The 57,671-nt window shown below is 64.7% G+C and carries 49 protein-coding genes and 1 tRNA gene (2 of these 50 running past the window's edge); 38 read left to right on the top strand and 12 right to left on the bottom strand.

The features are described 5' to 3' along the window. On the bottom strand, positions 1-1,914 hold the 5' portion of the coding sequence (locus IGS55_RS20830) for a sensor histidine kinase (RefSeq protein ID WP_230518404.1). It extends 105 nt beyond the left edge of the window; the window shows 1,914 of its 2,019 coding nt (coding positions 1-1,914); it begins with the start codon at positions 1,912-1,914; its stop codon lies beyond the left edge, outside the window. A 136-nt stretch (positions 1,915-2,050) separates the two neighbouring features. On the opposite strand from IGS55_RS20830, the gene IGS55_RS20825 reads away from it, so the two are divergent. The 6 genes from IGS55_RS20825 to IGS55_RS20800 all read left to right on the top strand — a co-directional run bounded on the left by IGS55_RS20825 (position 2,051) and on the right by IGS55_RS20800 (position 7,127). Continuing rightward, complete coding sequence (locus tag IGS55_RS20825) at positions 2,051-3,043, top strand: TRAP transporter substrate-binding protein (RefSeq protein WP_442908193.1); 993 nt, start codon at positions 2,051-2,053, stop codon at positions 3,041-3,043. Positions 3,044-3,159: 116 nt separating this feature from the next. Beyond that, a complete protein-coding gene (locus IGS55_RS20820; RefSeq protein WP_099409695.1) occupies positions 3,160-3,732 on the top strand; it encodes a TRAP transporter small permease in 573 nt (190 codons plus the stop codon). After that, entirely contained in the window at positions 3,729-5,009 is a 1,281-nt protein-coding gene (locus tag IGS55_RS20815) for a TRAP transporter large permease (protein ID WP_230518406.1), read from the top strand. Before IGS55_RS20820 ends, IGS55_RS20815 begins: the two co-directional genes overlap by 4 nt. Before the next feature lie 425 nt (positions 5,010-5,434). Continuing rightward, a complete protein-coding gene (locus tag IGS55_RS20810) occupies positions 5,435-5,935 on the top strand; it encodes a methylated-DNA--[protein]-cysteine S-methyltransferase (RefSeq protein ID WP_230518407.1) in 501 nt (166 codons plus the stop codon). Further along, entirely contained in the window at positions 5,932-6,849 is a 918-nt protein-coding gene (xerD, locus tag IGS55_RS20805; protein ID WP_230518408.1) for a site-specific tyrosine recombinase XerD, read from the top strand. Before IGS55_RS20810 ends, xerD begins: the two co-directional genes overlap by 4 nt. A gap of 80 nt (positions 6,850-6,929) precedes the next feature. Continuing rightward, positions 6,930-7,127, top strand: coding sequence for a hypothetical protein (locus IGS55_RS20800; RefSeq protein WP_034746874.1), 198 nt, complete (start codon positions 6,930-6,932; stop codon positions 7,125-7,127). A gap of 69 nt (positions 7,128-7,196) precedes the next feature. Here IGS55_RS20800 and IGS55_RS20795 read toward each other — a convergent pair whose 3' ends face one another. The 3 genes from IGS55_RS20795 to IGS55_RS20785 are packed head-to-tail and all read right to left on the bottom strand — an operon-like array spanning position 7,197 to position 12,685. Next, the gene (locus IGS55_RS20795; RefSeq protein WP_230518409.1) at positions 7,197-8,474 is read right to left on the bottom strand and encodes a TolC family protein; all 1,278 of its coding nucleotides are present in this window, start codon (positions 8,472-8,474) and stop codon (positions 7,197-7,199) included. Continuing rightward, positions 8,461-11,568: an efflux RND transporter permease subunit gene (locus IGS55_RS20790; protein ID WP_230518410.1), complete on the bottom strand. Its 3,108-nt coding sequence runs from the start codon at positions 11,566-11,568 to the stop codon at positions 8,461-8,463. The genes IGS55_RS20795 and IGS55_RS20790 overlap by 14 nt, the downstream gene beginning before the upstream one ends. Beyond that, positions 11,561-12,685, bottom strand: coding sequence for an efflux RND transporter periplasmic adaptor subunit (locus tag IGS55_RS20785; RefSeq protein WP_230518411.1), 1,125 nt, complete (start codon positions 12,683-12,685; stop codon positions 11,561-11,563). Before IGS55_RS20785 ends, IGS55_RS20790 begins: the two co-directional genes overlap by 8 nt. Positions 12,686-12,913: 228 nt before the next feature. Here IGS55_RS20785 and IGS55_RS20780 point away from each other — a divergent pair, with 228 nt between their 5' ends. Continuing rightward, entirely contained in the window at positions 12,914-13,594 is a 681-nt protein-coding gene (locus tag IGS55_RS20780) for a response regulator transcription factor (protein ID WP_230518412.1), read from the top strand. After that, positions 13,587-14,984, top strand: a complete 1,398-nt coding sequence (locus tag IGS55_RS20775) for a HAMP domain-containing sensor histidine kinase (protein WP_230518413.1) — start codon at positions 13,587-13,589, stop codon at positions 14,982-14,984. Before IGS55_RS20780 ends, IGS55_RS20775 begins: the two co-directional genes overlap by 8 nt. Here IGS55_RS20775 and IGS55_RS20770 read toward each other — a convergent pair. The 4 genes from IGS55_RS20770 to IGS55_RS20755 form a co-directional block, all read right to left on the bottom strand. Next, positions 14,976-15,284 (bottom strand): hypothetical protein, encoded by a 309-nt coding sequence (locus tag IGS55_RS20770; protein ID WP_230518414.1) that lies wholly within the window; start codon positions 15,282-15,284, stop codon positions 14,976-14,978. The genes IGS55_RS20775 and IGS55_RS20770 overlap by 9 nt on opposite strands. Further along, a complete protein-coding gene (locus IGS55_RS20765) occupies positions 15,284-16,003 on the bottom strand; it encodes an MgtC/SapB family protein (RefSeq protein WP_230518512.1) in 720 nt (239 codons plus the stop codon). Before IGS55_RS20765 ends, IGS55_RS20770 begins: the two co-directional genes overlap by 1 nt. Before the next feature lie 360 nt (positions 16,004-16,363). Then, positions 16,364-19,480: an efflux RND transporter permease subunit gene (locus IGS55_RS20760; protein ID WP_329958155.1), complete on the bottom strand. Its 3,117-nt coding sequence runs from the start codon at positions 19,478-19,480 to the stop codon at positions 16,364-16,366. A 3-nt stretch (positions 19,481-19,483) separates the two neighbouring features. Further along, positions 19,484-20,719, bottom strand: coding sequence for an efflux RND transporter periplasmic adaptor subunit (locus IGS55_RS20755; RefSeq protein WP_230518416.1), 1,236 nt, complete (start codon positions 20,717-20,719; stop codon positions 19,484-19,486). A gap of 393 nt (positions 20,720-21,112) precedes the next feature. Between IGS55_RS20755 and IGS55_RS20750 the strand changes: the two genes are divergently transcribed. Continuing rightward, positions 21,113-23,647: a sensor domain-containing protein gene (locus IGS55_RS20750; protein WP_230518417.1), complete on the top strand. Its 2,535-nt coding sequence runs from the start codon at positions 21,113-21,115 to the stop codon at positions 23,645-23,647. Positions 23,648-23,655: 8 nt separating this feature from the next. Here the strand turns inward: IGS55_RS20750 and IGS55_RS20745 are convergent, their stop codons facing one another. Continuing rightward, positions 23,656-24,618, bottom strand: a complete 963-nt coding sequence (locus tag IGS55_RS20745) for an endonuclease/exonuclease/phosphatase family protein (RefSeq protein WP_230518418.1) — start codon at positions 24,616-24,618, stop codon at positions 23,656-23,658. A 37-nt stretch (positions 24,619-24,655) separates the two neighbouring features. On the opposite strand from IGS55_RS20745, the gene ybaK reads away from it, so the two are divergent. The 21 genes from ybaK (at position 24,656) to eutC (ending at position 45,843) form a co-directional block, all read left to right on the top strand. Next, positions 24,656-25,147, top strand: coding sequence for a Cys-tRNA(Pro) deacylase (gene ybaK / locus IGS55_RS20740; protein WP_230518419.1), 492 nt, complete (start codon positions 24,656-24,658; stop codon positions 25,145-25,147). 97 nt (positions 25,148-25,244) lie between these two features. Further along, the gene (gene plsY / locus IGS55_RS20735; protein WP_223278936.1) at positions 25,245-25,889 is read left to right on the top strand and encodes a glycerol-3-phosphate 1-O-acyltransferase PlsY; all 645 of its coding nucleotides are present in this window, start codon (positions 25,245-25,247) and stop codon (positions 25,887-25,889) included. A gap of 90 nt (positions 25,890-25,979) precedes the next feature. After that, a complete protein-coding gene (locus IGS55_RS20730; protein ID WP_230518420.1) occupies positions 25,980-26,639 on the top strand; it encodes a DsbA family oxidoreductase in 660 nt (219 codons plus the stop codon). 70 nt (positions 26,640-26,709) lie between these two features. Continuing rightward, complete coding sequence (locus tag IGS55_RS20725) at positions 26,710-27,000, top strand: DUF427 domain-containing protein (RefSeq protein ID WP_230518421.1); 291 nt, start codon at positions 26,710-26,712, stop codon at positions 26,998-27,000. Positions 27,001-27,039: 39 nt separating this feature from the next. Beyond that, positions 27,040-27,999 carry a DUF2157 domain-containing protein gene (locus IGS55_RS20720; RefSeq protein WP_230518422.1) on the top strand — a complete coding sequence of 320 codons (960 nt, stop codon included), beginning with the start codon at positions 27,040-27,042 and terminating at the stop codon, positions 27,997-27,999. Beyond that, the gene (locus IGS55_RS20715; RefSeq protein WP_230518423.1) at positions 27,996-29,657 is read left to right on the top strand and encodes a GDYXXLXY domain-containing protein; all 1,662 of its coding nucleotides are present in this window, start codon (positions 27,996-27,998) and stop codon (positions 29,655-29,657) included. The genes IGS55_RS20720 and IGS55_RS20715 overlap by 4 nt, the downstream gene beginning before the upstream one ends. Positions 29,658-29,710: 53 nt before the next feature. Beyond that, the gene (locus IGS55_RS20710) at positions 29,711-30,955 is read left to right on the top strand and encodes a metal-dependent hydrolase (RefSeq protein ID WP_230518424.1); all 1,245 of its coding nucleotides are present in this window, start codon (positions 29,711-29,713) and stop codon (positions 30,953-30,955) included. 111 nt (positions 30,956-31,066) lie between these two features. Beyond that, positions 31,067-32,818: a cation:proton antiporter domain-containing protein gene (locus IGS55_RS20705; RefSeq protein WP_230518425.1), complete on the top strand. Its 1,752-nt coding sequence runs from the start codon at positions 31,067-31,069 to the stop codon at positions 32,816-32,818. Positions 32,819-32,898: 80 nt separating this feature from the next. Then, complete coding sequence (locus tag IGS55_RS20700; protein WP_230518426.1) at positions 32,899-33,807, top strand: ion transporter; 909 nt, start codon at positions 32,899-32,901, stop codon at positions 33,805-33,807. 49 nt (positions 33,808-33,856) lie between these two features. Continuing rightward, positions 33,857-34,837: a 3-oxoacyl-[acyl-carrier-protein] synthase III C-terminal domain-containing protein gene (locus IGS55_RS20695; protein WP_230518427.1), complete on the top strand. Its 981-nt coding sequence runs from the start codon at positions 33,857-33,859 to the stop codon at positions 34,835-34,837. A 10-nt stretch (positions 34,838-34,847) separates the two neighbouring features. Continuing rightward, on the top strand, positions 34,848-35,885 hold the full coding sequence (locus IGS55_RS20690; protein ID WP_230518428.1) for an NAD-dependent epimerase/dehydratase family protein: 1,038 nt from the start codon (positions 34,848-34,850) through the stop codon (positions 35,883-35,885). Beyond that, the gene (locus tag IGS55_RS20685) at positions 35,878-36,708 is read left to right on the top strand and encodes an MBL fold metallo-hydrolase (RefSeq protein ID WP_230518429.1); all 831 of its coding nucleotides are present in this window, start codon (positions 35,878-35,880) and stop codon (positions 36,706-36,708) included. Before IGS55_RS20690 ends, IGS55_RS20685 begins: the two co-directional genes overlap by 8 nt. Next, positions 36,705-38,000: a F390 synthetase-related protein gene (locus tag IGS55_RS20680; protein ID WP_230518430.1), complete on the top strand. Its 1,296-nt coding sequence runs from the start codon at positions 36,705-36,707 to the stop codon at positions 37,998-38,000. Before IGS55_RS20685 ends, IGS55_RS20680 begins: the two co-directional genes overlap by 4 nt. Positions 38,001-38,014: 14 nt before the next feature. Beyond that, positions 38,015-38,638: a phosphatase PAP2 family protein gene (locus IGS55_RS20675; protein ID WP_230518431.1), complete on the top strand. Its 624-nt coding sequence runs from the start codon at positions 38,015-38,017 to the stop codon at positions 38,636-38,638. After that, positions 38,635-39,750 carry a sterol desaturase family protein gene (locus IGS55_RS20670; protein WP_230518432.1) on the top strand — a complete coding sequence of 372 codons (1,116 nt, stop codon included), beginning with the start codon at positions 38,635-38,637 and terminating at the stop codon, positions 39,748-39,750. Before IGS55_RS20675 ends, IGS55_RS20670 begins: the two co-directional genes overlap by 4 nt. Continuing rightward, positions 39,747-40,865 carry a fatty acid desaturase family protein gene (locus IGS55_RS20665; RefSeq protein ID WP_230518433.1) on the top strand — a complete coding sequence of 373 codons (1,119 nt, stop codon included), beginning with the start codon at positions 39,747-39,749 and terminating at the stop codon, positions 40,863-40,865. The genes IGS55_RS20670 and IGS55_RS20665 overlap by 4 nt, the downstream gene beginning before the upstream one ends. 67 nt (positions 40,866-40,932) lie before the next feature. Further along, on the top strand, positions 40,933-41,487 hold the full coding sequence (locus tag IGS55_RS20660) for a GbsR/MarR family transcriptional regulator (RefSeq protein ID WP_230518434.1): 555 nt from the start codon (positions 40,933-40,935) through the stop codon (positions 41,485-41,487). Beyond that, positions 41,484-42,125 carry a DUF4166 domain-containing protein gene (locus IGS55_RS20655; RefSeq protein WP_230518435.1) on the top strand — a complete coding sequence of 214 codons (642 nt, stop codon included), beginning with the start codon at positions 41,484-41,486 and terminating at the stop codon, positions 42,123-42,125. Before IGS55_RS20660 ends, IGS55_RS20655 begins: the two co-directional genes overlap by 4 nt. Continuing rightward, entirely contained in the window at positions 42,122-43,585 is a 1,464-nt protein-coding gene (locus IGS55_RS20650) for a TIGR01777 family oxidoreductase (RefSeq protein ID WP_230518436.1), read from the top strand. The genes IGS55_RS20655 and IGS55_RS20650 overlap by 4 nt, the downstream gene beginning before the upstream one ends. A gap of 86 nt (positions 43,586-43,671) precedes the next feature. Beyond that, positions 43,672-45,060: an ethanolamine ammonia-lyase subunit EutB gene (locus tag IGS55_RS20645; protein ID WP_230518437.1), complete on the top strand. Its 1,389-nt coding sequence runs from the start codon at positions 43,672-43,674 to the stop codon at positions 45,058-45,060. A 9-nt stretch (positions 45,061-45,069) separates the two neighbouring features. Continuing rightward, a complete protein-coding gene (gene eutC, locus IGS55_RS20640; protein WP_230518438.1) occupies positions 45,070-45,843 on the top strand; it encodes an ethanolamine ammonia-lyase subunit EutC in 774 nt (257 codons plus the stop codon). On the opposite strand, the gene tsaD is transcribed toward eutC, so the two are convergent. Further along, positions 45,844-46,884 carry a tRNA (adenosine(37)-N6)-threonylcarbamoyltransferase complex transferase subunit TsaD gene (gene tsaD / locus IGS55_RS20635; RefSeq protein ID WP_099409665.1) on the bottom strand — a complete coding sequence of 347 codons (1,041 nt, stop codon included), beginning with the start codon at positions 46,882-46,884 and terminating at the stop codon, positions 45,844-45,846. Positions 46,885-47,094: 210 nt separating this feature from the next. Between tsaD and IGS55_RS20630 the strand changes: the two genes are divergently transcribed. Continuing rightward, positions 47,095-47,502, top strand: coding sequence for a nitrite reductase (NAD(P)H) small subunit (locus IGS55_RS20630; protein ID WP_230518439.1), 408 nt, complete (start codon positions 47,095-47,097; stop codon positions 47,500-47,502). Between the two features lie 76 nt (positions 47,503-47,578). Here IGS55_RS20630 and IGS55_RS20625 read toward each other — a convergent pair whose 3' ends face one another. Together IGS55_RS20625 and IGS55_RS20620 are read right to left on the bottom strand one after the other, a co-directional pair. Beyond that, a complete protein-coding gene (locus IGS55_RS20625; RefSeq protein ID WP_230518440.1) occupies positions 47,579-48,640 on the bottom strand; it encodes a 3-deoxy-7-phosphoheptulonate synthase in 1,062 nt (353 codons plus the stop codon). A 142-nt stretch (positions 48,641-48,782) separates the two neighbouring features. Continuing rightward, positions 48,783-49,460 carry a hypothetical protein gene (locus tag IGS55_RS20620; RefSeq protein ID WP_230518441.1) on the bottom strand — a complete coding sequence of 226 codons (678 nt, stop codon included), beginning with the start codon at positions 49,458-49,460 and terminating at the stop codon, positions 48,783-48,785. A 158-nt stretch (positions 49,461-49,618) separates the two neighbouring features. Here IGS55_RS20620 and ybiB point away from each other — a divergent pair, with 158 nt between their 5' ends. The 7 genes from ybiB to IGS55_RS20585 all read left to right on the top strand — a co-directional run. Next, positions 49,619-50,611: a DNA-binding protein YbiB gene (gene ybiB, locus IGS55_RS20615; protein WP_230518442.1), complete on the top strand. Its 993-nt coding sequence runs from the start codon at positions 49,619-49,621 to the stop codon at positions 50,609-50,611. A gap of 56 nt (positions 50,612-50,667) precedes the next feature. Continuing rightward, the gene (locus IGS55_RS20610) at positions 50,668-51,882 is read left to right on the top strand and encodes an NAD(P)/FAD-dependent oxidoreductase (RefSeq protein WP_230518443.1); all 1,215 of its coding nucleotides are present in this window, start codon (positions 50,668-50,670) and stop codon (positions 51,880-51,882) included. Positions 51,883-52,065: 183 nt separating this feature from the next. After that, complete coding sequence (gene rpsU, locus IGS55_RS20605; RefSeq protein ID WP_008451879.1) at positions 52,066-52,278, top strand: 30S ribosomal protein S21; 213 nt, start codon at positions 52,066-52,068, stop codon at positions 52,276-52,278. Between the two features lie 195 nt (positions 52,279-52,473). Next, positions 52,474-52,926: a GatB/YqeY domain-containing protein gene (locus IGS55_RS20600; RefSeq protein WP_070223119.1), complete on the top strand. Its 453-nt coding sequence runs from the start codon at positions 52,474-52,476 to the stop codon at positions 52,924-52,926. A 129-nt stretch (positions 52,927-53,055) separates the two neighbouring features. Beyond that, the gene (dnaG, locus tag IGS55_RS20595; RefSeq protein WP_230518444.1) at positions 53,056-54,852 is read left to right on the top strand and encodes a DNA primase; all 1,797 of its coding nucleotides are present in this window, start codon (positions 53,056-53,058) and stop codon (positions 54,850-54,852) included. A gap of 464 nt (positions 54,853-55,316) precedes the next feature. Beyond that, positions 55,317-57,557 (top strand): RNA polymerase sigma factor RpoD, encoded by a 2,241-nt coding sequence (rpoD, locus tag IGS55_RS20590; RefSeq protein WP_034746980.1) that lies wholly within the window; start codon positions 55,317-55,319, stop codon positions 57,555-57,557. 108 nt (positions 57,558-57,665) lie between these two features. Next, positions 57,666-57,671 (top strand) — tRNA-Ile (locus tag IGS55_RS20585) (it continues 73 nt past the right edge of the window).

Here is a 57,671-nt window from a genome sequence, read left to right as displayed (position 1 = left end):
GGCGGTGCGGCAGATGTTCAGGCCCATGCCCATGCCTTCGGACTTGGTCGAGAAAAACGGCGAAAACAGCCGCTCGGCCACGTCCTGCGGGATGCCATGGCCATGGTCGATCACGTCCACCGTCACCATGCCTTGCTGCGCGTCGTGGCTGGCCCGCAGGCGCATGATACGCCGTCCCGGCGCCGCATCCTGCATGGCCTCGATGGCGTTGCGCGTCAGGTTCAGCAACACTTGCTCGATCATCACCGGGTCGGCGCGCAGCAGCGGCAGGTCCGGCGGCAGCTCTTCCTGGATGGTGACATAGTATTTGCGCGCCTGCAGGTCGATCAGCGCGCGGATGCCGTCGATCAGGGTGCGGATGGCGATATCCTGGCGCTGCGGCTCGCTCTTGCGCACGAAATCGTGCACGCTGCGGATGATCTGGCCGGCCCGCTGCGCCTGCGCGCTGGCCTGTTCCAGCGCCGGTTTCAATGTATTCGGCTCGACGGGGGCGCCGCTGTCGATGGCGCGGCGGATCAAATTCAAGGCGCCCGTCGTGTAGCTGGAAATGGCCGCCAGCGGCTGGTTCAATTCGTGCGCCAGCATCGACGCCAGCTCGCCCATGGTGGCCAGGCGCGAGCTCGTTTGCAGCTTTTCCTGCTGCTGGCGATTGAGTTCCTCGACCCGCTTGCGGTCCGAGATGTCGAGCACGGACCCCATCCAGCCCGTCTGCTGGCCATTCTTGTCCACCAAGGGCGCCTCGAAGATCAGCACGGGCACGCGCGTGCCGTCCGGACGTTGGAAATAGGTTTCGAACTGCGGCGTGGGATTGCCGGCCAGGGCCTTGACGAAGCGCTGCTGGTATTCCTCCAGCGCTTCGGGCACCCAGTAAGGCATGGGCGGCAAACGGCCCAGGATTTCCTCGGGCGGATAGCCGACGATCTGGCAAAACGCGGGATTCACGTACGTGACTCTGCCTTCCAGGTCGCGCGCGCGCATGCCCGTCACCAGCGAGTTTTCCATCGCCGTGCGAAACAGCATCTGCTGGCGCAGCGCGCCTTCGGCCACCAGGCGGCGCGAAATATGCCGCCACAGGGCCAGCAAGCTCCACAGCAAACCCAGCGACAGGGCGATGACGGAACCGACCAGCAGATTGGGCAGCAGCTTGGGCTGGCTTTTCACGCTGTCGGTAAACAGGGTGATGCTGGCGCCGGGCACGTCGAGCGCGCGCTTGTGCGTGTACACGCCGTGCCCCGGGCCGGCGGCGGCGCGCCGCGCCAGCACCTTGTCGTCGCGGTCGATCAGTGAAATCTGGTTATCCTGGGCGAACCACCAGGGCACCATTTCATCGAGCAGGCTGCTGATCTGGTAAGTGGCCACCAGGCTGCCCACATAGCGCTGACCATCGAACAGCGGCTGGTGGTAATCCATCAGCATGGCGCCCGGCGGCGCGTCGGGAAAGCCCGTCTGCTGCGAAGGCTGGGCATACTGGCCCCGGTGCAAACGGCGCGCATTGTCGGCCGCCGTCAGCGAGGCCGGTGAAAACGACAGCGCGTGCGGCAGGCTGTTGTCGCTGGTGGCCAGCACCTTGCCGCTGGTGTCGAGCCACAGCACGCGCTGCAATTCGCGGCCATTGCGCAACATCTGCTGCAGCCGCTCGTGCACTTTTTCCGCGCCCAGCGAGCCGCTGGCGATGTCCACGCCCAGATTGAACAGGCTTTCCTCGTTGCGCGCCAGCTGGAAGCGGATGGTCTGCTCCACCCACAGCGTGTCGGCGATCAGCTGCTCCTGGCGCTCGTTGCTCTCCATCTGGCGCGCCTGCCAGGGCAGCCAGAACAGGATGGACAGGAACAGCAGCAGCAGGATGACGGGCAGCAGCCAGCGCATCGGGCTCGATAGCTTGAAGCGGCGCGCAAGGGTGGGGGGAGTCGGCATGGCTGGCAGGGTAGCGGCTTATCGGGAACCGGCTATTGTGGTTAACCACAATAGCCGAAGCAGTTTCTTTGGCACAATATTCAAGTAGACAAATAATAAAGTTTTTTCAAAAACCACTCAGGAGACAAAAATGCAGATGAAAACCATGTTCGTCGCGCTGTGCGCGGCCATCGGCGCCACCGCCGGCGTCCACGCTTACGCGCAAGCCCCCATCGTCATCAAGTTCAGCCACGTCGTGGCGACCGACACGCCGAAAGGCCAGGCCGCCGAGCGCTTCAAGCAGCTGGCCGAGAAAGCCACGAATGGCAAGGTCAAGGTCGAACTGTACCCGAACAGCCAGCTGTACAAGGACAAGGAAGAACTCGAAGCGCTGCAGCTGGGCGCCGTGCAGATGCTGGCGCCGTCGCTGGCCAAGTTCGGCCCGCTGGGCGTGAAGGAATTCGAAGCGTTCGACCTGCCCTACATCTTCCCCACCAAGACGGCGCTGTACAACGTCACCGAAGGCGAAATCGGCAAGAGCCTGCTGAAAAAACTGGAACCCAAGGGTATCACGGGCCTGGCCTACTGGGACAATGGCTTCAAGGTGATGTCGGCCAACAAGCCGCTGCACATGCCGGCCGACTTCAAGGGCCTGAAAATGCGCATCCAGTCGTCGAAGGTACTCGACGCGCAAATGCGCGCGCTGGGCGCCAATCCGCAAGTGCTGGCCTTCTCGGAAGTGTATCAGGCGCTGCAGACGGGCGTCGTCGACGGCACGGAAAATCCGCCATCGAACATGTACACGCAAAAGATGCATGAAGTGCAAAAGCACGTGACCGTGTCGAACCACGGCTACCTGGGCTATGCCGTGATCGTCAACAAGAAATTCTGGGATGGCTTGCCGCCCGATATCCGCGGCCAGCTGGAAAAAGCCATGCGCGAGGCGACGACGTTTGAAAAAGCCATCGCCCAGCGCGACAACGACCAGGCCCTCGAGGCCATCAAGAAAGCGGGCAAGACGCAGATCTATACTCTGACGGTGCAGGAACAGGCCGAGTGGCGCAAGGCGCTGGCGCCCGTGCAGAAGGCCATGGAAGGGCGCATCGGCAAGGATCTGATCTCGGCCATCAACAAGGAAAGCGCGAAGTAATCGCGCTGGCCACGCCACCCGGCGCGGCTGTCAGGGGCATCCCTGTCTTTCTGCAGCAACGGCACCTGCGCGTCCTGCGCGGGTGCCAGCGTACCCGCATTCTTTGAAAGTCCACCATGAAATTTCTGGATCACCTGGAAGAGTGGCTGATCGCGACCCTGATGGGCGCGGCCACCTTCATCATCTTCGTCGCGGTCGTGCACCGCTACCTGGCGGGCCTGCCGATACCGGGCCTGCAAGACTTCCTGATTCAAATCAATACCAGCTGGGCCCAGGAACTGTGTATCTACATGTTCGTCTGGATGGCCAAGTTCGGCGCCGCATATGGCGTGCGCACGGGCATCCACGTGGGCGTCGATGTGCTGATCAACCGCATGAACCCGCGCTGGCGCGACCGCTTCATCGTCTTCGGCCTGGCTGCCGGCGCCCTGTTTACGGGCATCGTCGGGACCCTGGGTGCCAGCTTCGTGTGGTCGATCGGCCACACGGACCAGACTTCGGCCGACATGGAAGTGCCGATGTGGCTGGTCTACCTGGCTGTGCCGCTCGGTTCCTACCTGATGTGCTTCCGCTTCCTGCAAGTGATGGTGCATTTTATCAAGACGGGCGCCTTGCCGAAACACGACCACTCGCATGTCGAGGGGCTGGAAGACGAACTGACGGCTGAAGAAAAAGGAGCCAAGGCATGAACGCGCTGATCATTTTTGTGTTGCTGCTGGCGCTGATGCTGACCGGCATGCCGATTTCCATTTCGCTGGGTCTGACGGTACTGACGTTCCTGTTTACCATGACAAGCGTACCCATCGAATCGGTGGCCCTGAAGATTTTCACGGGCATCGAGAAATTCGAGATCATGGCCATCCCGTTCTTTATTTTGGCCGGTAACTTCCTCACGCATGGCGGGGTGGCGCGGCGCATGATCAACTTCGCCAGCTCCATGGTCGGCCACTGGCATGGCGGCCTGGCGCTGGCCGGCGTGATGGCGTGCGCGCTGTTTGCCGCTGTGTCCGGTTCCAGCCCCGCCACCGTGGTGGCGATCGGCTCCATCATCCTGCCGGCCATGGTCAAGCAGGGTTATCCGCGCGGTTTCGGCGCCGGCGTCATCACCACTTCGGGCGCGCTGGGCATTTTGATACCGCCATCGATCGTGATGGTGATGTATTCCGTCAGCACGAATACCTCGGTGGGCAAGCTGTTCATGGCGGGCGTGATTCCCGGCATGATGCTGGCCATGCTGCTGGGCCTGACCACGTGGTTCTTGGCGCGCAAGCACAACTATCCGCGCATGAAAAAGGCCAGCTGGGGCGAGCGCTTCGTCACGTTCAAGAAGAGCGCCTGGGGCCTGCTCCTGATCGTCATCGTCATGGGCGGCATCTATTCGGGCGCCTTCACGCCCACGGAAGCGGCCGCCATGGCCGCCGTGTACGCCTTCATCATCGCCGTCTTCGTCTACAAGGACTTGAAGATCAAGCAAGTGGGCAAGGTCTTGCTCGATTCGGCCGCCATGTCGGCGATGCTGTTGTACATCATCACCAATGCCGTGCTGTTCTCGTTCCTGATGACCAGTGAAAACATTCCGCAAGCGATGGCCGAATGGATCACGGGCAAGGGTCTGGGCGTGATCAGCTTCTTGTTGGTGGTCAACGTGCTGCTGTTGTTGGCTGGTAACGTCATGGAGCCGTCGTCCATCGTGCTGATCATGGCGCCGATCCTGTTCCCCGTCGCCATGAAGCTGGGCATCGATCCCGTGCACTTCGGCATCCTGATCGTGGTCAATATGGAAGTGGGCATGTGCCATCCGCCTGTGGGCCTGAACCTGTACGTGGCGTCCGGCATCACGAAGATGGGCATTTCGGAGCTGACCGTGGCCGTGATGCCGTGGCTGCTGACGATGCTCGGCTTCCTGATGCTGATTACCTACGTACCACAAATCTCGCTGTGGCTGCCAAATTTAATTTACAACTAAAACAGTTGTCCCCGTCATGGTGCAAAAAAAGTCGATCCGGCCGAATAAATGCGCTATGATGGGCAGCCTTAAGGGGAAACACGTATATGCATATGCGCCCCGGTAGCAAGGCTGAAATACAGAATTGGCAACAAGGTTAGTGGGGGAGTGGTCTATAAAAACGGTATTGATACCGGGGATATATTGAGGAGACACACGTTTCACAGAAGTTGTTGAGTCATAGCTGTCTGCGGCCACAAGCCGGCACCGGCGGACCCAAACGACCGGGAACGTGAAGCAATATTTGAAGCGCACCGACTGGTGCGCTTTTTTTTCGTGCGCAGGAAACGTCCGCCGGCACGCCCAAAGTCGGTGCATAATTCCCGTGGCGCGGCTTCCCGCGCCGGCAGGTTGCATATATGCCACACTTGAATAATGATCAGCAGATGAAAAAACAACAGGGCAGTGAACTGTTCAGCGCCATCGTGGCCGCGCCGTTCGGCGCCATGGGCGTGCGCGCGCACGATGGCCAGGTATGCGAACTGGTCTACCTGCCGCCGCACTTTGCCGAGAAAGACGCGCAGGATGCCGTCTCCGAGCGGGCATGCCAGCAACTGGCGCGCTATTTTCGCGATCCCGATTATGTCTTCGACCTGCCGCTGGCCGCTTCTGGCAGCGCCTATCAGCAACGGGTGTGGACGGCGATCAGCGGCATTGCGCGCGGCCAGGTGCGCACGTATGGCGACGTGGCGCGCCTGATCGGCTCGGCGCCGCGCGCCGTGGGCCAGGCCTGCGGCGCCAACTGGTTTCCCGTGGTGATCCCCTGCCACCGGGTCACGGCCGCCGGCGGCCTGGGCGGCTTTGCCCACCACGACGATGCGACGGGATTCCACCTGGGCGTCAAGCGCTGGCTGCTCGCGCATGAAGGCGTTGAAGGCTACGCATGATGAACAGCCTGCTGGCGCCCGACAACGCTACCCTGATCGATGAATTCTGCGACAGCCTGTGGCTGGAAGACGGCCTGTCGAAAAACTCGCTGGACGCCTACCGGCGCGACATGCGGCTGTTTGCGCGCTGGCTGGAAGTGGCGCGGCCCGGGCGCGAGGGCCTGTACGAGGTCTCCACGGCCGACATCGAGGCGTATTTCGCGGCCCGCCACGACGAGAGCAAGGCCACGTCGTCGAACCGGCGCCTGTCCGTGCTCAAGCGTTTTTACCAGCTGGCCCTGCGGCACAAGCATATTGCCGCCGACCCGTGCCTGAAGATGGTCTCGGCCAAGCAGCCCGCGCGTTTCGTGCATACCTTGAGCGAAGCGCAGGTGGAAGCCTTGCTGGCGGCGCCTGACGTGAGCACGCCGCTGGGCCTGCGCGAGCGCACCATGCTCGAACTCATGTATGCGAGCGGCTTGCGCGTGTCGGAACTGGTGGACTTGCAATCCGTGGAACTGAGCCTCAACGATGGCGTGCTGCGCATCACGGGCAAGGGCAGCAAGACGCGCCTGGTGCCGTTCGGCGAACAGGCGCGGCTGTGGATCGAGCGCTATCTGAAGGAAGCGCGCGGCATCATCCTCGACGGGCAAATGGACGACGCGCTGTTCGTCACGCGGCGCGGGGGGGCCATGACGCGGCAAATGTTCTGGGTCATCATCAAAAAACATGCGCTGAGCGCCGGCATCACGGCGCCGCTGTCGCCGCATACCTTGCGCCATGCCTTCGCCACCCATTTGCTCAACCATGGCGCGGACTTGCGTGTTGTGCAATTGTTACTGGGGCACTCCGATATTTCCACCACGCAGATTTACACGCATGTGGCCCGCGAACGGCTGAAACTGCTGCATGCGCGGCATCATCCGCGCGGCTAAACATTTGGTGTTTGCTCCAACTACGTCATAATGTGCCTTATATGCTTATCTGTAACATCTAAAAACTAAAGAGGTAGTAAATGGCCAAGACAAATTTCCAATACGAAAAACGGCAAAAAGAGCTGGAAAAGAAGAAGAAAGCCGAGGAAAAAGCCAGGCGCAAGCTGGAAGCGAAGAACAATCCGAAGCCGGCCGATGGCGAAGAGGGTGCCGAGGGTGAAGAGCCTGAAGCGGACGATGCGGACGACGCTACCGACGCGCCCGCCCAGCCCCAGTAATTCCCCATGCTTGACGACCGGTGCGGCACCATCGCCGCGCCGGTATCTCCTCGTTCTACTTTCTCCCCGCTACAAACTCGGCCGCTGGCCGATCGCCAGTTGCAGCTGCGTGCTGGCGATGGCCGCATCGGCGCGCGCCTGCACATAGCCCTGGTAGGCCTCATCGGCCGAACGCTGCGCCGCCAGCCATTCCAGCAGCGAGGCATTGCCTTTGACGTAAGACAGGCGCATGCCGTCGACCACCTTTTGCGCATCGACCAGCACGCCGTCGCGGTAGCGCGCCAGCCTGTCCTGCGCCGAACGCAATTGCCGCTGCGCCGTGCGCACCTGCGTTTCCGCCGTCAGTTCCGCCTGGCGCAAGGCCAGCATCGCCTGCGTCACACTTGATTCCGCCTGCACGATGTCGCCCGTGTCGCGCCGCGACAGGGGGATGGGAATGGCCAGCGAGATGGACAGCGCGCGCGAACGGGCCGCGCCTTCGACGGGATTGCCGCCGGCGTCGATGCCGTCATGGTAGCCGCGCGCGGCGGCCAGGCCCACGGTGACGGTCGGGTCGACGGCGCGGTTGGCACGCACGAGCGCCGCGCCGTCGCGCAGATTGTCGACGGTGGCGCGGGCGATGCGCACGTCGCTGCGGGCGCCGAGCGCTTGCGGCAGCAGCGCGCTGGCATCCTTGTCTTCGTATGCAGCGAAGTCGCAGGCCAGCCGCGCGTCCGGAAACAGCGCGTCGAACTGGCGCCCCAAGGGCGGCGACAAATTCAACATGGCGCTGTCCGCCTCGCTGCGCGCCTGCGCCAGCTCGGCCTGGAACTGGTCGCGTTCCACGCGCGACTGCAGCAGCTCGATGCCGCCCACGTCGCCCGCCTTGCGCCGCACGGCGTTCGCTTCGACCACTGTCGACAGGGCCGCCATGGTCTGCTCCTTGCGCGCTGCGACGTCGCGCGTGCGGCACGCTTCCGTGAACGCGGCGGCGGCCGTGCCATACAGCTCGCTCTTGAAGCCGGCCACCGTTTCCTCGGCCAGCGCGACATTGCTGTGCGCGGCCTTCAAGCGCGCGGCGCGCTTGCCGCCCGTCTCGATGGCCATGCTGATGGCCGGGTTCCACGTGACGGGGCGGTGCTCGACGCTGCGCACGGTTTCGCGCGTGGCGCCCAAGGTGAACTCGGGATCGGGACGCAGGCCGGCGATGCCGATGCCGGCCTTGGCCGAGACGATGCCTTCCTGCTGCACCCGCAGTTCCAGGCTGTGGCTTTCCACGGCGGACAGGTAAGTGTCAAAGCTCAAGGGCGTGGCAAAGGCGCCGGGCGCGATCAGCCAGGCCGCCAGCAGTACATTAAAACGTGTCATGGGGTTCTCCTTCGGTATGCGTCTGGCGTTTTTGCAGGTGCGCCTCGATCAGGTAATACAGGGCCGGCAACAGCAGCAGGGTGAGGGCAGTGGCCGTGACCAGGCCGCCCACCACGACGGTCGCCAGCGGGCGCTGCACGTCGCTGCCCAGGCCCGTCGCCAGCATGGCCGGCGCCAGCCCCAGGGCGGCCACGGTGGCCGTCATCAGCACGGGGCGCATGCGGTCGCGCGCGCCTTCGAGCACGGCGTCGCGCAAGCTCTTGCCCTCGTCGGTGCGCAAGCGGTTGATCTGCGCCAGCATCAGGACGGCATTCAATACGGCCACGCCGAACAGGGCGATGAAGCCGACGGCGCTCGACACGTTCAATGTCATGCCGCGCAGGTGCAGCGCGGCCAGGCCGCCCAGCATGGCCAGCGGCACGGCCAGCAAGACCAGCGCGGGCTGGCGCAGGTTGCGGAACTGGCCAAACAGCAGCAGGAACATGGCGCCCAGGGTCATCGGCAGGATCAGGGCCAAACGGCTTTGCGCGCGCTGCAGGTTTTCGAACTGCCCGCCCCATTCGACGCTGATGCGCTGGTGCTCGCCTGCCACGGCTTGCGTCACCAGCGGACGCGCTTCGGCCAGGAAGCCGGCCAGATCGCGCCCGCGGGCGTTGAGGCGCACGATGATGTGGCGCCGTCCCATCTCGCGCACGATCACGCTTTCGCCCGAGGTGGTGCTGATGGTGGCCACCTGCGCCAGCGGTATCCTGGCGCCGCTGGCGGCCGTGAGCTTCAGGCTGGCGATGGCGTCGGGGCTGGAGCGCGTGGCGGGCGGAAAGCGCACGGCGATGTCATAGCTTTTCTCGCCCACGTAGACCTGGCCGATGGGCGCGCCGCCGATGCCGGTGGCAATCAGGTCGGCCACGTCGGCCGCATTGATGCCGTAGCGGGCCGCCTTCGCGCGGTCCAGTTCCACCTTCAGGTTGGGCAAGGGGGGCTCCACGTCCACGGCCACGTCGGAGGCGCCGTGGACGGTTTTCAGAACATTGGCCACCTTGCCGGCGATGGCGCGCACTTCATCGAGATCGTTGCCGAAGATTTTCACCGTCAGGTCGCTGTGCGCGCCCGACAATTTATCCTGCACGCCATCGATCATCGGCTGCATGAAGGCCACGGTAACGCCAGGCATGCGGGCGAAGCGCTCGTGCATTTTCGCGATCAGCTGCTGCTTGCTCATGCCCGACTTCCAGCTTTTGTACGGATGCAGCCCCACGCTCGCTTCGATGTGCGACGGCGTCCAGTAATCGGTGCCGTCGTCGTTGCGCCCCGTCTGCGTGACGATGGTCGACACTTCGGGGAACTCCAGCGCGGCGCGCCGCAGTTCGCTGGCCATTTCGGACGCCTTGTCGAGCGTGATCCCGGGCGGCATCTGCACCTGCAGCCATAAGGAGCCCTCATCGAGATACGGTAAAAAGTCGCGCCCGATGCCGCCGCCCAGGATGGCAAGCGCTGCGAGCGATCCTGCGCACACCATCGCCACCCAGCGCTTCTTGCCCACCATGCGCTCGAGGAAGCGGCCATACGCGCCCGCCAGCGTGTCCAGCGCGCGGTTATGAAAGGTGCGGCGCGGCTTGCGCAAGGCCAGCCAGGCCAGGCCCGGGATCAGCACCAATGCCACCACCAGCGCGCCCACGAGCGCCGCGCCCACCGCATACGCCATCGGCGAAAACAGCTTGTACTCGATGCGCTGGAAGGCGAACAGGGGCAGATAGGCGGCGATGATGACGGCCATGCCGAACATGATGGGGCGCGCCACCTGCAGGGTCGCGTCGATGGCGTCCTGCAGGCTGAGGGGCCGCTCCTGTTCCCGTTCGCGGCGGCGCAGCATGTTTTCCAGCACCACGACGGAGCCGTCGACGAGGATGCCGAAGTCGATCGCCCCCAAGGACAGCAAATTGGCGGGAATCTTAAAATGGTGCATGAAGATGAAGGCGATCAGCAGGGCCAGCGGGATCGTCAGCGCGACGATGGCGGCCGCGCGCGGGCTGCCCAGGTACAGCAGCAGCACGAGGGCGACGAGCAGCATGCCTTCGCCCAGGGTAAATCCCACCGTGTGCAGGGTGGCGTCGATCAGCGAGCTGCGGTCCAGGTAGGGCACGATCTTGACGTCCTTCGGCAGCACGTGGTCGTTCAAGTCGTCCACGGCCGCATGGATGCCGGCCAGCGCTTCGGACGGATTGAAATCCTTGAGCAGCAGGGTGATGCCTTCGATCGTGTCGGGGTTGTCGTCCTTGCCCAGGATGCCGCGCCGCTCCACGTTGCCGTAAGCGAGCTTGCCCAGGTCTTTTACCAGCACGGGCACGCCATCCTTGCTGCTGCTGACGACGACGTTGCCCATGTCGTCGAGCGAATGGAGCAAGCCCACGCCGCGCACCACGTACGATTGCTGGCCGCGGTCGATCACGCTGCCGCCGCCGCTGATGTTGTTGGCGTTGATGGCGTCCTTGACCTGCGCCAGCGAGAAGCCGTAGCTGTCCAGCTTTGCGGGATCGAGTTCCAGCATGAACTGCGTTGTCAGACCGCCGAAATTGCTGACGTCCGCCACGCCGCGCACCTGCTGCAGGCGCGGGATCACGGTCCAGAACTGCAGCTCGGACAGTTCGCGCAGCGAGCGTGTTGTCGATTCCAGCGTGTAGCGGTAGATTTCGCCCGTGGGCGACGTATAGGGATCGAGTCCCGGCTTGGCGTCGTAGGGCAGGTTGACGCTGGCCAGGCGTTCCTGCAGCCGCTCGCGCGTGAAGTAGCCGTCGCTGCCATCTTCGAACACCACGGTGATCAAGGACAGCGCGAACAGGCTGCGCGTGCGCAGCACGTGCATGCCCGGTGTGCCCAGCAGGGCGCGTTCGAGCGGTATGGTGATCTGCTGCTCGATTTCTTCGGCGCCCAGGCCCGGCACCTGCGTGACGATTTGCGAGGTGACGTCGGCGATGTCGGGATAGGCTTCGATGGGCAGCTGCTTCCAGCAATAGACGCCGTAGGCGGCGACGAACAGCAGCACGAGCCAGACGATGCCGCGCCGCTGGCAGCAGGTGGCGATGAAACGGTCAATCATTGAGCAGCACTCCTTCCTTGACGACGATGCGTTCACCCGCGCGCAAGCCCGAGACGATTTCCACTTGCCCGCCATGGCTGGCGCCCACCTGCACCGTGCGCGGCTCGAAACGCAGCGGGTTGCGTTCCACCATCACGCGCGTCGATGGTCCGCTTTGCAGCACGGCGGATGCGGGCACGAGGAGGGCGCGACGGCTGGCGCCGGCAAATCCCGCGTGGGCGAACATGCCGGGCTTGAAGGCGCCGGCGCGGTTGTCGATGGCCACGCGTACCTTCACCGTGCGCGTCTCGGGATCGAGCACGGCGCCCACATACGCGACCTTGCCCTCGAAAGCCTTGCCGGGCCAGGCGTCGACGGAGATGCTGGCCGTTTGTCCCACGGCCACCTGCGCCAGGTCCCGCTCGGCCACGTTGGCCGACAGCCACACGGTGGAGAGATCCGCCACCGTCATGACGGGGGCGTTGATATCGTTCCAGTAGCCGCCCTGGGCGCCTTCCATGGCGATCACGGTGCCGGCGATCGGTGAACGCAAGACATAGTCGCGGCGCGCACCGCCGGCACCGGCGCCGTACTGGGCCAGCTTGTCGGCGCTGGCCCGGGCGTCGCTGCCGGCCTGGTCGTAGGCTGCCTGGGCCGCTTCGTACTCCTTGCGCGCGGCGATATCCGCGTCGAGCAGCGTTTTCTGGCGCTCGAGTTCCTGGCGCGCCTGCAGCAGGATGGACTTCGCCTTGCTGTCGTCCGCGTAGGCGACGCTCAGTTCCGCCGAATCGAGCGTGAACAGCGGGTCGCCCGCCTTCACGCTGTCGCCCAGCGCGCGCTGCAAGCGCGTGATCCGGCCTGCCAGCGGCGGCGTGATTTTCACCAGTTTTTCCGGCATCGCTTCGATGCTGCCCGGCGCCTGCGTCTGCGTGGCGATGTCCTGTTCCTGCACGGCGGCGATCTGCAGGCGCTGGCGCAGCGGCGACATCCTGTCGACGGCGATGCTGCCGTCGTCCAGGTGCATGGCCTGGGCGGGCGGCGTGGCCGCCGGCGTCGGCTTGGCGCAGCCGGCCAGGGCCGAACAGGCGAGAGCGAGGGCGCAGCTGGCGCCCAGGGCGTTGCGGGTGGTCGTGTTCATCCCGTGTTTCCTTGTTATTGATGGTGATGGGGCATGCGTGGATGCCGTGCCCAGGCGGGCGGTCAGAGGGGAGCGCGGGCAGCGGTATGACAGCGCCGGGAAAGCATAGCAATGTGCTCCTGAAGAAGCGCCCAAGAACGCCTGAATCATTCTTCAGGTTCCGTGTGCGCCCGCTGCGGCGCGGTAAAATGCCGGCATGGAAAACAAGGCGCGACGCGAAAGGCAGGCATGAGAATCCTCCTGGTGGAAGACGACCGCAAGGCGGCGCGCCTGCTGGCCCGCGGCTTGCAGGAAGAGGGTTTTATCGTCGACGTGGCGCACAGCGCGGAAGAGGGCGAGGATGAAAGCTACGCCGTCGACTACGATGCGATCGTGCTGGACTGGATGTTGCCGGGCAAGCAGGGCATCGATTTTTGCCGCGACTTGCGCGCGCGCGGCATCCAAACGCCTGTGCTGATGCTCACGGCGCGCGACGCCACGGCCGACCGCGTGGCGGGCCTGAACACGGGCGCCGACGATTACCTCACAAAGCCGTTCGAATTCGAGGAACTGCTGGCGCGCATCCGCGCCTTGCTGCGCCGCTCCGACATCAGCCGCCCGCTGGTGCTGGCGCTGGCCGATTTGACGCTCGATCCCGTCAGCCACCAGGCCACGCGCGCCGGCGCGCCGCTGGTGCTGACTCCCAAGGAGTATGCGATTCTGCTGATCCTGCTGCGCCAGGCGGGCGAGGTGGTCAGCCGCGCGCGCCTGGCCGAGCAGATATGGCAGGCGGACCTGATCGGCATCGACAACCTGATCGACGTCCACGTGCGCAACCTGAGGGGAAAAGTGGATGCGCCGGGCTTGCCGCCCTTGATCCACACGGTGCGCGGACGCGGTTTCCGCCTGGCGGAAAACAACGGTGGCTAGCTTTCGCAAACGCTTGCTGCTGGTGCACCTGGCCGTCATCCTCGCCATCGTCGCCTGCACGGCGCTGGCCGGCTACTGGGGCCTGTCGCGCGCCGTGCACGGCCAGCTCGACGCGGCCCTGCTGGCGCTGGGCGAGACGGAAATGGCCATGCTGCCGGCCGCGCCGCGCCAGCCCGTGCAGGTGCACGAGGTGGCGCCGGGGCTGGCGCCGCCGTCGTTGACACGGCTCGACCGCCTGGTGCAGATCATCGATGGCGAAGGCCGCGTGCTGGCGCGCAGCCGCAACCTGGAGGCGGCGCAGCTGCCGGCGCCGGCCGCCCTGCTGGCGCGCCTGGCGGCCGGCGAGACCGTCTTCGAGACCCTGCCCAAGTTCGGCGAAGAGCCGCTGCGCATGGTGTCGATTCCCGTGCCCTCGTCCGGCGCGCGCCTGGCCGTGCAGGTGGCTGGTTCGCTCGACGACACCAACCACGTGCTGGCCGCGGCCACCGTGCTGTTTGGCGCCATGGCGCTGGCCTTGCTGGCGGCCGTGGGGCTGGCCGGCGAAATGCTCACGCGCCGCGTGCTGGGCGCCATCGACGACGTGGTGGACCAGGCGCATTCGATCGGCGAAGCCAGCCTGCATCAGCGCCTGCCCCATCCCGGCACGCAGGACGAGATCGGCCGGCTGGTCGACACCCTGAACGCCATGCTGGACCGCCTGGAGGACGGCTACGATGCGCAGCGCCGCTTCACGGCCGACGCCTCGCATGAATTGCGTTCGCCCCTGTCGCGCCTGCGCACGGAAATTGAAATTACCCTGCGCCGCCCGCGCGAAGCGCCCGAGTATGTCGATGCGCTGGCGTCCTGCCTCGATGAAGTGCAGCGGCTGACGACGCTGGTGGAAGAACTGTTGATGCTCACGCGCCTGGACGTGGGCCAGGAGCGCAATGCCGTGGAAACCATCGCGCTCAATCCCCTCGTGCGGGCGGCCGCGCAGCGCCTGGAAAAGGCGGCGGCGCAGCGCGGCATCCGCATCGTCTTCGATGACAGTGTGGCCGTGCAGGCGCGGGTGGCGGCCGGTCCCGTGGACCTGGTGCTGGCCAATCTGCTCGATAACGCCGTGAAATTTTCGCCGCCCGACAGCGTCATCGCCGTGCACGTGGCGCGCGACGGCGCGCATGCGATTGTCGGCGTGGCCGATGCGGGCCCGGGCATCGGCGTGGAAGACTTGCCGCATCTGTTCGAGCGCTTTTATCGGGGCGCCCAGGCGCGCGCGGGCGAGGCGCCCGGTTTCGGCCTGGGTCTGGCCCTGTCGCAAGCCATCGTGCACGCGTACGGCGGCAGTATCGAGGCGCAGAACCGCCCGCAAGGCGGCGCCCTGTTCCTCATGCGCCTGCCGGCGTCAGATTGACGGCGCGACGCCTTCCCAGCGCACTTGCCGCACTTGCGGCCAGGCGCCCGCGCGGTTGACGAAGCGCACCAGCACGGCGCGCTGCACGGCCTGGCACAGCACGGTGGCGATCAGCTGCACCTCCTGCCGGGCTTCGTCCCAGCTGCGCAGCATTTGCGACGGCGCCAGGCCCGCGCCTTTCAGTTCGGCCAGCAGCAGGCGCACGACATGGTCGGCTTGCGCCGCGGGGCAGGTGACGGTCAGGCGGTAGGTGGCGACAGCCGGCCCACGTTTCGCAAACCAAAGGAAGAACTTTTTCATCACACACCTCGCTCGGCGACAAATTCCGCGTTGTTCACGAGCGCCCAGCGCACGGCCGAGACGCTGCCTTCCAGGCTCACCTGGCTGACGATCTGCTCCAGCAATCCCAGGCTGGACAGGGGCGTGAGCAGGTCGGCCCGCACTTCGATGCGTCCCGCGTGCGCGGCATCCTCGCTGTGCAAGGATTGCAGCATCAGCGCCGGCATGCCGCTGATCAAGCGCAGCATCAGCTTGCGCACCTGGACTTCCTGCTCCGCCTCGCACACGGCCGTCACGCGGTAGATGCTTTCCGTCTCGATGCCCGCTTCGCTGCCGTGCGTGTTGATGCGCTGCGCCAGGTGGCGCAGCACGAGGTTGGCGATCAGCACGAAGCCCGTGCCGATGGCCGCTTCCAGCGCGAAGCCCAGGCCGCACAGGATGCCGATGGCGGCCGAGCACCACAGGGTGGCGGCCGTGTTCAAGCCACGCACCGTCATGCCTTCGCGCATGATGACGCCGGCGCCCAGAAAGCCGATGCCCGACACCACCTGCGCGGCGATGCGCATGTGGCCGGAGGCGTCGCCTTCGAGCACGGAAACCATCACGAACAGCGAGGCGCCGACGGACACCAGCGCGTTCGTGCGCAGGCCCGCCATGCGCTGGCGCAGCTGGCGTTCGGCGCCGATCATGGCGCCCAGGGTCAATGCCGCGGCAACGCGCAGCGCAAAGTCAAATACCACCATTATTTCTCCCGGCTTGGGAGGAACAGGCGAGTGCAAAGGCGAAGACTATCCGCCCGCAAGGGGGCAGCAGACGACAACGGTGGAACGATGAGGGGGAAGTGGCGGCGAGAGAGTACCGCCGCTGGTAAAACCGCACCTTGCCGAGGGCAAGGCGGGCGGAATGCGCGCGTCTTGCCTAAGGCCGATCGCCGATGGTCAATCGACTACTGTCACTGGAACAAGCACCCACGAGTCACTCCATATCATTGATAACGGGGACAGTCTAGCCAGTGGCGCCGCTTTGGTCAACTGAAGCTCTCTTCAGGAAGCCGCCGCGTCGTCCCCGCCAATGCGGGGACGGTGAAGGCGACCGGTGGATCAGTGGGCGTGTGCCTTGGTGTCGTCGGCATCGGCGTGGGCATGCTCGCCGCCGCCAAAGAAGCGCGCGGCGCGCTTGCCCAGGCTATCGAGATAGGTGTAGGCGACGGGCACCACCACCAGGGTCAGCAAGGTCGAGGTGATCACGCCGCCGATGACGGCGCGGCCCATCGGCGCCTGCGATTCACCGCCGTCGCCCATGCCGATGGCCATCGGCAGCATGCCGAAGACCATCGCCAGGGTCGTCATCAGGATGGGGCGCAGCCGTACTTGCCCCGCTTCCATCAGCGCCTCGAACTGCCCCAGGCCTTCGCGCTGGCGCTGGTTGGTGAAGTCGACCAGCAGAATCGCATTCTTGGTGACCAGGCCCATGAGCATGATGAAGCCGATCACGGAGAAGATGTTCAAGGTGCTGCCCGTAATGAGCAATGCAGCCAGCACGCCGATCAAGGAGAGCGGCAAGGACACCATGATGGCGATCGGCTGCAAGAAGCTGCCGAACTGCGAGGCCAGCACCAGGTAGATGAAGATCACGGCGATCCCCAGCGCCATCATCGCGCCGCCCATGGTTTCGGCCATCTGCTGCGCATTGCCGGCCACGTCGAAGCGCACGCCGGGCGGCAGGTCGATCGATTGCATCGCCTTTTGCACATCGGCGTCGACGTCGCCGGCGGGACGGCCCTGCGTGCCCGCATAGATGGCGACGCGGCGCTGCAAGGCCTGGCGTTTGAGCACTTGCGGGCTCGATGACGGCACGAAGTCGACCACCTGGCGCAGCGGAATCATGACGGGCTTGCCGTTGGCGTCAAGCTTGCTGGACGCCAGCGACAGGTCGGCCAGGTCGGCCACTTTTTGCCGGCCTGACTTGGGCAGCTGCACGTTGACGTCGTAGTTTTGTCCGTCGGACGCCAGCCAGTGGCTGACCGTGTCGCCCGCCACGAAAGGCCGCAGGGCATTGCCGATCTGCTGCACCGACAGTCCCAGGTCGCTGGCCAGTTCATTATTGATCTTCACGGTGGTCGACGGATTGGCACCTTCCTGGCTGTATTCCATGTCGGCCAGGCCCTTGATGTTGCGCATCTTGTCCATCAGCGTGTGCGCCACCGCATCGAGCTTGCCTTCGTCCGTGCCGAGGATGGCGATGAAGATGGGACGCTGGCCGACGGACAGGGTGATGCCGGCAATCGGCGCCAGGCGTTCGCGGATCAGCTTTTCCAGTTCCTGCTGCGAGCGGCGCTTGTGCGTCTTGATGTCCGTCAGCTTCAGGTTCACCTCGGCCGCGTTGCGGCCATCGGGCGTGCCGATATTGGCCACCAGGCTGTCGATCTCGGGGAATTCCTTCAGGGCCGTTTCGATCTGGCGCACTTTGCTATCCGTGTATTCGAGGCTGGAGCCGACGGGCGTCTTGAAGCGCAGGTTGACCCAGCCCTGGTCCGTCTCGGGAAACATCTCGCCGCCGATCATGGGCACGAGCATCAGGCTGCCCGCGAACAGGGCCACGGCCGTGGCCAGGGTCGTCTTGCGCCAGCGCAGGGCCACTGCCAGCACCTTGCCGTACCAAACGTGCAGGCGGTCGATGCCTGTCTCGATCCAGGCCATGAAGCGGCCCAGCCACGGCACGTACTTGAAGCGGTCCTTGACGGGGTCGCGCCAGACGGACGACAGCATGGGGTCGAGCGTGAAGCTGACGAACAGCGACACGAGCACGGCGACGGCCACGGTGATGCCGAACTGCAGGAAGAAGCGGCCGATGATGCCGTCCATGAAGGCGACGGGCACGAACACGGCGACGATGGCGAAGGTGGTGGCCATCACGGCCAGGCCGATTTCATTGGTGCCGTCGTTGGCCGCCTGGTAGTGGTTCTTGCCCATGCCCAGGTGGCGCACGATGTTTTCGCGCACGACGATGGCGTCATCGATCAAGAGGCCGATGCACAGGGACAGCGCCATCAGGGTCAAAAAGTTCAGGGTAAAACCGAAAGCCTTCATGGCGATGAAGCTGGCCAGCACGGAGATCGGCAAGGTCAAGCCCGTGATGATGGTCGAGCGCCACGAGTGCAGGAACAGGAAGACGATCACCATGGTCAGCACGGCGCCTTCGATGATGGTGCGCTTGACGTTATTGAGCTGGCTTTGCACGCGTTCCGATTCGTCGTCCAGCACGCGCAGGGTGATATCGGGCGGCAGGGTTTTTTGCAGGTCGGCCGCCACTTTCAGGATGCCGGTGCCCACTTCCACCACGTTGGCGTCCTGCACCTTGGTGATTTCCATCGTCACGGCCTGCTGGCCGTTCATGCGCGAGATCGACAGTTCTTCCTGTTCGCCGTCGACGACGGTGGCTACCTGGTCCAGGTAGACGGGGCCGACGGCGCGGCGCGCAACGATGATCTTGCCGAATTCGCGTGCATCCTTGATCTTGCCTTCCACGCGCACCAGCTGCTCTGCCGCGCCATGGCTGATGGAGCCGGCCGGCAGATTGGTATTCGTGGCCTGGATGGCGCGGATCACTTCATCGACGCCGATGCCCTGGGCATTGAGTTCGATCGGCTTCATGCTGATGAGGATCTGGCGCGCGCGCAGGCCGCGCAGCTTGACTTGCCCCACGCCGGCCACGCCCTGGAAGCGCTTGCTGATGATCTGCTCCGTCATGGTCGACAGCGCGCGCAGGTCATGCCCGGTGGCTGTGAGCACGATGGTGGCGATGGGGCGCTCGTTGTCGCCTTCGGCGCGGGCGATGAACGGGTCCTTGGCTTCTTTCGGGAAGCGCGGGCGCACCAGGGCCACCTTGTCGCGCAAGTCCTGCATGGCCTTGTCCATGTTCGTCGACAGCTCGAATTCCAGGTAGACGCCGGCGCGTCCTTCCCACGAGTTGGCGCGGATGGTCTTGATGCCGCTGACGGTGTTGACGGCGTCCTCGATGGGGCGCGTGATATCGTTTTCCACGGCCTCGGGCGAGGCGCCCGGGTAGTTCACTTCAATGGCGGCGAACGGGAACTGCACGCTGGGCATGCTCTCCACGCCCAGGCCCCGGTAGGAGAAGATGCCCAGCACCACCAGCGCCACCATGACCATGGTGGCGAAGACGGGGTTTTGAATACTGACTTTGGTCATCCACATGGCTCAGCCCTTCCGTGCCAGCACGGCTGCCGGCGCGGCGGGGGCGGCGGGCGTCGGTGCGGCGAAGGTCACGCCGTGGCCCGGTTTCACGCCATCGAGCTTGGCGATGATGACTTTCGCTCCCGGCACCAGGCCGGATGTGACTTCCGCATAGCCTTCATCCTCGTTGCGCAGTCCCAGGGTGACGGGCTGGGCGACGACCTTGTTGTTGACCAGCGCATACACGACGGGGCCCTGCTTTTCATTGCGCACGGCCGTCAGGGGCACCAGCGGCGCCACGGGCGAGCGCTCGGTGACGATGCTGCCCTTGGCGAACATGCCGCCGCGCAGCGCGCCATCGCCATTGTCGACGGCGATGTAGACGAGCATGGCGCGCGAGCCGCTCTCGGTGGTGGGGTTGATGCGCGTGACCTTGCCGGCGAAGTCGCGCGCGCCGAAGCCGTCGACCTTGAAGTGCACGTCCTGGCCCAGCTTGATGCGGGGGATTTCCGCGCTGGGCACGGGCGCTTCCAGGGTCAGCTGCGCCAGGTTGACGATGGTGTAGACGGGCATGTCGGGCGAGACTTTTTCGCCGGCCTGCAGGTGGCGCTTGCTGACGATGCCGGCCATCGGTGCGCGGATGATGGTGTCGGCCAGCGCGATGCGGGCGATGTCGAGCATGGCGGCGGCGGACTTGACGTTGGCGCGTGCCAGGTCGACGGAATTCTGCGTCGTGTCGTAGGCCGTCTGCGAAATGTATTTTTGCTTGAGCAGGGCCTGGCTGTTCGCTTCATTTTTGGCCGCCATCGACAGGCGCGCCTGCGCTTCGTCCAGCATGGCTTGCTGCTGCGTCAGGCGGGCGCGCAAGTCGGCCGCGTCCAGGCGCACGAGGATTTGCCCATTGGCCACTTGCTGGCCTTCCTGCAAGGTCGTTGCCTCGATCACGCCGGAAACCTTGGCCTTGATGGTGGCCTGGGTCACGGGCGCCAGCGAGCCGGACAGGGGCAGGCTGATACTGAGGGCGCGCGCATCGATGGCGGCCACGTCGCCCTGCGCCAGTTCATGCACGGGCGTCTTTTCCTGCTCCTTCTTCTTGCTCGCCTGCTGCTCGGCCGCCTTGGCGGCCTGCTGCTTCGATTGCATCACCGTCCAGCCGCCGCCGGCCAGGCCCAGCACGATCAGGATCAAGACGGGCGTGCGCCAGCGCCGGCGGCGCGTGGCGGCAAGGGGGGAGGCGGGGGGCAGGGTCTCGTTTTTCATAGGTTTTTTTAATCAGGAGCGGCGCAGGGGTTCGGCGCCAGGTCTCGGTGCGGCCGGCCTGCGGCAGGCCGGGGGAATTCGGGTAGCGCATCACCGTGGCGGCCGCAGACAGCACGCCTGCCGCTGCGGCCGTTCACGGCGATGCGCATGTTGCCACTTTAGGAAGATTCAAGCCCGGCCGCCATCGCCGTGCGACAGATTGCACAAAATCGGGGCTGGAATGCAAAAAACGGCGACCGGAGACCACGGCCAGCATGCGCGTCGTGCGCGTCACGATGCTTGCGCATCCTCAAGAAGCCGATTCGCCGGCGCGCAAGAATGGTCGGGATGGTTGCGCCACCGGACAGGCCATACGCCCGCCGGTTGCCGCGCGGCCGCGCCACAGGGGGCCTGATGTCTGATCGGATTGCCGGAGCCGCCCCGTCGCCGGGCCGTTTGCTGGCCGCGGCCGAACCGCAGGCGGGGCCGGCCGGCAAGGCGCTCGATTTGCTGTCGATCGTCGTTGCCGCGATCGAACAGGCGCCCGGCCTGGCCGTGCGCGGCATCGACCGCGACGGCATGGTGCGCTACTGGAGCGCTGGCGCGGCGCGCCTGTATGGCGTGGCGGCCGAACTGGCGCTCGGCCAGCCGTGGGCCACAGTGGCCGCCGCGCTGCCCGGCGCCGCCAGCGTGGCCGAGGCGGCGGTGGGCGAACTGACGGCCGTGTGGGAAAGCGGCAAGGCGCGCAGTACGCGCCTGTGGAAGCTCGATGCAGACGGGGCCGCGCCGCGCTGCATCTGCTCCACCGTGTTTCCCGTCATCCAATCCGGGCGTGTGCGGCAAGTGGTCTGCGTTGATGTCGACATCACGGCCGGCGGCCAGGAAGGCGCGGCGCAGGGCGCCTTGTTGCTGATGGGCGACAATTTCCGCCAGTTGTACGAGAAATCGGCCGACGCCATTTTGCTGTTGCGCGACGAGCATATCGCCGAGGCGAATCCGGCCGCCATTGCCCTGTTCCGATGCGAAGACCGGCCACGGTTGCTGGGACGCCGCCTCAGCGACTTTTCGCCCTTGCGCCAGCCCGATGGCGCCTTGTCCTCGTTGCGCGGCACGCAGCTGGCGGCGCAAGCCCACGCCGACGGCAACTGCCGCTACGACTGGCGTTATCAGACGTGCACCGGCGAGCTGTTCTGGGGCGAAGTGCTGCTCACGTCCGTCACGCTCGACCACACCTATCTGTTTTATGCCGTGATCCGCGATATTTCCTCGCGCAAACTGGCCGAGCGGGCCCTGTACCTGTCGGCGCAGGTGGTCGAACATGCGCGCGAAGCCATCGTGGTGATGGATCCGCAGCAGCGGGTCGTCAGCATGAATCCCGCGTACAGCGAGATCAGCGGCTACAGCCTGGACGACATGCTGGGCAAACCCTTCGTCCCGCACGGCGTGGAGCCGGACGCGCCCGCGTTTTTCGACCACGTGTGGGATGAAGTCGAGGCGAACGGCTATTGGCAAGGCGACATCATGGGCCAGCGCAAGGCGGGCGGGCGCTACCCGGCCTGGCTGTCGCTGACGGCCATCCGCGACCCGCAGGGACAATTGAGCAATTACCTGGCCATCCTCAGCGATATCAGCGAGCGCAAGAAGAATGAGGAACACACGCGCCACCTGGCCGAGCACGATTTCCTCACCGACTTGCCGAACCGGGTGCTGCTGCTGGACCGGCTGTCGCTGGCGCTGGCGGCCGCGCGGCGCAAGCTGAGCATGCTGGCCATCCTGTACCTGGACCTCGACCACTTCAAGCACATCAACGACAGCATGGGCCACCACGTGGGCGACTTGCTGCTCAAGGAAGTGGCGCGGCGCCTCGTGCGCTGCGTGCGCGGCGTCGACACGGTCAGCCGGCATGGCGGCGACGAGTTCGTCATCATCCTGGCCGAGGTGGGCGGCATCGACCAGGTGGCCCACGTGGCGGCCAGCCTGCTGCATGCCGTGACGCAGGTGTACCAGCTGGGCGAATACGAACTGCATGTATCGACGTCGATCGGCGTGGCCATCTTTCCCAGCGATGGCGACGGCATCGATACCCTCGTGCACAACGCCGACATCGCCATGTACCACGCGAAGGAGAACGGGCGCAACAATTTCCAGTTTTTCAATGCCGAAATGAATGCGCAAATCGTCGAGCGGGCCAGCCTGGAGCAGGGCTTGCGCGAAGCGCTGGGCCGCGATGAATTCGTGCTCGAGTTCCAGCCCGCGCTCGATGTGGCCAGCGGGCAGATCCTCGGCGCGGAAGCGCTGTTGCGCTGGCATCACCCGCAATTGGGCGTGCTGCCGCCCGAGCGCTTCATCGCCGTGGCCGAGGAATGCGGCTTGATGGTGTCGATCGGTAACTGGGTGCTGCGCCACGCTTGTCTGCGCGCACGGGCCTGGCACGATGCTGGCCATGCCTGGAGAGTGGCCGTGAATCTGTCGCCGGCGCAATGCCTGCACAATAATTTATTGCTCAGCGTACAAGAAGCGCTGGCCGTGTCGGGTTTGCCTGCCGCCAGCCTGGAACTGGAAGTGACGGAATCGTTGCTGATGAAGGGCGGCGCGCGCCTGGCCGGCGTGCTGGCGCAGCTGCGCGGGCTGGGCGCCAGGCTGGCCATCGACGACTTCGGCACCGGCTATTCGCGCCTGGCCAATCTGCGCCATTATCCGGTGGATAAACTCAAGATCGACCCCTCGTTCCTGCCCGCCGCGGCGGACGGCGCGGCGGGCGAGTCCGACACGGCCGTCGCCGCCACCATCATCGCCATGGCGCGCGAGCTGCAATTGACGGTGATCGCCGAAGGCGTGGAAACGGCGCAGCAACTCGCGTATCTGCGGGGGCAGGGCTGCCAGCAATACCAGGGACGCTTTGCCAGCGCGCAAGTCGAGGGCAGCGCGCTGGCGAGGTTGCTGCATTAATTACTGCATTAGTGAATGTTTCCCAGCAGCTTGATGCGCGCCAGCACCTGGCCATGGTCGGATGCATGCGGCAAGCCCAGCAGTAAATGGTCGTTGAGATAAGTCACTTCCTGCAGCACGCCGATGGCGCGCGGCGAGGCGGGATGAAAATGTTCGGACACGAGGATGTGGTCGATCGTCATGTAGGCGCTGTCGTGGATATTCGTGTAGCCCACGTGGCGCAAGGCATCCTGGCGCAGCTGGATGGCGTTGGCGTCGTACAGGCGCGCGCGCATTTCCATGCCGGGTTCGCACGGCGCGCCCGCGCCCATGACGATGGCCGTGGTGACGGCATTGGCGATGTCGTTGAAGTCGCCCAGCACGATGCGGGGACGGCCGCTGTGGCCCAGCTCGCTTGCCAGCATGCGCAGGGCCACGGCTTCCGCGCCGCGCCGCTGCAGCGAGCGCAGGTTGGCCAGCGCGTAGGCGGCCGCATCGTTGCCGTCGCCATGGCGGTAGTCGGGCCGGCGTGATTTCAAGTGCACGACGACCACGTCCGTGAGCTGTCCGCCAGGCAAGATGATCTGCACGTGCAGAGGCGCGCGGGCGAAGCGGCAGGCGTTGTCCTCGGCGGATATGCTTACGCCGGCGGGGAAATCCGACCAGGCCACACCGGCGTCCACCAGCGGCAGGCGCGACACGAGCGCCACCGTGGGCAGCATGCGTCCGGCAATATCCATTGCGTCGTAACCGGCCACGGTGGCTGCGCGGTAATGGCGCGTGCGCGACAGCACGTCGCGCAGGGCCGCCTGCAAGAAAATTTCCTGGAATCCGATCACGTCGGCGTCGAGCAGGTCGATCTGCCGCGCCGTCCACTCCGCCTTGGCCTCGTATTGCGCCGGGCTCAACGGTTCCAGGTTGTCATACAATTTCGCCCCGGCGGGGGCAAGGTTGCAGACATTGAATGTGGCAAAGCGGATTTCTTCCTGCATAATTAGCACTCCTCACTGAACGATCAGCGTATCACGCATGGCTAAAAAAGAGCATATTTCCGAAACCCAGGCGACGCAGTTGCTGCGCAAGCATCAAGTTTCCTTCGAAGAACACCCGTATCCGTACGAAGAGCACGGCGGCACCAGCGTGTCGGCGCGCGAACTTGGCGTGCCCGAGCACGATGTGATCAAGACCCTGGTGATGCAGGACGAGGCGGCCAAGCCGATGATCGTGCTCATGCATGGCGATTGCAAGGTGTCGACCAAGAACCTGGCACGCGGTATCGGCTGCAAATCCGTCGAGCCGTGCAAGCCCGACGTGGCGCAGCGCCATTCCGGCTACATGATAGGCGGCACCTCGCCGTTCGGCACCAAGAAAGCCATGCCCGTGTACGTGGAGCAATCGATCCTGGAATTGCCGCGTATCTACATCAATGGCGGGCGGCGCGGTTTTCTCGTCTCGCTGGCGCCGCAGGTGCTTGTTGATTTGCTGCAAGCCAGGCCGGTGCAGTGCGCCTTGCAGGACTAAGAAAACCAGTTCCCGCCCTGTCCGTAGGCGGGGCGCTGGTGTATATTCTGCTGCGCCAGCCTCGATGCTGGTGTAATAAACACAATAAAGGGAAGAAATGAATCCAGTAATCACAACCGTGGCAATGACAGTGGCCGCTTACTTGCTTGGCTCGATATCGTTTGCCGTGGTGATGAGCAAGGTCTACGGCATTGCCGATCCGCGCACCTATGGCTCGAAAAATCCGGGCGCCACCAACGTGCTGCGCAGCGGCAACAAGGGCGCCGCCATCATGACCCTGCTGGGCGATGGCGCCAAGGGCTGGCTGGCCGTGTTCCTGGCCGACCACTTTGCCGGCGCGCTGGGCGTGGGCGACACGGCCGTGGCCCTGGTGGCCATCGCCGTCTTCCTCGGCCATCTGTGGCCCGTGTTCTTCCGCTTCGTCGGCGGCAAGGGCGTGGCGACGGCCCTCGGCGTGCTGCTGGGCATCAATCCATGGCTGGGCCTGGCAACCCTGGCCACCTGGCTGATCATCGCCTACGCATTCCGCTATTCCTCGCTGGCAGCCTTGGTGGCGGCCCTGTTCGCGCCGTTTTACTATGGCTTGCTGTTCGGCGTCGATCCCATTTTGCTGTCCGTCATCGTCATGAGCGTGCTGCTCGCTTACCGTCACAGCCAGAATATCGCGAACTTGCTCTCTGGCAAGGAAAGCAAGATCGGCGGCAAGAAGGATGCGGCCAAGGCGCCCGCCAAGAAAAAGTAAGCGCTTGATTTCCCGCGGCCCGCACGCATATGCTGTGCTTGCGGCGCCGCGCGGTGCGGCCGCCACCGACCCGCGCAAAGGCTGCCCACCATGACTGTTTCCACTCCCACTCCCGTCCGTATCGATTTCGTTTCCGACGTTTCCTGCCCCTGGTGCGTGGTCGGCCTGAAATCGCTGGAGCAGGCACTGGCCAAGCTGCAAGACACCGTCCAGGCCGACATCCACTTCCAGCCTTTCGAGCTGAACGCCAACATGCCGCCCGAAGGCGAGGACATCGGCGAACACATCGCCCGCAAATACGGTTCCACTCCGGAACAGATGGCGCAATCGCGCGAAGCGATCCGCGCGCGCGGCGAACAGCTGGGCTTTACCTTCGCCATGGACAAGCGCGGCCGCATCTACAACACGTTTGACGCGCACCGTCTGCTGCACTGGGCCGCTCTGGAAGGGCGCCAGAAGGAACTCAAGATGGCGCTGTTCGATGCCTACTTCACCCAAGGCCGGGATCCGTCGTCGCACGAGGTGCTGCTGGCCGTGGCCGGCAAAGTGGGGCTAGACACCGTGAAAGCGGCCGACGTGCTGGCATCGAACGCCTATGCGGACGAGGTGCGCGCCCAGGAGCAGTTCTACCAGCAGAACGGCATCAACTCGGTGCCGGCCGTCATCATCAACGAGCGCCATTTGATTTCCGGCGGCCAGCCGCCTGAAGTGTTCGAGCAAGCCTTGCGCCAGATCATCGCGGGCGCCTGAACCAGGCGCCAATGGCGCGCGCCATGACGGTTAATTTCGGCTACACTCCGCAGTGAAGGAGGATAGCCAAATGCCAACAGCCCGCTGGAATGGCGCCGTCATCGCGCAAGCGACCGATGCGCAGGTGCAAGTCGTTGAAAACAATATATATTTTCCTTTGTCGGCGGTGACGCAGGACTACCTGCGTCCCAGCAGCCACACGAGCGTCTGCCCGTGGAAGGGCACGGCCAGCTATTACGACCTCGTCGTCGAGGGCCAGGTCAATGCCAACGCGGCCTGGTATTACCCCCAGCCCAAGGATGCCGCCAAGCAAATTGCCGGCCACGTCGCCTTCTGGCGCGGCGTCAGCGTCGAGCGCTGACACTTTCTTTCCATACTAAAAATCAATAGAAAGCAGACGATGGATTTACGCCTCGCCGTGTACCAACTCGCCTCGGCCCATGCGCTCGATGCCCAACAAACCCGGCAGTTGCAGGAAGTGGCCGGTTTCCAGCGCGAACCGGCGCGCCTGGCCCACTGGCTGCCGCGCGGCGTGGCCGTGCTGGGCGCCGCCTTGCTGGGCATGGGCTTGATCTGCTGGGTGGCCGCCAATTGGGAAGACTTCGGCCGTATGGGCCGCTTTGCCTTGCTGCAAGCGGTGTTTGCCGCCGCCTGCGTGGGCGCGTTTGCCGTGCCCAAGGCGCGCGTTCCCTTGCTGTTGCTGGCCTTGCTGGCCATCGGCGGCCTGTTCGCTTACTTCGGCCAGACCTACCAGACGGGCGCCGATCCGTGGCAGCTGTTCGCCCTGTGGGCCGTGCTGGCCTTGCCCCTGTGTTTTGTCGCGCGCAGCGATGTGCTGTGGACGCCGTGGATGCTGGTACTGTCGACGGCCGTCACGCTGTGGATGCAGGCCCATGTGCGCCATAGCTGGCGCATCGATTCGTCCGACCTGAGCATTTTCCTCAGCGGCTGGCTGGCCGTGCTGCTTGCCTGTGCGTTTGTCTCGCCCCTGCTGGCGCGCTGGACGGGCGCGGGCAACTGGGCCCTGCGCCTGGGCCTGGTGCTGGCCACCATCCTCATCACGGGCACGGCCGTCAGCGCCCTGTTCGGCAATGAGATCGAGTCGCCGTACTGGGCCGGACTGGGCTTGCTGCTCGTCGCCGGCGTCCTGCTGGCCACCGGCCGGTTCTTTGACGTGTTCGGCCTGAGCGCCGTGGCGCTCGGTATCAACATCTTGCTGGTGGGCGGCCTGACGCACGTGCTGTTCAACGGCCAAGGCGATGGCGTCGGCGCGCTGACCGTGCTGGGCTTGCTGGCCGCCGTGCTGCTGGCGCTGACCGTGCAAGGTATCCTGTGGCGCACGCGCCGGGAGGCGGTATGAGCAATATCAATACTCAACGAACCGATGCGCTCGCCACCCTGATCGACGACGCCACGCGCGCGGGCCTGCTGCCGCCCAACGCCACCCGCCCCGTGCAGGATGTTCGGCCGTGGCCGCTGGTGCTGATGACGGCCTTCGGCGCCTGGCTGGCCGCCATTCCCCTGATGATTGCGCTGGGCGTGGGCCTGGAAAGTATCGTGCGCCATGGTCCCGGCGCGTATGTCGTGGCCGCCATCGTGCTGGTGGTGGCCGTGCTGCTGATCCGCACGCGCGGCGTGGCGCTGTTTGTCGAGCAACTGGCAGTGCCCTGCCTGCTTGTGGGCGGCGGCTTGCTCGGCTATGCCTTGTACCGCGACTATTCCACGCAGACGGCGTTGCTGCTGCTATGCCTGGCGTGCCTGGTGGCCGCCGCCGCCTTGCCGCGCGACTGGCTGCGCGTGCTGCTGGGACTGGTCGCCTGCGGCTTGCTGGGGCTGGGCATCGTCGATAGCACGCGCGACTGGATTTTCGAGAACGACCCCACGGAACTGTATTTTGCCTGGATGCTGGCCCTGGCACTGTGGCTGGCCGCCCACTGGCTGCAGAAGCAAGCGTTCAATGATGGCCGCGGCGCGCCCGTCGCCGCCTTCCTGGAATCGCTGTCGACGGGGTGGGTATTGGCGATCCTGCTGGGGCTGGTCTTCTGGTCCGGCATGACCTTCATGCTGGGCGGTGCCTTGGGCGGTGGCTTTGCCGGCGAAGTGGCGCGCGAAGTGACCCGGCACCAGGGTGCTGCCTGGTATGCGCAGGCCTTGAATGGCGTGTCGCTCGTGCTGGCTGCGGCGGCCGCCGCCTGGACGGGATGGCGCTGGCCCGCACTGCGCCAGTTGCCCGCCATCGGCGTGGCGCTGGTGCTGATCGTGCTGTCGTGGTTCATGCCGGGGCTGGGGCCCGTGCTGCTGATCCTTGCGTATTGCGTGACGAGCGGGCGCTCGCGCGTGGCCGTGGCGGCCGCGCTGGCGGCGGCGTGGATCATCGGCAGCTTTTATTACCAGCTGGCCTGGCCGCTGGCCAGCAAGGCGGCGCTGCTGGCGATAGCGGGCGCCGTGCTGTGCGCGCTGTCGTGGCTGGCCACGCGCGGCGCCGTGCTGCATCTGGTGGAAAGTAAACCGGCGGACGTGGCGCTTGAGCGCCGCGCCGCGCGCCTGGGCGTGCTGGGCGGGTTGCTGCTGGTGTTGTTGGTCGCCAATGGCGGCATCTGGCAAAAAGAGCAGCTGATTGCCAAGGGGGAGGCAATCTTCGTGGCGCTGGAACCCGTCGATCCCCGCTCGCTGATGCAGGGCGATTACATGCGCCTCAATTTCGTCAACCTGGGCGTGCTGAGCACGTTGGCCAGTGTGGAGCGGGCGCCCGGCCGGCCCTTCGTCGTGGCCAGGCGCGATGCGCGCGGGGTGGCGGAACTGCTGCGCCCGTACACCAAAGAGGCGCTGGCACCCGGTGAACTCCTGCTCGAGCTGACGCCGAAGGATGGGAACTGGGTGCTGGTCAGCGATGCCTGGTTCTTCAAGGAAGGCGAGGCGGCGCGCTGGGAAAAGGCACGCTATGGCGAGTTCCGCGTGCTGTCCGATGGCCGCGCCTTGCTAGTGGGCATGCGCGGCCCGGAACTGGAAAAGCTGTAGCGCAAGTCACAGCGCAAAAGCGCGCCGGGGCGGGCATCCTGTAAAATTGCCCGATGGATAATATTACGCATTCGGTCATCGGCCTCGGGGTCGGCGAACTGGTACACCGCAGCCTGCCGCCCGAGCCGCAAGCCCCCGCACAGCGCACCCGGCGTGCGCTGTTTCTCTTTACGGCATGGTTTGCCAGCAACGCGCCCGACCTCGATCTGGTGCTGACCCGGCTGCTGCCGCGTCCGTTCGGCTACATGCTGCACCACCGCGGCCACACGCACACCTTGCTGCTGGCCTTGCCCCAGGCGCTGATCTTGCTGGCCCTGCTGTGGCTGCTATGGCCGGGCGCGCGGCGTCTGCTGAAGGAAAGCGTGCCCGCCCGCATCGGCCTGGCCGCTTGCCTGCTGCTGGGATTCTGCTTGCACATGAGCATGGATTTCCTCAATTCCTATGGCTTGCACCCGTTCTATCCGTTTGACAGCCGCTGGCTGTATGGCGACATGGTCTTCATTGTCGAACCGATGTTCTGGGTGCTGCTGGGCGTGCCCGTGATCATGTCCTTGCGTTATGGCATCGTCAAAAGCGTGCTGCTGGCGGGGCTGGCGGCGGCCCTGTGTTTCTTCACCTATAAAACCTATCTGGCGCCCGCCTCGCTGGCCGTGCTGCTGGGGCTGGGCGTGATCCTGGCCGTGCTGCAGGGACGGGCCGGCGAACGGGGACGCGGTCCATTGCTGCTGGCTTTCGCGCTGGCGGCCACCTTCATCGGTACGCAGGGCGTGGCTTCCGCCCTCGGCCGTACGCGCATCGAGGCGGCTGTGCAGCGGTTCGATCCGGGCACGCGCGTGTGGGACGTGTCGATGACGGCATTCCCCAGCAACCCGCTGTGCTGGATCTATGTCTCGCTCGACAGCAAGACGGACGCCAAGGCGGACGCGTACACCTTGCGGCGCGGCACCCTGAGCCTGCTGCCCGAATCGCTGGCGCCCGCCGCTTGCCCGGCCGGGCTGGCCGAGACGGGCAAGAAGGAGCAGCAACTGGCGCCCGGCATCGCCGTGTCCGCACGGGCGGCGGGCAGCCTGGCCGCCTTGCGCGCCTTGCAGGAAGACAATTGCTATGTCGACGCCTGGTTCCGCTTTGCGCGCATGCCCAGGTTGAATGCGGACAAGTTGACGGACGTGCGTTTTAATCCTGGCATGCAGCCCAATTTTACGACCGTCGAATTGCAACAGTTCCGCAGCCGGCCATGCCCCGCCTACGTGCCGGGCTGGGACCGTCCTCGCGCGGACATGCTGGCGCGGCCGAAATAGAGAACGGATGTGTTGCTATTAAGCAAAAAATATCGCGTGTGCGCCTGTTTTGCCACGGTCCAGCATGCGACACTACCAATTCAGCAACAATGATATTTCGTTAGGATTATTTTGGAAGAGCAGCACGCCTTACCGTATTTGCGAGAAACCCTGCTGTTTCTCGCCCTGGCCGGGATTTTTATTCCGCTATTGCAACGCCTGAAGGTCAACCAGGTGCTCGGCTTCCTCGCCGTGGGCGCCCTGTTCGGCCCGTTCGGCTTCGGCCTGTGGGCCGGCGATTTCACGTGGCTCACGTATTTCTCGTTCGTGCGGGCCGAGCAGGTGAGCGGCCTGGCCGAGCTGGGCGTGATGTTCTTGATGTTCATGATCGGCCTGGAACTGTCGACGGAACGGCTGTGGGCGCTGCGGCGCTGGGTATTCGGCGCGGGCGTGGGGCAGGTGGCCGTCAGCGCCTGCCTGATCGGTGGCGTGGCCTACTACTTTGGCCTGTCGCTGGAAGCGTCCATCGTGCTGGGCCTGGTGCTGTCGCTGTCGTCGACGGCCGTCGTGATGCAGTTGCTGACCGACCAGCGTTCCTTGCAGACGCCGGCCGGCCAGGCGGGCTTTTCCATTCTGATGTTCCAGGATTTGATGGTGGTGCCGCTGTTCATCCTGATCGACGTGTTCGCCAGCGGGCGCAGCGACGACCTGGCGTATCTGCTCAGCTTTGCGGCCGTGAAATCGGCGGGCGCCATCCTGCTGATCTATCTGCTGGGGCGCCGCGTGATCCGCCCGCTGTTCCAGTTCTTCGTCAAGAAACACCAGCCCGACGTGTTCATGGCCCTGACCTTGCTCAGCACCCTGGGCATCGCCGGCCTGACGTATTTGGCGGGCTTGTCGATGGCGCTGGGCGCCTTGCTGGCCGGCCTGCTGCTGGCGGAAACGGAGTTTCGCCACGAAGTGGAAGTGACGATCGAGCCCTTCAAGGGCTTGCTGATGGGGCTGTTCTTCATGTCGGTGGGCATGCAGATCGACGTGCGCGAAATCCTCAAGTCGCCCGTGCTGATTCCGCTGGCCGTGCTGAGCCTGTTTGCCTTGAAAGCCCTGGTTATCAGTGTGATTTTCCGCATCGGCGGCTTTCACTGGGGGCGCGCCGTGGAAACAGGCGTGCTGCTGGGGCAGGGCGGCGAATTCGCCTTCATCGTCGTCGCGTATGCACTCGGTACCAAACTGATCGGCCCGCAGGTGGCGCAGTTCGTCATGCTGGTGGTGGGCCTGAGCCTGTTCGCCACGCCGGCGCTGGCCAAGGCGGCGCGCGCGTTCGGCAACTGGTGGGAGCGGCGCCACCACCATCAGCTGGCCGACCTGGCGCATGGCGCGCTGCCGCCGCAGGGCAGCACCGTCATCATCGCCGGCTTTGGCCGGGTGGGGCAGTTGCTGGCCAAGGTGCTGACGGAGCAGGATATCGCGTATGTGGCGATTGAAAACGATGCGCGCCTGGTGACGACCCTGCATCCGCGCGGTTTTCCCGTGTATTTCGGCGATGCGTCGCGCGCGGAACTGTTGCAAAAGGTGAATGCGGACCGGGCCGCCGCGGTCGTGCTGACGATGGACCATGCGGCCTCCGTGCTGCACGCCGTGAAATCGATCCGCCGCGAATATCCGCAGCTGCCCGTGTATGCGCGGGCGCGCGACGAGGCGCATGCCGTGGCCCTGATACAGGCGGGCGCGACCCTGGTCGTGCCCGAGGCGCTGGAGTCGGCGCTGCAGCTGACGGCCACGGTATTGCATGAGGTGGGCCTGTCGGAAGCGCGCACGACGGACATCGTGCAAGCCGAGCGCGACCGGCGCAATGCCGTGTTGCTGGCGAAAAAGCTGTCGTAGTGCTGCCGTAGCGCAACAGTGCGTGTCGCCGTGCTTTGTCAATTATCTATACAATAATAGTATATGAGCACATCAACCACATGAAAGCCGCGACGAAAAGCGGAGCGGCGCCCCTGACGCCGCAGCAGCTGGCGGCGCAGGAAACGCAGCAAAAATTTGGCAAGCCCGAGCGGGGCTGGCGCGAGCGGGTGTACACCGTCATTTTCGAGGCGGAAACGCGCACGGGCCGCGCCTTCGATTTGCTGCTGATCGCCGCCATCCTGATCAGCGTGACGGTGGTCGTGCTCAGCAGTGTCGCCTCCGTGGCCGAGCGCTATGGCACCTGGCTGACGGCGCTCGAATGGTTTTTCACGATTTTATTCACCATCGAATATTTCGCCCGCCTGTCGTGCCTGCAGCATCCGGTGCGCTACGCCAAGAGTTTTTTCGGCGTTATCGACTTGCTGGCCATCGTGCCGACCTACATCGGCTTGCTGCTGCCGGGCGCGCACGTGCTGATCGACGTGCGCATTTTGCGCCTGCTGCGCATGTTCCGTATCCTCAAGCTCACGTCGTATGTGCATGAATATACGGTGCTGGGGCGGGCCTTGCTGGCCAGCCGGCGCAAGATCCTCATTTTCCTGTCGTTCGTCATGATGGTGGTCTTTCTGCTGGGCACAGTGATGTACGTCGTGGAAGGGCCGGATAACGGTTTCAGCAGTATTCCCACGTCGATCTACTGGGCCATCAGCACCATGACCACGGTGGGTTTCGGCGATATCACGCCGAAGACCGACATCGGGCGCACCATCGCCTCGCTGATGATGTTGCTGGGCTGGGGCATCCTGGCTGTGCCTACCGGCATTATCAGCGCCGAGATGACGGTACAGCGCAGCTCCAAGCTGGTCACCACGCGTACCTGCCCCACATGCCTGAAAGAAGGGCTCGACGACGATGCCAATTTCTGCAAGAACTGTGGTGTCGCATTGCCGCCGCTGGCACGCGATTAGCGCCTGAACCCTTCATCCACCGTATTTACTTTACTTTTTTAAGGCCAACATGATTCCAGTTCGCCTGATCGCGACGGGCAAAGCCGTGCCGTCGCACAGCGTTACCTCCGCCAGCCTGGACCTGAAACTGGGCCACCCGGCCGGCTATACCCTGCGCAAGAGCGGCGTGCTGTCGCGCTTTGTCGCCGCACCCGACGAATCGCAAAGCCAGCTGGGCGCCGCCGCCCTGCTCGACGCGCTGAAGAATGCCAGCCTGCGTCCGGCCGACATCGATCTTCTGATCTGCGCCTGCGGCGTGCCCGAGCAGGCGTTGCCGAACACGGCCTGCTTCGTGGCCGAACACGCGGGCTTGCCGCCTGGCACGCAAAGCTTCGACGTCAACGCCAGCTGCCTCAGTTTCATGGCCGCCTTCCGCGTGGCCGCGTCCATGCTGGCCGGCGGCGCCTACCGGCGTATCGCCATCGTTTCGTCCGACCTCGCGTCGCGCGGGGTCGACTGGAGCGAGCCGGAAGCGTCGATGATCTTTGGCGACGGCGCCGCCGCCGTCATCGTCGAGCGGGGCGACGGCAGCGCGGGCATCCGCGCCTACAAGATGGGCACGTATCCGGAAGGGCGGCGCTACTGCGAAATCCGCGGCGGCGGCACCGAGCGCAACCCGCGCAACGGCTGCGAACCGGGCGACTATCTGTTCCGCATGGATGGCAAGGCCGTGTTCCGCCTGGCCGTCAAGGTGATGCCGGATTTCCTGGCGGAACTGATGGCTGAGTCGGGCGCGGGACTGGAAAAAATCGACGTGGTCGTGCCGCACCAGGCCAGCCCATTGGGCCTCGCGCATGCGGCGCGCATCCTCGACGTTCCCGATGCTAAAATCATCAAGATCTTTGAAACGCATGGCAACCAGGTGGCCGCGTCCTTGCCCACCGCCCTGCACGAGGCGGTGATGACGGGGCGGGCCGTGGCAGGCCAGCGTTTGCTGATGATGGGCACGGCCGCTGGCCTGACCATTGGCGGCATGATACTTGACCTGTGAAGGTGGGGCGATGAGGCGGATACTGGTCACGGGAGCGACGGGCGGGCTGGGGCGCAATGCCGTGCGCACCCTGCTGGCGCAGGGCGTGGAAGTGCGCGCCACAGGCCGCAACGCCGCCGTGGGCCGCGAACTCGAACGCATGGGCGCGCAATTCGTCGCGCTCGACCTGGCGCAGGCCACGCCGCGCCAGGTCGACGAACTCGTGCGCGGCATGGACACCGTCTGGCACTGCGCCGCGCTGTCGTCGCCCTGGGGCGCGGAGCGCGACTTCATCGCCGCCAACGTCACGGCCACGGCCCAGCTGCTGCGGGCGGCCGCCAGCCTGCACGTGGCGCGCTTCGTGCATATCTCCACCCCGGCCATCTATTTCGACTACCGCAACCGCTACGAGGTGCCGGAATCCTTCCGCCCCGACGCCTTCGTCAACGCCTACGCGCGCAGCAAGGCGATGGCGGAAAAACTGGTGCAGGAGTGCGTCGATCGCCAGCGTGGCATGACATGCGTGATCCTGCGCCCGCGCGCCATCTTCGGCCCGCACGACCAGGTCCTGATCCCGCGCCTGGCGAGGGTGCTGCAGGAGCGCGGCGGCAAGCTGCCGCTGCCCAATGGCGGCGCGGCCACCATCGACGTCACCTATGTCGACAACGTCGTGCACGCGATGTGGCTGGCCACCGTGCACAAGACCATCGCTTCCGGCGCCGCCTTCAATATCACGAATGGCGAGCCGGCGCGTTTGTGCGACATTTTGCGCACCCTGTTCTGCGACCATCTGCAGCAGCCGTTCGAGATCGTCAGCGTGCCGTACCGCGTGCTGGCGGTGGCGGCGCGCCTGATGCAGTTCGCCTCGCGCTTCACGCGCCGCGAGCCATCGCTGACGCCCTACAGCATCGGCGCGCTCAGTTTCGACATGACGCTCGATAACGCCAAGGCGCGCAAGGTGCTCGGCTACCGTCCCATCGTCAGCCTGCAGGACGGCATCGCCCGCACGGCGCAGTGGATGCGCCAGGAAGCGGCGGCGCACAAGGTGGGCAAGGAGCGCAATGGCTAGCATCACCGCGTTTCGCGTCGGCCATTGCACGCATCCTTCGTGCATGGTCTTGAAAGGCAGCGGGCTGGCCAGCCGCTGCTTCCCGTCGCGCGCCTACCTGATCGAAACGCGTGCGGGCCTGTACTTGTGGGACACGGGCTACGCCGAGCACTTCCGCGCGGCCACGTCGAAGGGCGTGTACCGCATGTATGCGTGGGTGACGCCGATTTCGTTTGATGAGAACGAGTCGCTGCACGGCCAGCTGCGCGCGCATGGCGTCTCGCCCGGCGACATCCACACCTTGCTGCTGTCGCACTTCCACGCCGACCATATCGCCGGCATGCGCGACTTTCCCGGCGCGCGGCTGATGGCCTCGAAAACGGGCTGGGACGCCGTGCGCGGCCTGTCCGGCGTGGCCGCCGTGCGCCAGGCCTTCGTGCCCGAGCTGCTGCCGAACGATATCGCGGACCGCCTGGATTTCGTGGAAAGCGTGCCCGAGACGGCCTTGCCGGCGGCCCTGCTGCCATTCACGCATGGGCGCGACGTCAGCGGCACGGGCGAGATCTACATCGTCGACTTGCCCGGCCACGCCATCGGCCATCTGGGCGCCTTCGTGCTGCAGGATGGCGGCTGGACCTTGCTGGCGTCGGACGCGGCCTGGGTGCCGGAAAGCTTCCAGCAGTTGCGCGGACCGTCGGAATTGTCGTTCATCATCCAGCACAAGCGCGCGCCGTACTACGCCACCCTGAACCGCCTGCACCAGCTGCACCGGTCGGGCAATGCGCAGATCCGCATCACGCACGAAGACACGGTCGACTACATTGCAGTGGCGGGCCGCCCGTGAAGCGTATTGTCTGGCTGTTGCTGTCGTACTGGCGCACGCGCCGCCTGCGCTTTGCGGACCGCGCGCAGCTCGACGCCTACCAGCAACAGCAGCTGGCCCGTTTCATCGATGTGCTGTGCGCGCGCAGCCGCTACTTTGCCCCATACCGCAACTTGCCGCTGGCGCAGTGGCCGACGATGAACAAGGCGCTGATGCTCGAGCATTTCGATGCCATGAACACGGAAGGGGTGACTTTGGCGCAGGCGATGGACGCGGCCATGGCGGCCGAGCGTAGCCGCGACTTCACGCCGGCCGTCGGCGACATCACAGTGGGCCTGTCGTCGGGTACCTCGTCGCGGCGCGCCGTGTTTACCGTCAGTCCCCGCGAAAAGGCCCAATGGGCGGGCGTGATGCTGGCCAAGGCGCTGCCCGACGGCCTGTTTTCCGGCGAGCGCGTGGCCCTGTTTCTGCGCGCGAACAGCAATCTGTACACGGCCGTGCGTTCGCCGTGGCTGACCTTTGCCTTTTACGATCTGTTCGAACCGTTCGATGCACTGTGCGCGCGGCTGGCGCAATACCGGCCATCCGTGATCGTCGCGCCGGCTCAGGTGCTGCGCCAGCTGGCGCTGCGCGTCATTGACGGCCGCCTGGCGCTGGCGCCGAAAAAAGTCATCTCCGTGGCCGAAGTGCTGGAAGCGCAGGACCGCGCGCTGATCGTGCAGGCGTTCGGCGCCGTGCATGAAATCTATCAGGCGACCGAGGGTTTCCTCGCCAGCAGCTGCGAACACGGCGTGCTGCACCTGAACGAGGAATACGTGCACATCGAGCCGCAATGGCTCGATGCGGAACAGCGCCGCTTCGTGCCCGTGATTACGGACTTTACGCGCATCACGCAGCCTATCGTGCGCTACCGCCTGGACGATATTTTGATCGCGCGCGCCGCGCCATGCCCGTGCGGCCGCGCCACGCGCGCCATCGACGGCATCGAAGGGCGCTGCGACGACATGCTGCTGCTTCCCTCTGCACGCGGCGGCGCCCCCATCGCCGTGTTTGCCGACGTGCTGACGCGCGCGTTCGCGCAAGCCTTGCCGCCGGACGCCGATTACCGCCTGCTGCAGTCGGGCGAAGCGGCCCTGCAACTGCATGCGGCGCTGGACGATGCCGGCCTGGCAGCCCTGCGCGCGCACCTGGCAACAGTGCTGCAGGGCCTGGGCGCGGCTACCGACGGCCTCGCCTGGACGATGAGCGGCGAACTGCCTCCTTTTGACCCCACCATGAAACGGCGCCGCATCCGGCGCCTTGCGACCGCATGAAATCTGTAGACACCATGACGCTGTACTCCCGCCTGCTGCACTTGCTGGCCGGCTGGGGCAGCGTCGGCCTCGTGTATTTTTCCAGCGATTTGCTGCAAGGGCAGGGGGTACTCCTGCCGGAAACGGCGCTCGACCGCGCCATCCCCTACAGCGACTCTGCCATCTGGCTGTACCTGTCGTTTTTCATCCTGATCCCCTACGCCTACCTGGCGGCCGATGCGGCGCGCGTGCGCTGGCTGGCGCGCGCCATGGCGCTTTCCGCCGTCCTGTGCGGGGTGGTCTTCCTGCTGTATCCGACCACGCTCGCCTACCCGCCCGTGGGCGAAGGCAATGCGTGGAGCACGCAGGCGCTGCGCATGCTGCAGTCGTTTGACTCCACGCAAAACTGCCTGCCGTCGCTGCACGGCGCCCTGACCCTGCTGTGCGTATGGGCCCTGTGCGACAAACGCCAACCGCTGCGCTCCGCGCTGGCGCTGGTGCTGGGCGTGGCCATCTGCTACGCCATCATCGCGCTGCGCCGGCACGTGAGCATCGACCTGGCCGCCGGCCTGGCTGTTGGCATCGCTGGCGGCATGCTGGCGAAAATGCAGGTATCCTTGGCTGCCCGCCGCGCCGTTTCCATCAAAACCGCACCATGATGAATCCATTTGCCCTGTCGTTCCTGATCATGCTGGCCTTCGTGCTGGCCGAACTGCTGATACTCAAATGGGTACGCAAGACGCCCGTGCCGTGGAAGGACGTGATCTTCAACCTCAATTCCGGCCACATCCTGATGTGGGTGTTCCGCGGCGTGGAAGTGGCGGCCTTCGCCCTGCTGCTGCGCCATGCGAACCTGCACGTCGTCGACCAGTGGCCCGTGGCGGCGCAATGGATATTCGCGTTTTTTGCCTGGGACCTGTGCTTTTACTGGATGCACCGGCTGCACCACAAGATTCCTTTGCTGTGGGCCGTGCACGTCGTGCACCACCAGGGCGAGCATTTCAACCTGTCGCTGGGCGTGCGCAATTCCTGGTATTCGTCGCTGACGAATTTCCCCTTCATCGCCATCCTGGCCGTGCTGGGCGTACCGCTGGAAATCTTCCTTGTCGTCTCGTCCTTGCATTACACGGTGCAGTTCTACAACCACAATGCGCTGGTGAACAAATCCGGCATCCTCGATCGTTTCATGGTCACGCCGTCGCACCACCGCGTGCACCATGGCACCGATAAACGCTACATCAACCGCAATTTCGGCGGCACCCTGCTGTTGTGGGACAGGCTGTTCGGCAGCTTCCAGCCGGAACTCGAGGGCGTGGAAATGCGCTATGGCGTGAAGGGCATGACACCCACGCATAACCCGCTGCTGGCCAGCAACGGGAAATTGTTCACATGGCTGCGCGCGCGCTTCCCCCACTGGCAGTCGCGCGGCACCTTCCACGTGCCCGAGCTGTTCATCGGCATCGGCGGCGTGATCCTGTTTGGTCTCGTGATCTATTACGTCAACCATGAAGCGGTGCTGGCCGGCGCGCAGCAGGCGATTCTGTTCGCGCTGATCTTCGGCGGCACCCTGGCGCTGGGCGGCCTGTCCGACGCGCGCCGCTGGGGCGCCATCGCCTGGGTCGCCATCGCGCTGGCCATGCCGGCCCTGTACCTGGGCTGGTATGGCGCGCGCGACGTGTGGGGCATGGTGTTTCTGGCCGCGCTGCTGGCGCATGGCCTCGATGGCGCGCGCCGCCTGTGGTGGCCGGCGGCAGCGGGGACGCGCGCGTGACGCAGCCTGTACCTTCGCTGCCGCCCCTGCGCTTTCAGCCTGCCCGCGACTCCGCCTTCCGCCGCGAATTGCGCGCCCGCGCCGACGCCTATCTGGCGGATGAAGGAACGCACCGCTTCGGCGACGCGCGCCTGCATGCGAAAACCGTGTTCCTGGCCGCGCTGGCGGTGGGCCTGTATGCGCTGGCGCTGAATGCCGGCAGCACCTGGCCGTTTGTCGCCAGCTATGTCGCCTGCCTGGTCGCGGCCATGGCGCTGGCCATGAATACCCTGCACGACGCGGCCCACAGCGCCGTCTTCCGCCGGGGATTCCTGAACCGGGTGCTGATCCGCCTGGTGGGCTTGCCCGTGGGCGTGGACACGGATTTCTGGACCATCCGCCACGTGCACTTCCACCATACGTATGCGAACGTGGAAGGCTATGACCTCGACACGGAACCGAACCCCTTCCTGCGCCAGACGCCGTACCAACGCTGGTCGCCCCAGTACCGCTATCAATACCTGTACTGGCCCGTGGTGGCGGCCCTGTCGCTGCCGTATCTGAACTGGTATGGCGACTGGCTGGACCGATTCGGCAAGACGCCCGTGGCCGCGCACAGCCGGCTGCAGGGCTGGCGCGGCTGGCTGTCGTTCCTCGGCTGGAAGCTCGGTCACGTGGCGCTGGTGCTGGCGCTGCCCATGTGGGTGCTGCAGCAGCACGGCATCGGCTGGGGCGTGGTGCTGGGCGCGTATTTCCTGGGCCAGATGATCGCCTCGTGCGCGCTGGTGGCGCTGATCCTCGGCACCCACTGGGCCGAAGTGGAATTCTTCCAGCCGGGCGCGGACGGCACCTTGCCGCACGACTGGTACCAGCACACGTTTTATACGGCCTGCGACTGGACGCCGAAGCCGCGCGCGTTGCGCTGGCTCGGTTACTGGCTCGGCGGATTGAATTTGCACCTCACGCATCACCTGTTCCCCACCTGGAATCACCGTCACTACCCGGCGCTGGCGCGCATCCTGGCCGAACTGGCGCCGCGCCACGGCCTCGTCTACCGCGAACTCGGTTACGGCCAGCTGCACGCGTCGCAGCAGCAGTTCCTGCGCGCCATGGGCCAGCCGCCCACCCGCACCTGACGAATCGTGCTTGACTCGGTTTCCGTTCCATCTTACATTTCTGTAACGACAGAAATTAGAGAAAATCATGGAACTGAGTCCGACCACGCAGAAGTACATTTTGCACTGGGGTGAAATGGGCACGCGCTGGGGCGTCAACCGCACGGTGGCGCAGATCCACGCGCTGCTGTTCCTGGCCAACGAACCGCTGACGGCGGAAGACATCGCGGCCAGCCTGAACGTGGCCCGCTCCAACGTCAGCAACAGCCTGAAGGAATTGCAAAGCTGGGGCCTGGCGCGCATCACGCATGTGATGGGGGACCGGCGCGACCATTTCGTCGCCCTGCAGGATGTGTGGGAAATCTTCCGCGTCATCATGGAAGAGCGCAAGCGGCGCGAGATCGATCCCACCCTGACGGTGCTGCGCGAATGCGCGATCGAAGGCGAGCACGATGCGGCGATACCGCCGGCCACCCTGGAGCGCATGGGCGAAGTGCTGGCCTTCCTGGAAATGCTCAGCAGCACCTATAGCGATTACAAGAACTTGCCGCCGGCGACCCTGCAGCGCATGCTGTCCATGGGCGGCAAGGTGGCCAAGTTCCTCAGCCCGGAAGACAAACCTGTCAAGCGCGCAAAATCATGAACGGCCCCTCGGAAGGAGAACTGTTCAAGAAGGTCATGGGCGCGCAGTGGCTGACCCTGCACCCCGATATCCGCCGCCGCTTCGAGAAAAATCCCGCGCCGGGCCAACCCCTGTATTACCGGGGCGAGCTCAGTGAGCTCACCAGCTCGCGCCTGGGAAAATTCCTCGGCTGGCTGACGCGCCCCTTCATCGACGGCGCCCTGATCCCATACGACGATCACGATTTTCCCGTCGATATCGAAGTCTATTCGCGCCCCGGCTGCCCCTTCATCTTCAAGCAGCGCACCTACCGCCTGCACGGGCGCGCGCCGATCCGCTTCACGTCCTACATGGCGGAAAGCGAAAAAGGCGAAGTGCTCGAATACGTGGGCATGGGACTGGGCATGAAGCTCGTCCTGCACGTCGAGGATGGCAATCTGCACTTCACCAGCGACGGCTATTTTTGGGATCTTTTCGGCTGGCGCCTGCCGCTGCCCGGCGTGCTCACGCCCGGCAAGACCTATCTGTGCCACCGCAACGAGACGCCGCAGCAGTTCAACATCCGCATCGAAATTCGCCACGCGCTGTTCGGCACCACGTTTACCCAGGCGGGCGTGTTCCGCGAATCGGCCGCACCGGAAAGGAAGGAGACACCATGAATACGCATCTGCTGGCCCTGCAACTGATGGCGGCGCAAGGCTGCCTGGGCGCCTTCGACACCATCTACCACCATGAAATCACGGAGGCGCTGCCGCAAAAGGCGTCGGCGCGCCTTGAATTGACGATCCACGCGACGCGCGCCCTGATCTACAGCCTGCTGTTCGTGGGCCTGGCCGCGTGGGAGTGGCATGGCGCCTGGGCCTGGGTGCTGGTGATCGTGTTTGGCGTGGAAATCGTGCTGACCTTGTGGGACTTCGTCGTGGAAGACCAGACGCGCCTCTTGCCCGCCACGGAGCGGGTCACGCACACGGTGCTGGCGATTAACGCGGGCGCCTTCATCGCCTTGCTGGCCCTGAACAGCAGCGAATGGGCGAGCTTGCCGACAGCCCTCGTGTGGCAACCGTATGGCTGGCTCAGCGTCTTCCTCGCCCTGTGCGGCGTGGGTGTGGGCTTGTCCGGCCTGCGCGACGCGTATGCCGTGTGGCAGCTGGGACGGCGCAAGGTCCAGGAGACAGCGGAGCAAGAGGAGCACCTGCGCTTTGCCAGCACGCCGCAATCCGTGCTGGTGACGGGCGCCACGGGTTTCATCGGCCAGCAGCTGGTCAGCGCCTTGCTGGCCGACGGCCATGCCGTGACGGTGCTGACGCGCCAGCCGAAGCAGGCCGCGTGGACCTTCGACGGCCAGGTGCGCTGCATCCAGTCGTTCGACGAATTGGCGGATGCGCAGCGTATCGACATGGTCGTCAATCTGGCAGGCGCGCGCATCGTCGGGCGGCGCTGGACGGAGGCGCGCAAGGCGGCCCTGCGCCGCAGCCGCGTCGCGCTGACGCAGGCACTGGTGGCGTGGATCGCCCGCGCGCAGCACAAGCCGCGGGTGCTGCTGTCGGCGTCGGCCATCGGCTACTACGGCGTGCAGCCGCAGGGCGATGATACGGAATTGACGGAGGAGAGCGCGCCGCAAGCCATCTTCATGTCGCAGCTGTGCCAGGAGTGGGAAGCGGCCGCGCGCCAGGCGGAGAAATTTGGCGTGCAGGTGGGCTGCATGCGCTTTGGCCTCGTCTTCGGCCACCAGGGTTCGCTGCCGCAGATGCTGCTGCCGATACGCTTCGGCGTGGGCGGCCCGCTGGGCAGCGGCAGGCAGTGGGTCACGTGGGTGCATGTGCGCGACGTGATCCGCGGCATCGCCCATCTGGCGCGCCGCAGCGAAGAGCAGGCGGTGAGCGGCGCGTATAACTTCTGCGCGCCGGAAGCGATCGAGCAGCGCCGCTTTGCCCGGGTGGCGGGCGCCGTGCTGCACCGCCCCAGCGTCGTGCCCACGCCGGCCTTCGTCATGCGTGCCTTGCTGGGCGAGCAGGCAGACTTGCTGGTGGAAGGCCAGCGGGTCGCCCCGCGCCGCTTGCTGGCCGACGGCTTTGTCTTCCGCTATCCGCAGCTGGAAGGGGCGCTGCGCAGTTTGTGACGTGGGGTGGTATCGCGTTGCTCCGGGCGTAGAATAGGCATGCTCCGGGGTCAGACCCGGCGGGTCTGACCCCACAGGAGAAGTCCATGCCCCGTTTCAGCCATACGATAGACAGCCATGTTTACCAGTTTGCCAGCCTGAAGGAGCTGCTGGCCAAGGCCACGCCGCTGCGTTCGGGCGACGTGCTGGCCGGCGTGGCCGCCGCCAGCGCGCGCGAGCGGGTGGCGGCGCAGCTGGCGCTGGCCGACGTGCCGCTATCGCTATTCCTCAACGAGGCGCTGGTGCCGTATGAAGAGGACGAGGTCACGCGCCTGATCATCGATAGCCATGACCGGTCCGCGTTTGCCCCCATTGCGCAGTTGTGCGTGGGCGACTTTCGCGACTGGCTGCTCGATGACGCGGCGGATACGCAAACGCTGGCGCGCGTCGCCGCCGGCATCACGCCGGAAATGGCGGCCGCCGTCTCGAAAATCATGCGCCTGCAGGACCTGGTGCTGGTGGCCCGCAAGTGCCGGGTCGTCACGGCCTTTCGCAATACTCTGGGCCTGGAAAACCGTTTGTCCACGCGGCTGCAGCCAAACCACCCGACGGACGACGCCACGGGGATTGCCGCCTCCATCCTCGATGGCCTGCTGCTGGGCAGCGGCGACGCCGTGATCGGCATCAATCCGGCCACCGACAATGTGGCGCAGGTGGTCTCGCTGCTGCACCTGCTCGACGCCGTCATCGGCCAGTACCGGATTCCCACGCAGTCGTGCGTGCTCACGCACATCACCAATACCATCGAGGCGATCCGCCGCGGCGCGCCCGTCGACCTGGTGTTCCAGTCGGTGGCGGGCACGCAGGCGGCCAACCGCAGTTTCGGCATCGACCTGGCGCTGCTGGCCGAAGGGCAGGCGGCGGCCCTGTCGCTGGGGCGCGGCACCGTGGGCAGCAACGTCATGTATTTCGAGACGGGGCAGGGCAGCGCGCTGTCGGCCGGCGCCCACCACGGCATGGACCAGCAGACGTGCGAGGCGCGCGCGTATGCGGTGGCGCGCGCGTATCAACCGCTGCTGGTCAATTCCGTCGTCGGCTTCATCGGCCCCGAATATCTGTACGACGGCAAGCAGATCATGCGTGCGGGGCTGGAAGACCATTTCTGCGCCAAGTTATTGGGACTGCCCATGGGCTGCGACGTGTGCTACACCAACCATGCGGAAGCGGACCAGGACGACATGGACGCCTTGCTGACCATGCTGGGCGTGGCCGGCTGCAATTTCATCATGGGTGTGCCGGGCGCGGACGACATCATGCTCGGCTACCAGAGCACCTCGTTCCACGACGCCCTGTATGCGCGCCGGGTGCTGGGCTTGCGTCCCGCGCCGGAATTCGCGGCCTGGCTGGCGCGCATGCGGATCACGGATGCGCAGGGCCGTTTGAACACGGCGCTGGCGCCGGCCTTCCAGGCGGCCCTGCTGCGCCTGGACGATTAGGGAGGGCACATGGACGAGAACCATCCCTGGCAAGCGCTGCGCGCGCATACGGCCGCCCGCATCGCGTTGGGACGGCGCGGCGTGAGCGTGCCCACCAAGGCGCAGCTGGCGTTCCAGCTGGCCCACGCGCAGGCGCGCGACGCCGTGCACCTGGCGCTCGATGGCGAGGCCCTGGCGCGCGACTTGGCCGCGCAGGGGCAAGACTGCGTGCAGCTGCACAGCGCCGCCGCCACGCGCGCCGACTATCTGCAACGCCCCGACCTGGGGCGCCGGCTCGACGAAGGCTCACGGGCGCGGCTGGCCACCGCTGCTACGGGAGTCGACCTGGCGCTGGTGGCGGCCGATGGCCTGTCGGCGCTGGCCGTGCAGCGTCACGCGGCGCCGTTCCTGACCGTCTTGCGCGAACGGCTGGCGCTGGAAGCGTGGACGCTGTCGCCGCTGCACATTGTGGCGCAGGGAAGGGTGGCTGTCGGCGACGAGGTGGGGCAACTGTTGCAAGCGAAGGCCGTGCTGGTGCTGATCGGCGAGCGGCCGGGCTTGAGTTCCCCGGACAGCCTGGGCCTGTACCTGACGTGGGCACCTGCAGTGGGCTTGCTGGACGAGCGCCGCAACTGCATTTCGAACGTGCGCCCCGAGGGGCTGGCGTATGCGCCGGCCGCGTACCGGCTGCACTATTTGCTGTCGCAGGCGTTTACCAGGCAGCTGTCGGGCGTGGAATTGAAGGATGAAACAGTGGAAGAGGGCGCGGCCCTGGCGGGCGCGCGCAACTTCCTGCTGAAGTGATCAGACTTCGCGGATTTCGTCCAGCGGCCAGCGCGGGCGCACGTTGAACGAGTAATCGTGCTTGGCTGCGTCGGGATTGATCTGCAGGCGCATGGCGCCGGCAAAAGCGATCATGGCGCCGTTGTCGGTACAGAATTCCAGCTCCGGGTAATACACTTTGAAGCGCTTTTTGGCGGCCGCTGCGTTGAGCGAGGCGCGCAGTTGCGCATTGGCGCCCACGCCGCCGGCGATCACCAGGCGCTTCAAGCCCGTGTGCTTGAGGGCAGACACGCATTTGGCCGTCAGCACGTCGACGATGGCGTCGACGAAGCCGCGCGCGATATTTGCCTTGTCCTGTTCGCAGATGTTCGCGATGACTTTTTCTTCATGGTTTTTCACCACCGTCAGCACGGCCGTCTTCAGGCCGGAAAAGCTGAAATTGAAATCCTTCGAATGCAGCATCGGGCGTGGCAGTTTATACGCGAGCGGATCGCCGAATTCGGCCAGGCGCGAAATGGCGGGGCCACCCGGATAACCGAGTCCCAGCAGCTTGGCCGACTTGTCGAACGCCTCGCCGGCCGCATCATCGAGGGTTTCGCCCAGCATCGTGTACTGACCCACGCCATCGACGCGCATCAGCTGGGTGTGGCCGCCCGACACCAGCAGGGCGATGAACGGGAATTCCGGCGGCTCGGACGCCAGCAGCGGCGACAGCAAATGGCCTTCCAGATGGTGGATGCCCAGCACCGGCTTGTTGATGGCCAGGCCCAGGCTGCAGGCGACGGACGATCCCACCAGCAGCGCGCCGGCCAGGCCCGGGCCTTGCGTGTAGGCGATGGCGTCGATTTCGGACAGGCCGATGCCGGCCTTCGTCAGGGTCTCTTCGAGCAGCGGGATGGCGCGGCGGATATGATCGCGCGACGCCAGTTCCGGCACCACGCCGCCGTATTGCTCGTGCATGGCGACTTGCGAATAGAGGGCGTGCGACAGCAGGCCGCGTTGCGTGTCGTACAAGGCCAGGCCGGTTTCGTCACAGGAGGATTCGACGCCAAGAACAATCATGAAGGTGCTAAATAGGGAGGAGTAATCCGCCATTGTAAAGGAAAGCCGGGCAGTCCACCGTGCGGCCGGCGCACCATTTCGGCGGCAGTGTGCACTTGCGCAGTGCGGCGCGTGCCGGTTTTGCCCGCGATTCCGGCTGCTTTGCGCCTGGAACGGCACTGGCACCGCTCTTGCTTAGGCAAGCGTGTGCCTTTCTCGAGGGAGTTCGCGATGCCGGAACAATGGAAAATGATTTGCCGCCTGAAGGACATGCCGCTGGCGGGCGCGCGCATGGTGCAGCGGGGCCTGGCGTGGCAGGATTTACCGGGCGTGGCGCTGTTTCGCGCGGCTGACGATACGGTGTACGCGCTGCTCGACACGGTGCCCTGCCTGGGCGGCCCGCTCGCGCAGGGGGTGCTGATGGAGAAAAACCTGATGGGGCCGAAGAACAGCTGGATCATCGAGCTCGATTCGGGCCGCCTGGTGGCGCCCGTGCAGGGCATGGCGCGTACGTACGCCGTACGCATCCTGGACGGGCGCATCTACCTGGACATCAATGAATTGAATATCCCGGCCAGCAAGGCGGAACAGGCGCTGGCGGGATCGTTTGCCGTGCTGCCGCATGTGCAGATGGCGTAGGTGTATGGGGTCAGACCCTCAATGTCGCTAACGCCAGATTCAGCGCCAACGCAAGCGGGGGTCTGACCCCGGCCGTTTATTTAGGACGATTCAGTAAATGCGCATGCGCATCGCGCAGCATGGTGGCCGTCGTGTCCCAGTCGATGCAGCCGTCGGTGACGGAGCAGCCGTAGGTCAGTTGCGACAGGTCTTGCGGGATTTTCTGGTTGCCGCCGACGATGTTCGATTCGATCATCACGCCCACCAGCGAGCGGTTGCCCTGGCGGATCTGGTTGACCACGTCGGCCATCACCAGCGGCTGCAGGTCCGGCTTTTTATAGCTGTTAGCGTGCGAGCAGTCGACCACCAGGTTGGCCGGCAGCTTGGCCTTGGCCAGCGCCTGTTCGGCGATGGCGATCGACACCGAATCGTAGTTCGGACGGCCGTCGCCGCCGCGCAGCACGACGTGGCCGTACGCGTTGCCGCGCGTGCGCACGATGGCGACGTTGCCTTCGCCATTGATGCCCAGGAAGGAGTGCGGGTGCGCCGACGACAGGATCGCGTTCACCGCGATGCTGATGTCGCCATCGGTGCCGTTCTTGAAGCCGACCGGCGTCGACAGGCCCGACGACATTTCGCGGTGCGTCTGCGATTCCGTCGTGCGCGCGCCGATGGCGGTCCAGGCGATCAGATCGCCCAGGTATTGCGGCGAGATCGGGTCCAGCGCTTCGGTGGCGGTGGGCAGGCCCAGTTCGCACACGTCGAGCAGGAACTGGCGCGCCTTTTCCATGCCTTCGTTGACCTTGAACGAATCGTCCATGTACGGGTCGTTGATATAGCCTTTCCAGCCCGTGGTGGTACGCGGTTTTTCGAAATACACGCGCATCACCAGCAGCATCGTGTCCTTGACTTCCTCTTGCAGCGCTTTCAGGCGGCGCGCGTAATCGAGGCCGGCGACGGGGTCGTGGATCGAGCATGGGCCGACGACGACGAACAGGCGCTGGTCCTTGCGGTCGATGATGTTGCGCAGCGCTTCGCGGCCGCGGCTGACGGTGTCGAAGGCGCTCTCCGACAGGGGCAGCTTGGCGTGCAGTTCGGCCGGTGTCGGCATGGGCGCGAAAGAGGTGACGTTGATATTTTCGATGTCTGGCGTATTCATGATTCTGGCTCGGCTTTCGCGATTGCGTTCTTTAAGAGGCAATAGTGTAGCGGAAATGCGGCCTGGCGGCGGGGATGGGGCCAAAACGGAATGGTTCAGTTGTTTTTATGGCAGGGCCGGCACGTGGCCGGCCTCCGTGCGCTCAATGGCCGCCGGCCAGGCTGGCGCCAACGCTGTAGCGGGCGATGCGCTGGTAGTTGCCGGCCAGCTCGGGCGGCCGGGGCAGGCCGGGATGGCGCTTCACATGCTCGAGGATGGCGCTTTCGTGCTGGCGTATCTGCGCGTCGAGGCAGGCGATCTGCTGGCGCAACAGGGCGTGCAGCGCATGTTGGCCAGCCTGCAGATGCACATTCAGGCGCGCCGATTCCTGCTGGCGCACGCCTTCAATGGCGTGCAGGCGGCGCAGCCACAGGCGCAGTTCCACGTAGGCGGGCGAGGGCGGCGTCCAGCGCGCCGGGCGCCTGTGCGCACAGTAGTTGGCCAGCACCACGGCGCTGTGCGCCGCGTCATCGGGCAAGCCCTGGCCGCGCAGGTAGTCGTTCAGTTGCGCGGGCTGGGCATCGCAAACCACCATGCCCATGTCGGCCAGCATGCGGGCGGGCGCCTCGCTGTACGGCATATCGAGGCGCATGCAGACGCGCAAGCCGATGACGGGCACGTCGTTCCTTTGCAGCCAGCTGCGCAGCCAGCGGTAGCCGGCCACGTCGTTTTCCAGCACTTTGCACAGCACCTCGTTACCCGAGAGCAGCACGGCTTTCAGCAGCAGCTTGCCCGTTTCGATGCCGACGAAGGCCGTTTCCCGTTTGATCGCGTGTTCCATGATGAGTCCCCCTGTGCAGTTTTATACGCAGCGGCGGCGCGTTTGGATGCAGCCGCGAAGCACCTTCATCAAAAAAATAGCTGGAAAGACCGTTGCATCGGCGCCTATGGCGTCTTCCAGCGCCTCTGCAAGGGGAAAAATCCGTGTAAGCTGGCGCCATGACGACTGTTTCCATACCCCATACCGATGTGGCCGGTGAGCCATTCCCCGCAGCACGTTTCATCAAGGAAATAGGACGTGGCAAGAACGGCGCGCGCAGCATGACGCGTGACGACGCCTGCGCCCTGTACCGCGCCATGCTCGAGGGCCGCGTGTCGGACCTGGAACTGGGCGGCATTTTATTGTCGATGCGCATCAAGGGCGAGTCCGTGGACGAGATCGCCGGCTTCCTCGACGCTGCCGAAGCCTCATTCGCCCCGCTGGCTGCGCCGGCCGGTGAATTTGCCCCGATCATCATTCCCAGCTACAACGGCGCGCGCAAGATGGCCAACCTGACGGCCTTGCTGGCGCTGCTGCTGGCGCGCGCGGGCGCACCCGTGCTCGTACATGGCGTGACCAGCGATCCGGGCCGGATCACGACGGCCGAAGTGCTGGCCGCGCTGGGCGTGCCCGCCTCCACGGACCATGCGCAAGCCGAGGCCGCCATGGCGCGCGGAGAGGCCGCCTTCCTGCCCATCGAGGCCCTGGCGCCGCGCCTGGCCTGGATGCTGTCGCTGCGGCGCGTGCTGGGCGTGCGCAATTCCACGCACACCCTGGTGAAAATCATGCAGCCGTTTGCCGGTCCCGCCCTGCGTCTGGTGTCGTACACGCATCCCGAATATCTGGAAATGCTCGGTGAATATTTCCTGACCGCCTCAGATCCCGCGCGCGGCGACGCTTTCCTCATGCGTGGCACGGAGGGCGAGACGGTGGCCAACGCCAACAAGGCGCAACAGATCGACTGGTTCCATGGCGTGGAACGCACGGTGCTGGTGGAAAAGCAGTTGCTCGTGGAAGAGTTGCCGCATTTGCCGGCCGAGCGCGATGCGGCCACCACGGCGGCCTGGATCGCGGCCGTGCTGCGCGGCGAGGTGCCCGTGCCGCCGTCGATCGCCGAGCAGGTGGAACAATGCTTGACGACATCGCGACAGATTGCGGCACGGCCGCGCTAGCCGCGCCGCCGCAGTTTACAATGGCGTCTTTGTAATCAGCGGTGACCGGAATTCTTATGGCAAAACAATTTGATGTGGCAGTGATCGGCGCGGGCGCGGCCGGCATGATGTGTGCGGCTGTGGCCGCCCAGCAGGGCAAGCGCGTGGTGTTGATCGATCACGCGGCCAAGCTGGCCGAAAAGATCCGCATCTCCGGTGGTGGGCGGTGCAATTTCACCAATATTAACGCCACCCCGCAAAATTTCCTCTCGGAAAACCCGCACTTCTGCAAGAGCGCGCTGTCGCGCTATATGCCGCAGGATTTCCTCGCGCTGGTGAAAAAATACCGGATCGGCTACCACGAGAAGCACAAGGGCCAGCTGTTTTGCAATGAATCGGCCGAGCAGATCATCGACATGCTCAAGGATGAGTGCGCCGCTGGCGGCGTGCATTGGCGCATGCCGTGCAAGATCGACAATGTTGTCCAGCAAGCGGACGGCGGCTTCGTGCTGCAGACCGATAGCGGCGACATCGAGACGGCCAGCATCGTCATCGCCACGGGCGGCCTGTCGATCCCGAAGATCGGCGCCACGGATTTTGCCTACCGCATCGCCAAGCAATTCGACTTGACGATGGTCGAACCGCGTCCGGCCCTGGTGCCGCTGACGTTCGATGCTGCCAGTTGGGCGCCGTTCGCGGAATTGTCCGGCATCGCCTTGGAAGTCGATGTGGAAACGGGCAGCCTGAAAGGCCGCAAGGCGACGGGCGCGCGTTTCCGTGAAGACTTGCTGTTCACGCACCGTGGCCTGTCGGGGCCGGCGATTCTACAGATTTCCAGCTACTGGCTGCCGGGCGAGCCCATCGTCATCAACCTGTTGCCGGAAGTGGACGTGGCGCAGACCTTGATCGAAGGCAAGGGTACCCTGAAGAAGCAGCTGGGCAATATCGTCGCCCAATGGCTGCCGCAGCGCCTGGCGGACTGCCTGCTGGCCGTCAACGGCCTGGCGCCGGACGCGCGCATCGCCGACATGCCCGATGCGCAGCTGCGCAAGCTGGGCCAGGCCATCAATGCCTGGTCCATCGTGCCGAACGGTTCCGAAGGCTACCGCAAGGCCGAAGTGACGCGGGGCGGCATCGATACGCGCGAACTGTCGCAGCAGACCATGATGGCCAATAAAGTGCCGGGCCTGTATTTCATCGGCGAATCGGTCGACGTGACGGGCTGGCTGGGCGGCTACAACTTCCAGTGGGCCTGGGCTTCGGGCGTGGCGGCAGGTATTGCCTTGCAGTAAGCTACTCTGTAATATGGGGTTCTGGCGCCCGGTGCGCCGATCCCGGTGCGTGGTTTACGCCACATTCCGGCAGCGACAGCAGGCTGCATGCCGCACGCAAGTGGGGGAGGGGCTTCCCTTTCCGAATAAAAGCTGCTACTATCTATCTCTTCCTATACACCACCTCAACGGTTTGAATTTTACATGACCACTATTCGCCTTAAAGAAAACGAGCCGTTCGAAGTCGCAATGCGTCGCTTCAAACGCACCATCGAAAAAACGGGTCTGCTGACCGAATTGCGCGCTCGCGAATTCTACGAAAAGCCAACAGCTGAGCGCAAGCGCAAGCTGGCAGCTGCTGTCAAGCGTCATTACAAACGCATCCGCAGCCAACAACTGCCGAAAAAATTATTCTAAGACTGTTCAGTCAGAACCAACCCGGGTAGTTCGGCGCATTGTTCGCCACGGGTTTTGTTTTGATTCGCCTGGAGTGATACTTCAGATGAGTCGCATACCCGCTCCGGTTCGCCGCAGCGGGTTTTCGCTTTTGTGGCCGCCTGCTTGGAGTGCCTGCACGAGCATCGAACCCTACTTACCAACACGAGGATTGCCATGAGCTTGAAAGAACAAATTACCGAAGACATGAAAAACGCCATGCGCGCCAAGGAAACGGGCAAGCTGGGCACGATTCGCCTGTTGCTGGCGGAAATCAAGCGCAAGGAAGTCGACGAGCGCATCGAATTGACGGATGCCCACGTGACGGCCATCGTGGAAAAGATGATCAAGCAGCGCAAGGATTCGATCACCCAGTTCGAAGCCGGTGGCCGCGCCGACCTGGCCGACATCGAAAAAGCCGAGCTGGTCCACCTGATTGGCTACATGCCTGCCGGCCTGTCGGACGAAGAAGTGGCGGCCGAAGTGGCTGCCGCCGTGGCCGCCTCTGGCGCCGCCGGTCCGCAAGACATGGGCAAGGTCATGGCCATCGTCAAGCCGAAGCTGGCTGGCCGCGCCGACATGACGGTGGTGTCCGCCCTGGTCAAGAAAGCCTTGACGCCGGCAGCGTAAGCATAAATAGTAGCAAGGGCTGCCAGCCGTCGCGCTGGCAGCCTGTTAACAGCCCACACGTTGACCTGGCTCAACCTCAGGCCACGTGCGGTAGTATAGTCTGACCTATAACAAGACCCGCCCTAGCCAGTGATACCTCAATCCTTTATTTCCGATTTGCTCAACCGCGTCGATATCGTCGATGTCGTGGGGCGCTATGTGCAACTGAAAAAAGGTGGCGCCAATTTCATGGGCTTGTGCCCGTTCCATAGTGAAAAGTCGCCCAGCTTTACCGTCAGCCCCACCAAGCAGTTCTATCATTGCTTCGGCTGTGGCGCGCATGGCACCTCGATCGGCTTCCTGATCGAGTACTCGGGCATGGGCTTTGTCGACGCCGTCAAGGACCTGGCGCAGAACGTGGGCATGGTCGTGCCGGAAGCGGACGACAAGATTCCGCCAGCCCAGCGCGCGCAGATCCAGGCGCAAAGCCTGGCCCTGTCCGACGCCATGACGCAGGCCTGCGATTATTACCGCGGGCAATTGCGCCACGCGCCGGAAGCCATCGCCTACCTGAAGAACCGGGGCTTGACGGGCGAAGTGGCCGCTCGCTTCGGCATGGGTTTCGCGCCCGGCGGCTGGGACAATCTGCGCTCCGTCTTCCCCGACTACGATGTGGTGGCCCTGGCCGAGGCCGGTCTCGTGATCGACAAGGTCGATGAGGAGGGTAATAACCGCAAGCGCTATGACCGTTTCCGCGAACGCATCATGTTTCCGATTCGCAATACCAAGGGGCAGGTCATCGCCTTTGGCGGCCGCGTGCTCGACCATGGCGAACCGAAATATCTGAATTCGCCGGAAACCCCCTTGTTTTCCAAGGGATTCGAACTATATGGGTTGTTCGAGGCGCGCCAGGCCATCCGCGACGCCGGCTACGTGCTGGTGACGGAAGGGTATATGGACGTGGTGGCGCTGGCGCAGATGGGTTTCCCGCAGGCGGTGGCCACCCTGGGCACGGCGTGCACGCCCACCCACGTGCAAAAACTGCTGCGCCAGACCGATAACGTGATTTTCAGCTTCGACGGCGACAAGGCCGGCCGCCGCGCCGCCCGCCGCGCGCTCGAAGCGAGTCTGGCCCACGTGTCGGACAACAAGACCATCAAATTCCTGTTCTTGCCGTCGGAACACGATCCGGACAGCTATATCCGCGAATTCGGCGCCGAAGGTTTTGAGCAGCAAGTGCATGAAGCGATGCCGCTGTCGCAATTCTTGCTGAAAGAAGTGTCGGGCGAGCATGACCTGTCGGAGCCGGAAGGGCGCGCCCGCGTGCAGTTCGACGCCAAGCCCCTGTTGCAGCTGATGGCGCCGTCGTCCCTGCGCCTGCAGATCGTGCGCGGCCTGGCGCAACTGACGCAGTCCACGCCGGCCGAGATCGAGGCCCTGTTCGAGCTGGCCAAACCCGTTGCCGTGGCGCACCGCGCGCCGCCGAAATCGGGCCGTCCCGTGCCCGTGGGCCTGGAATTGAAGATCATGCGCATGCTGGTGGCGCACCCGCCCTTGACCTTGCGCATCGACGAGGCGGCTCTGGCTGCCTTCCAGCACCTGGGACCCGATGCGGCGCACAGCTTGGGGCAGCTGGTGGCCGTGGGCCAGGCCTTGGGCGAGCACGGCAGCTTTGCCGCGCTGGCGCAGCAGTTGAAGGAGCTGGGCAGCGAATATGACGAGATCATCGGCGAGATCGCGGCCGGCACGGAATCCGATTACGACAGCGAATTGTCGTGGCTGGTGAGCACCATCCGCGAGATCAAATTGAATGCCTTGAAGGCGGAATTGCAGCAATTGTTTGCGTCGGGTTTGCCATCGGAGAAAATTGGTGTACGCTACCGCGAAATCATGCAGGAGCAGGGGGCGCTGGAACGCGAGCGCGATGCCGAGTTGGTGAATCGCTAACCTTGCTCTGAGGGTATGGCGCGCACTGGAAAAACATTTTTCGCGTGCTATAATTAAATGCTAAGTATTGTGTGCTTTGGCAAGCTAGTTCTGTTTCGTAAATAGTATTTGTTTTCAGTAAGTTAGGCTCTTGATCGGCGCGGTGGATCGTGTCGGCAGCCAGGGCCAACAGGCGCTTTCGGCGTTGCGGGCAAGGCTCGCGGACGCTGGCAAGCCGCGCCAGGCTCTCGCTCCCAACGCGGTCGATGCAGGAATTTTTGCCGAGGCGGCTGGCAACAGCCGGTGGACAGGAATTGCTGCGCTTCCCGCGGATCGTGGCCGATGAGGTGTAAGTAACGTAACAGTGTCGAATTTGCGTAGTCGGCAGGTTCGAAGATGGTGGTTCCCGCAGGTAGACAGGGAACTGGCAGCAAACTTTATCCTAATCCACCGTAAAGCAAGTCGTTGTGTAATCGAAAGCGCCTGTGCCAATCAAGAAACCCGAATCCAAAGCGGCTGCAAAGCCCACTAAAGTTACCACGAAAGCCGAAAAGGCGCTCGACCGGCCAGAAGCGCGCGTCACCAGCGCGCCCGTGGTCAGCCAGACCACCGACGCCGCCACCCTGGCGGCCATCGATACGTCAGGTTATGTCTTGCCGTCGGTAAAAGTGCCAGGCCGCCGCGGCCGCAAGCCCAAAGAATTCCAGCCAGAAAATGATGAAGTCGCCGCCCTGAACGCCGTCGAGCGTGCCGAACTGAAGGCCGTCGACAAGGCCAAGGCCAAGGACCGCAAGGCGAAGGAGCGCGCGTTGCTGAAGGACGCGTTCTCGTCCGACACGGAAGCGAGCGAGGAAGAACTCGAGCGTCGGCGCCAGAAACTCAAGACCCTGATCAAGTTCGGCAAGGAACGCGGTTTCCTGACGTATGCGGAAATCAACGATCACTTGCCCGAAAACATAGTCGATCCGGAAGCCATCGAAGGCATCATCGGTACCTTCAACGACATGGGCATCGCCGTCTACGAGCACGCGCCCGATGCGGAAACGTTGTTGCTGTCCGATAACGTTGCCGTCGTCACCAGCGACGACGAGGCGGAAGCGGCGGCCGAGGCCGCATTGTCGACCGTCGATTCCGACTTCGGCCGCACCACCGACCCCGTGCGCATGTACATGCGCGAGATGGGCTCGGTCGAGCTGCTGACGCGCGAAGGCGAGATCGAGATTGCCAAGCGCATCGAAGATGGCTTGAAGGACATGATCCAGGCCATTTCCGCCTGTCCCGTGACGATCGCCGAGATCATCGCCGCCGCCGACCGCATCGCCAACGAAGAGATCAAGATCGACGAAATCGTCGACGGCCTCGTCGATGAAAACGAACCGGTCGCCGCCGCCCCTGTCGTGGCCGCGCCCGTCGAAGAAGACGAGGAAGAGGGCGAAGCGGAAGAAGAGGAAGAAGAAGAGGAAGAAGAAGCGAGCGCTTCGGGCGCCGCCGGCTTCTCGGCGGAACAGCTGGAAACCCTGAAACGCACGGCGCTGGAAAAATTCGCCATCATTTCGCAGCAGTTCGACAAGATGCGCCGCGCCTTCGAAAAGGAAGGCTACAACTCGAAACCGTACGCCAAGGCGCAGGAAGCCATTTCGCAAGAATTGCTGGGCATCCGCTTCACGGCCAAGGTCGTGGAAAAGCTGTGCGACACCCTGCGCGGCCAGGTGGATGAGGTGCGCCATATCGAAAAGCAGATCCTCGACGTGGCCGTGAACCGCTGCGGCATGCCGCGCGCCCACTTCATCAAGGTCTTCCCCGGCAATGAAACCAACCTCGACTGGGTCGATGGCGAAGTCAATGCAGGACACGCCTACAGCGCCATCCTGGGCCGCAACATTCCAACCGTCAAGGAACTGCAGCAGCGCCTGATCGACCTGCAAGCGCGTGTCGTGCTGCCGTTGCCGGACTTGCGCAACATCAACCGCCAGATGGCGGCCGGTGAAATGAAGGCGCGCAAGGCCAAGCGCGAAATGACGGAGGCCAACTTGCGTCTGGTCATTTCGATCGCCAAGAAATACACGAACCGGGGCCTGCAATTCCTCGACCTGATCCAGGAAGGCAACATCGGCCTGATGAAGGCCGTCGACAAGTTTGAGTACCGCCGCGGCTACAAGTTCTCGACCTATGCGACCTGGTGGATCCGCCAGGCGATTACCCGCTCGATCGCCGACCAGGCGCGCACGATCCGCATTCCCGTGCACATGATCGAAACGATCAACAAGATGAACCGTATCTCGCGTCAAATCCTGCAGGAAACGGGCGCGGAGCCCGATCCGGCCACCCTGGCGATCAAGATGGAGATGCCTGAGGACAAGATCCGCAAGATCATGAAAATCGCCAAGGAGCCGATCTCGATGGAAACACCGATCGGCGACGACGACGATTCCCATCTGGGCGACTTCATCGAGGACAACAACACCCTGGCGCCGGCCGACGCAGCGCTGCACGCGTCCATGCGGGGCGTGGTCAAGGACGTGCTCGATTCCCTGACGCCACGCGAAGCGAAAGTGCTGCGCATGCGTTTCGGCATCGAGATGTCCACCGACCACACGCTGGAAGAAGTAGGCAAGCAATTTGACGTGACGCGCGAGCGCATCCGCCAGATCGAAGCCAAGGCGCTGCGCAAGCTGCGCCACCCATCGCGCTCCGATAAGCTGAAAAGCTTCTTGGAAGGCAACTAGAAGCCAATAGGGCTTGACGTGCGCCCCTGATACCCCTATCCTCGCGTGTCCGTTTCCAAAACGGCCGCGCGAGGCGCGCATCAACAGCGCCGCCACGCCGCAGTCCCCGGGCCT

This window comes from Janthinobacterium sp. EB271-G4-3-2, assembly GCF_020858035.1.
Classification (GTDB): domain Bacteria; phylum Pseudomonadota; class Gammaproteobacteria; order Burkholderiales; family Burkholderiaceae_D; genus Janthinobacterium; species Janthinobacterium aestuarii.
This window is presented reverse-complemented; position numbering and strand designations above follow the sequence as displayed.

Bases quoted from the DNA above. Each gene is read 5' to 3' on its own strand.
- IGS55_RS20825 (WP_442908193.1), top strand. From the start codon at position 2,051: ATGAAAACCATGTTCGTCGCGCTGTGCGCGGCCATCGGCGCCACCGCC.
- IGS55_RS20820 (WP_099409695.1), top strand. From the start codon at position 3,160: ATGAAATTTCTGGATCACCTGGAAGAGTGGCTGATCGCGACCCTGATG.
- IGS55_RS20815 (WP_230518406.1), top strand. From the start codon at position 3,729: ATGAACGCGCTGATCATTTTTGTGTTGCTGCTGGCGCTGATGCTGACC.
- IGS55_RS20810 (WP_230518407.1), top strand. From the start codon at position 5,435: ATGAAAAAACAACAGGGCAGTGAACTGTTCAGCGCCATCGTGGCCGCG.
- xerD (WP_230518408.1), top strand. From the start codon at position 5,932: ATGATGAACAGCCTGCTGGCGCCCGACAACGCTACCCTGATCGATGAA.
- IGS55_RS20800 (WP_034746874.1), top strand. From the start codon at position 6,930: ATGGCCAAGACAAATTTCCAATACGAAAAACGGCAAAAAGAGCTGGAA.
- IGS55_RS20795 (WP_230518409.1), bottom strand. From the start codon at position 8,474: ATGACACGTTTTAATGTACTGCTGGCGGCCTGGCTGATCGCGCCCGGC.
- IGS55_RS20790 (WP_230518410.1), bottom strand. From the start codon at position 11,568: ATGATTGACCGTTTCATCGCCACCTGCTGCCAGCGGCGCGGCATCGTC.
- IGS55_RS20785 (WP_230518411.1), bottom strand. From the start codon at position 12,685: ATGAACACGACCACCCGCAACGCCCTGGGCGCCAGCTGCGCCCTCGCT.
- IGS55_RS20780 (WP_230518412.1), top strand. From the start codon at position 12,914: ATGAGAATCCTCCTGGTGGAAGACGACCGCAAGGCGGCGCGCCTGCTG.
- IGS55_RS20770 (WP_230518414.1), bottom strand. From the start codon at position 15,284: ATGAAAAAGTTCTTCCTTTGGTTTGCGAAACGTGGGCCGGCTGTCGCC.
- IGS55_RS20760 (WP_329958155.1), bottom strand. From the start codon at position 19,480: ATGTGGATGACCAAAGTCAGTATTCAAAACCCCGTCTTCGCCACCATG.
- IGS55_RS20755 (WP_230518416.1), bottom strand. From the start codon at position 20,719: ATGAAAAACGAGACCCTGCCCCCCGCCTCCCCCCTTGCCGCCACGCGC.
- IGS55_RS20750 (WP_230518417.1), top strand. From the start codon at position 21,113: ATGTCTGATCGGATTGCCGGAGCCGCCCCGTCGCCGGGCCGTTTGCTG.
- IGS55_RS20745 (WP_230518418.1), bottom strand. From the start codon at position 24,618: ATGCAGGAAGAAATCCGCTTTGCCACATTCAATGTCTGCAACCTTGCC.
- ybaK (WP_230518419.1), top strand. From the start codon at position 24,656: ATGGCTAAAAAAGAGCATATTTCCGAAACCCAGGCGACGCAGTTGCTG.
- plsY (WP_223278936.1), top strand. From the start codon at position 25,245: ATGAATCCAGTAATCACAACCGTGGCAATGACAGTGGCCGCTTACTTG.
- IGS55_RS20730 (WP_230518420.1), top strand. From the start codon at position 25,980: ATGACTGTTTCCACTCCCACTCCCGTCCGTATCGATTTCGTTTCCGAC.
- IGS55_RS20725 (WP_230518421.1), top strand. From the start codon at position 26,710: ATGCCAACAGCCCGCTGGAATGGCGCCGTCATCGCGCAAGCGACCGAT.
- IGS55_RS20720 (WP_230518422.1), top strand. From the start codon at position 27,040: ATGGATTTACGCCTCGCCGTGTACCAACTCGCCTCGGCCCATGCGCTC.
- IGS55_RS20715 (WP_230518423.1), top strand. From the start codon at position 27,996: ATGAGCAATATCAATACTCAACGAACCGATGCGCTCGCCACCCTGATC.
- IGS55_RS20710 (WP_230518424.1), top strand. From the start codon at position 29,711: ATGGATAATATTACGCATTCGGTCATCGGCCTCGGGGTCGGCGAACTG.
- IGS55_RS20700 (WP_230518426.1), top strand. From the start codon at position 32,899: ATGAAAGCCGCGACGAAAAGCGGAGCGGCGCCCCTGACGCCGCAGCAG.
- IGS55_RS20695 (WP_230518427.1), top strand. From the start codon at position 33,857: ATGATTCCAGTTCGCCTGATCGCGACGGGCAAAGCCGTGCCGTCGCAC.
- IGS55_RS20690 (WP_230518428.1), top strand. From the start codon at position 34,848: ATGAGGCGGATACTGGTCACGGGAGCGACGGGCGGGCTGGGGCGCAAT.
- IGS55_RS20685 (WP_230518429.1), top strand. From the start codon at position 35,878: ATGGCTAGCATCACCGCGTTTCGCGTCGGCCATTGCACGCATCCTTCG.
- IGS55_RS20675 (WP_230518431.1), top strand. From the start codon at position 38,015: ATGACGCTGTACTCCCGCCTGCTGCACTTGCTGGCCGGCTGGGGCAGC.
- IGS55_RS20670 (WP_230518432.1), top strand. From the start codon at position 38,635: ATGATGAATCCATTTGCCCTGTCGTTCCTGATCATGCTGGCCTTCGTG.
- IGS55_RS20660 (WP_230518434.1), top strand. From the start codon at position 40,933: ATGGAACTGAGTCCGACCACGCAGAAGTACATTTTGCACTGGGGTGAA.
- IGS55_RS20655 (WP_230518435.1), top strand. From the start codon at position 41,484: ATGAACGGCCCCTCGGAAGGAGAACTGTTCAAGAAGGTCATGGGCGCG.
- IGS55_RS20650 (WP_230518436.1), top strand. From the start codon at position 42,122: ATGAATACGCATCTGCTGGCCCTGCAACTGATGGCGGCGCAAGGCTGC.
- IGS55_RS20645 (WP_230518437.1), top strand. From the start codon at position 43,672: ATGCCCCGTTTCAGCCATACGATAGACAGCCATGTTTACCAGTTTGCC.
- eutC (WP_230518438.1), top strand. From the start codon at position 45,070: ATGGACGAGAACCATCCCTGGCAAGCGCTGCGCGCGCATACGGCCGCC.
- tsaD (WP_099409665.1), bottom strand. From the start codon at position 46,884: ATGATTGTTCTTGGCGTCGAATCCTCCTGTGACGAAACCGGCCTGGCC.
- IGS55_RS20630 (WP_230518439.1), top strand. From the start codon at position 47,095: ATGCCGGAACAATGGAAAATGATTTGCCGCCTGAAGGACATGCCGCTG.
- IGS55_RS20625 (WP_230518440.1), bottom strand. From the start codon at position 48,640: ATGAATACGCCAGACATCGAAAATATCAACGTCACCTCTTTCGCGCCC.
- IGS55_RS20620 (WP_230518441.1), bottom strand. From the start codon at position 49,460: ATGGAACACGCGATCAAACGGGAAACGGCCTTCGTCGGCATCGAAACG.
- ybiB (WP_230518442.1), top strand. From the start codon at position 49,619: ATGACGACTGTTTCCATACCCCATACCGATGTGGCCGGTGAGCCATTC.
- IGS55_RS20610 (WP_230518443.1), top strand. From the start codon at position 50,668: ATGGCAAAACAATTTGATGTGGCAGTGATCGGCGCGGGCGCGGCCGGC.
- rpsU (WP_008451879.1), top strand. From the start codon at position 52,066: ATGACCACTATTCGCCTTAAAGAAAACGAGCCGTTCGAAGTCGCAATG.
- IGS55_RS20600 (WP_070223119.1), top strand. From the start codon at position 52,474: ATGAGCTTGAAAGAACAAATTACCGAAGACATGAAAAACGCCATGCGC.